This window comes from Paraburkholderia madseniana (assembly GCF_009690905.1).
In the GTDB taxonomy this organism is placed as follows: Bacteria; Pseudomonadota; Gammaproteobacteria; order Burkholderiales; family Burkholderiaceae; genus Paraburkholderia; species Paraburkholderia madseniana.
On sequence record NZ_VOSW01000003.1, the window covers coordinates 124,772 to 170,677 of the forward strand.

Genomic DNA, 45,906 nt, shown 5'->3' on the forward strand with positions numbered 1-45,906 from the left:
TAGCCGTTCCCGGCATGAATTTCAACGCCGTCCATGCCGGCCGCGATCGCATTGCCTGCGGCACGCCGGTAGTCGGCGACGATTTCTCGAATGCCTTCAACGGTCAGTTCCTGCGGTACCGGAACGTCACCCCACACGCCGTTGCCCGCCTCGTCGAGAATGAACGTCTTGCCTGGCACCGGCATGGCGGTGGGGGCAACAGGCAGGCTGCCATTCGGCTGGAACACGGGATGGGAGACGCGGCCGACGTGCCACAACTGGAGGAACATGTGGCCGCCTTCTTCATGAACAGCCTTGCTAACAGCACGCCAGCCTTCAATCTGCTGTTCCGTGTGAATACCCGGCGTCCACGCATAACCCTGGCCTTGCTGTGAGATCTGTGTTGCTTCGCTCACGATCAATGCCGCGCCGGCGCGTTGCCGATAGTATTCGACGTTCAGGTCTGTTGGCACGTTTCCCGGTTGGCCGGCGCGCGAGCGCGTAAGAGGGGCCATCGCAACGCGGTGATCGAGGGAGAGGCGGCCCAGCTTGATAGGGTTAAACAGGTGCTTTGTCATGGTGTATCTCCGTCAAAGATGTGAGGCGCGCCTTGCAGCGCCGCCGTGTGCATTTCAAGGCATGGCCTGGTGCAGCACGCCTTACCTGATCCTTCCGCAACGCGCCTGTCAGACGTCGTGTTCGTCGTTGGCGGTCATGCAGCGGTGCTGCATGTCTGTGCGGTTGGTTGATGTGTGTAAGGTTAGGAGAGACGGGGCCTGGGCGGAATCCCAACGGCGCGCTACACAGCATTGCGTGGTGAGCAAAGATCGAGGAAGGCGCTGCGGGTGTTGCCGGCGTTTGCCGGTATTGATCGAACACCCGTTGCCAATGATTGACGTGAGAGAGGGTTCGGCGATCAGCACGCCGCGATAGCGGTTACTGAGGGCCGCCCGTCAGTTCGGACACGAAATCGATAAACGCATTGACTCTTCGCGATCCTCGCTGATTTGGCAGATACAGCGCGCTCACGACAGCCCGTGCGTCGTTCGGTCCCGCCTCGAACTCGGCGAACAGCCGGGTGAGGGCGCCTGACTGAACGTCCGACCCCACCAGCCAGTCGGGAAGCAACGCGATGCCCATGCCGTCCAATGCTGCTTCTCGCAATACTTCGGAATTGTTCGCCTTGAGTCTGCCCGTCACCGGCACGCGGCTTTCTTCCTTGTTACGCGAAAACGTCCAGACTTGAGGTTCTGTCGTATAGGTGAACCGAAGGCATTCATGGTCTATCAATTCGTCAGGAGATGCGGGATAGCCTGCTCGGTCGAGATATTCGCTACTCGCGACCAGATAACGAGCGAAGATGCCGACGCGCTTGCTGACGACGTCGGCCATGGCAGCGACCTCGCCAAGGCGAATAGCGACGTCTATTCGCTCGCTGACCAGATCGACAAAGGCATCGCTAAGTTTGACGTCCAACTCCAGCTTGGGATATTTTTGCAAGAACACCGCGAGGGCAGGTGCGATCAGTCGGGATCCGAATGCGACGGGCACGGACACGCGTAGTGGGCCCGACGGTTCGCCGCTTCTGTCCGAAACCGATGCATCGGCATCGGCCAGATCTTCGAGCAGCTTTTTTGCTTTGGCGTAGTAGGAGGTCCCCGCTTCGGATAAGGTCACCTGGCGGGTGGTCCGATTCAGGAGTACCGCGCCCAGCTCCTTCTCAAGCGAATCAACCGAGCGCATAACCGAGGACGTTGCCAGTTCGAGGCGCCGTGCCGCACTCGAAAAACCGCCTGCCTCAGCGACTTCCACGAACGCTCGAAGCGACGATAGCTTGTCCATAATCTTGGCCCATACAGTTTGCTGGTTTGCGGCGGCCTTATTAACCTCTAAGGCTTAGTGCCGGCCGCTCCAATATCTGAACGCGGAATCGGTTCGCATCGCACAGTACGGTCGCTATTCTGCCCTGGTTGTTAGGCGGCTGCATTTACGTCGCGCATGTCGCATTGGCCGTGACCGGCCATCTTTTAATTATCTATTGAATAATTAAAGTCTAATCGACGCCTCGGGAAGACCTCGGGAGCACCTCGGGCAAACCCCGATGCTCTGCGCATTGTAAATTATCACTTGAACATTTATATTCTGACTCATTGATCACGGCGCCATTCTCTTGCCGACCAGCAAGCAACGTTCGCGGACGGCCTCCACGCGTTCAGGTTGGATTCTGTTTATGTTGGAGTCCTATTCGGAAGCAAAGCAATTGCCTCACCTGTTGATGAATGAAAACAGCGGGGTATCAGGTTTTATTCAATCCAATTCGACTACATCAAGAGAGGATCTTTCAGTGAAAAAGATAGGGGCTTCATTTGCGTTGATGGTGATGTCTGTTTCCGCGGCCCATGCGCAAAGCAGCATCACTTTGTACGGGGTTGTCGATCCGGATATCGTTTTCGTGAACAATGCACAGACGGGCCGTTCGGGCGGGCAATTAACGGGGAAGCAGCAATACTCCATGATGGACGCAACGACATCCGCGTACTTTGGCAGCCGCTTCGGCCTGAAGGGGGTGGAGGATCTGGGTGGGGGTATGACCGCGTTGTTTACGCTCGAAAACGGATTCAATGCGGCGAATGGCACGTTGGGTCAAGGTGGGCTGCTGTTTGGCAGGCAGGCGTTTGTCGGCTTGTCGGCGGCCGCGGGGCGTGTCACGTTCGGCCGCCAGTATTCGTCGCTGTGGGATTTCGTGTCCCCCCTCGCGGTCATCACCCAGTGGGCCGGCTATCTTGGGTCCCATCCAGACGATCTCGACAACATCGGCGGTACGAATCGGCAGAACAACTCACTCAAATACACCTCGCCCACGTGGAACGGCATTACCGCTAATGCGCTGTATTCTGTCGGTGGCGTCGCCGGTAGTTTCTCGGAGAATCAGATCTGGTCCGTAGGGATGGGTTATACCGGAGGTCCTGTCCGCGTGGGCATCGCGCTTGTGGACGCGTTTAATCCCAATACCTCGATATATGGATCGACGCCAACAGCGGGCGGTGCCGCCACGAACAATTTTGGATCGTTCGGTTCGGCGACAAGCGCACAACGAAACCCAATCATCGCAGGTTATGCGTCGGTGCACCGGGAGCAGATCTTCGGCATGGGCGGCTCATACATCGCTGGTCCGGCGACGCTGGGCCTCGTTTACACCAACACGCGGTTCGCCGGCTTGGGTTCGTCTTCGGGACCGAATCCGCTCTCGTACTCGGGTAGTTCGACCTTCAATACGGTTGAAGCGAACCTGCAATTTCAGGTCACGGTACCCGTATCAGTAGGACTAGCGTATTCGTTCACCAAAGACGATGGTCCGAATGATCAGAGTGCTCGTTATCAGCAGGTGACTGCCGGCGTCCACTACTTTTTCTCCAAACGCACAGACGTGTATATGGTCGCCGCCTATCAACGTGCCTCTGGAACGAACTCGCTAGGGCAAAGCGCGGTTGCGTCGATCGCGGGGATGACACCGTCATCGAGAAACCAGCAGGTTGTGGATACGATAGGATTGGCCCACCGTTTCTAAGCCCCGACCTCCAGCAGCGCTGCCGGTGGATTCATTACCGGGGACCTTCACCGTTCCGGTCAGGCATTAGCGGCGAAGCTTCATAATGCGGTCACCCAGAGAAATCCCAAGTTCCGACATGCTGATGCCGAGCCGCCTTTGCTGTAACTCCCAGCCGGACAGCGCAGACTGCAGGCGCTCGCCGCCCTTCGAGAGCGCGAGAGCTAGCGCGACGGCGTTCGCGGCGGCCTTTGCGGTGCTGCCTGCCGTATGCGGACGTGGAACGTACGCAGAATCGCCAAGCAGAATCGTCCGGCCGAAAACCATTTTTTCAACCCGGAGGTCCTGGATCGCCTGAACGAACGGCTCGGCCGTAGCCTGAACGAGGACCTGCAGCGTAGGCGCGAGCAAGCGGCCTGCAGCGGAACGCAGTTCGGCGATATCGTCGTCTTTTGTCGTTCCCGGGGGCAGCGACGTGCTGCGTTGCGTCCCGTGTCTGTCCAGCATCAATGCCCTGAGGCTGTCGCCGGACATCGGGCGGTACCAGACCCAGTTCCAGCGCCGCTTGCCGACCTCGGTTGCACCGTCTTCCCCGGGTACGAGATAGACCAGAATCAGATGGGCTTCACCTTGCTGGAAAGTAAAGCGATCCCGTAGAACATTGGCAGCATCGACCGGCAGATCATTTTCTTCGACGAGACCGCGCCACGCGACATAGCCCGCATAGCTGGGCTGTGAATCAGGCAGCAGCTGAGCCCGAACCGTAGAGCGCGCACCATCGGCGCCGATCAGAAGATCCGCCTCTTCGACGCGGCCACTTTCAAAATGAGCCTTGACCGTTTCCCCGGTTTGCTCGAGATGAGTGAAACGTTCGCCGGGATGAATGACTTCAACCGGCAACGCACGTCTCATGGCGCTGTAAATCAGGCTCCATGAAGTTTGCGTCTGAGGCATGTAGAACTGGTCGATGATGCGGTCGTTCTGGTCGAGATAGATGCGATCGCCGGAGTCCACGCCTGGATATGCCGGCAGTTTCACGCGGCCGAAACGGAACGCTTCCAGAACGTCGGGCTGTAGCACGATCCCCCCACCCCGGCTGTCAAGTTCATTGGGCGACTGCTCGAAGAGCTTGACGTCCCATCCGACTGCGCGTAGCGCGGTCGCCGTGAAAAGGCCGCTGAGCGAACCGCCGATAACGATTGCAGAGGGTCGATTGACATTCCCCATGAGGCGTTCCTGATGATTCTGCGTCTGATGTTTCTGCTCAGCTATGGCGTTCACCGCGTTCTCCTGCTATTGCCCGATAGCGGAAGATTAGCCGTTGCGGAAGCAGCAGAGAATCGAGACGCGACGCAATCCACCTTTGCGTGACCGGCAAAAATAGTCTTTCAGCAATAGCGTGGTGCGCTGCGTGGGAAAGAGCGGCTTCGTGCATGAGGCGAGAGACGCCAGGCAGACTTCGCCGTTCGCCGCGTCTTATTGCGGACCACGCAAAGGTACATTGCTTCGCATTGCCATTCCGATCGACTGATAGCCACGCTATCGTTTGTCATGCAAACAATCCCTTTTGGAGATGTTCGATGAACAAGCTGCATATCGAGGTCACATACGATTTCATTTGTCCCTGGTGCTGGATTGGCGGGGAGAAACTGAAGAAAGCGATTAGCGAAGCGAACGCCGTCGAGCAAACGAAACTCGTGTTCGTTCCTTATGAATTGAATCCGGGTATGCCCGTCGAAGGTCTCGACCGTAAAGAATACCGGTCGGCGAAGTTCGGGAGTTGGACGCGCTCGCAGGCAATGGATGCTCAAGTCACGGCGGCCGGACGTCAGGTCGGTCTGGAATTCAACTATGCGCTGGCGAAGCGCACGCCGAATACGCTGGCTGCACATCGGCTTGTATGGTTCTTGCAACAACGGCATGACGTAACGGCGCTCGTGGAGGCGATCTTCCATGCGTATTTCTCCGCTGGTCGCGATATTGGAGACGTCGCCGTGTTGACGGAGATCGCGGTAGCTACGGGCTTTGAGAAAGACCACGTCGAAGCGTTGTTCGCGTTGGACAGTGGAGTAGAGGAAGTGCGTGCGCTTGAAGCTCAGGCGATCGGGCATGGCGTCAGCTCGGTACCGTCGGTGAGGATTGGCGATGAAATTATCGGCGGCGCACAGTCTGTCGCTCTGTTTCGGGCAACGCTGGAGGGTGCCCTGAAACCCCGTGCCACCGCGGCGTAAGCAGGGCCGCAGTGGCTATGGGCTGCTCGCCTCGAAGGCTGGGCGGCAGCCCTACTCGCGCTACACATTCAGAAACGTTAACTCGACCGTGAGATTGCATTGGGTCAGCATGCGCAGTTAAGAAACTGCAGCGGTGGCGCCCATAGGAGGCAATCTCGACGGGCGTGGCAGGTTTGTCGTGGAGGTGCGATGGACGGCGCAAGAGTGGTCAGGGTTCTTGGGGCGGCACACAGCAAGGAAGCATACGAGATCCGGGACTTCCTTGCCCGAGGCGTGGTCGAATATGAATGGTGCGAAATCGCATCAGACGAAGCGTGCGTCCGGGAACTAGGCGTTGCCGGCTTTGGCGATATCAAGTGGCCTGTTGTCGTCTTTCCAGATGGCTCCAGGTTAGACGCGCCGAGTTTAGCGGAGATCGCGGCCAAGCTTGGGTGGGTCTCGCGCCCACGTTATCAGGAGTATGACCTGTCGATATACGGCGCGGGACCCGCAGGATTATCCGCCGCGGTCTACGCGGCATCGGAGGGCCTGCGGGCTGTCGTCATTGAACGGGCTGCGGTGGGCGGGCAAGCGGGAACGAGTTCGCTCATTGAAAACTATATGGGTTTCCCGCAGGGCATCGCCGGTGCGGAATTGGCCGAGCGCGCCCGTCAGCAGGCAGTGAAGTTTGGCGTCGAACTGCTTATGATGCGCGAGGGCGTGCACGCCACGTTTGTGGATGGAAAAATTGAAGTTAATCTGGCGGATGGGACGCTGCTGAGGGCACGCGCCAATATTTGCGCGACGGGTATCGAGTACCGCAGCCTGGGCATTCCCGATGAGCAAAGGCTGTTGAACGCAGGGTTGTACTACGGCGCGGGCGTGAGCGAAGCGCCAATGTGCACCGGAAAAAAGATTTTCATCGTAGGCGGCGGAAATTCCGCAGGGCAGGCCGCGATGAATTTCGCGCGAACCGCGGAGAGTGTGACATTGATCGTTCGCGGCGAGTCCCTTGCCGCAACGCTCTCGCATTACCTGTTGGATCGCATTGCCCACACGAGCAACGTCCGGGTCGTCTTTGAGTCGTCTGTCTCAGCAATCTATGGCGATACCCAGCTTGAAGCGCTGCAGATCACGAACATGGCGGGCGGAACTCAGGTTGTTTCGGCAGACCGCTTATTCGTGTGTATTGGTGGCGCACCGAACACCGAGTGGGCAAAAGACACCACGATCGTCCGGGACAGGAATGGGTACCTTGTGACAGGCGCCGATCTGAGCGACTTTCCCAAGTTCGAGACTTGCTGGCCGCTCGAGCGGCGCCCTTACTTTCTGGAAACAAGCGTCCCTGGTTCCTTCGCAGCCGGCGATGTCCGCTACGGGTCGGTCAAGCGGGTTGCGTCAGCGGTTGGGGAAGGGGCCATGGCAGTCACGTTTGTTCACCGGTATCTGGCGGAATCGATGACTTGAAGTATTGGCGCTCGCCGGAAGTTATTTGGTTAATTTTCCGCAAGGCAATCGAGTTCCTCTACACAATCTCGCTGCAAGTGCACGTCAGTTGTCGCGTGCCGTCGGATAAGGACTATCAAAATCTGGGGCGCTGCTGTTTGACCCGGCGCACCTGTTGAAAAAATGTCGAATGATCACCACACGATTCGCGTTTTTGGAAGCGCCGCTTTGAGATCGTCGACGTTCCTGGCCTGGGTGCCATACAGAACGAGTTCTCGCAGACCAGTGAGCCCTTTCAGCGCGTCGACGTCTTCGACAGGGGTGTTCGCAAGGTAGAGTTCCTGCAGACCAGTCAAGCCTCGCAGTGGATCGATGTTTCGAACCCTGGTGCGAAAGAGATTGAGCATTCGCAGGCTTTTCAGGTCTGTCAGCGCCTCGATGTTCTCGACCCGGGTGTCGGCGAGATTGAGCCTTTGCAGATGGGTGAGCCCCTTCAATGCATCGATGTTCGTCACTTGCGTGCGAGCGAGCACCAGCGTGTCCATCTGGAGCATGCCCTGCGCCGCGTCGATATCATCGACCTTCGAGCCGTCCAGCACGAGCGTCCTGAGCGAGGACATTCCTTTTAGTGCGTCGATGTCTCGCAGCGGCGTGTTCGCTAGATAGAGCGCTTGCAGACCGCGGAGCTTTTTCAACTCACTGATGCTGTCGACCTGGGTTTCGTTGAGGTCGAGCGTCTGCAAGGAGGCGAGCTGGCTGAGCGCGTCGACGTTCCGGACGTTCCTCGCGCCCCCGAGTTTGAGCGTTTCCAGATGAGGCAGATCTTCGAGCGGATTGAGATCGCGAACCTGTGTATCCCGCAGGTCGAGTTCTCGCAGATCGCGCAGGTTCTTGAGCGCGTCGAGATTCGAGACGCGGGTATCCCAGAGGTTCAGCGATTGCAGACCGGTCAGCCCTTTTAGCGCGGCGATGTTTTCGACTTCGGTGCGATGGAGCACGAGCCTTTTCAGCGAGTGCATTTCCTTCAGGGCGTCGATGTTCCAGACGGGCGTGTCCGTCAGGTCAAGCGATTCCAGATCGTCCAGTTCCTTCAGCGAATCGACGTTATCGATCTGGGTGCCTCGCAGATTCAGTTCGATCTTGCGGTCGGAATTCTTTAGATGTGGCAAAGCGGCCGCGACCTGAGATGCCGTCATTGTCGGTTTCGCCCGCAACGCCAGGCATTCCGAGTCGGGCTTGGCTGTCGACGCGTCGCTGTCGTTGCAGGTGCCTTTGATGAATCCCAGTTCGCTCAGCGCCCGTTCATCCGGGCTCTTGTGGAACGGGTTGAAGATCAGCAGCAAAATGCCGAGCAACAGCGCGATTGCGCCGCCGATGGCCCACGGCTTGATGATTCGGGGCAAGGACGGGTTCGGACCTTCAGCGCTTGAGTTCGTGGTTGACGGTGGGGTTTCGGGCACGGCGGGCTCCCGTAGTACAGGCTTCCTCCTTTATACACGAAGAGCGGGGCGCATTCCGCCCAGGCAACGTCGCTCTTCGCGCTACGCGTGAGAGCCAGCGACACGTTCTGCCAGCCTGGCGTCGCAGCTCGAATGAATGTGCAGGTGCTTCTTGTGCGGGAACGCGTAGTTGTAGGCGGCTTCCTGATATTCCCGCCTCTATCGCCGTGAATGTCATGGCTTCACTGCATGCGGATGCGTACTTTCGACCGAAATAGCAGGACTCCCCGGCGGTATGGCATTGGACAAGCGAAGGTACTGAAACTGGCTAGACACGCGACGCCAGAAGTCTGATGCCGGCAATCCCGAATACTACGGCCAGGCATCCTTCCAGGGCACGACGGGTCCGCACGTACAACCTGCGAGCCGAGTCCGTTGAAAACAGTATGGCGTAACCGCCGAACACCAGACATCCGATGGCCGCACAACCTACGATTACAGCACTATGGGCTGATCCCGTGCTGTTCGACGATAGAGCAACAATTGAAACCCACACGAGGATGGCTTTCGGATTGGTGAGATGGAGCATCACTCCGCGGGAGTAGACGCTCGTCAATGTCGGTGTTCGTTCCACGTTCAGTACGGATTCAGCCGCTGTCGCGAGCGCACTGCGTCCGGATTTGAAGGCTAGCCACAGGAGATATAGACCACCAAAAATCTTGACTGCAATGATGAATTGAGAATAGGCGATCAGGGTAGCCGAGACGCCTAGCGTTGCCACCGTCGCCCAAAACATCGACCCCGAGATGACACCGAGTGCGAACATCAACGCCGCTTTCCGGCCGTGACTGGCCGCGATGGACATAATTGCAAGGTTGCTCGGCCCGGGACTCGCGGTGCCAACGAAATACGCTGCATAGGCAAGCAGCAGGTTTGTCGAGAAATAGGCGTTTCCAGTCATGTTTTGGTTCCGGAAATGGAAAGTCGCCTAATTGTCGGGCTTTGCCGAAACGAGCGGGAGTGGCAATATTGCCATCTTTCGAGGAATATCGGACATACGCGCCAGGGTTCGTCGAAAACCCGTGTTTCGCAAGCGGACCCGGGGGCGAACCAAACGGCAGATCAATGCGAACAACATCGCATGGACCCGACTAGCGCGGTTACATCGAGGAGCGCTCCGACGCATGCGCGTCGGAGCGCTTCGCACTTTAGGCGCGCAAGGGCCTTAATCCCGCGCGCACTTCGTTCGCGAAGATCATCGGTTCTTCCCATGCCGCGAAGTGCCCGCCCGTTTCGGGTTTGTTGAAGTAAATCAGGTTGTGATAGGCCTTTTCGGTCCAGGTCTTCGGCGCCTGGTAGTTTTCTCCCGGAAAGGCGCTCACAGCGGCAGGCACGTTGACGTCGGCCGCGAGGAAGAAATTCGCGTGCGACTCCCAATAGAAGCGCGCCGCCGAGATGCCGGTGTTGGTCAGCCAGTAAAGCGTGATGTCGTCGAGTATGTCGTCTCGCGTCAGCGCGCCTGCTGAATGACCGTTGACGGGATGGCCGAGCACGGCTGCGCTCAACGCCGCCGCGGGCTGGCCGTAGCCGTCGCCGTGGTCGAGTAGCCAGGAAGCCAGCGCGACGGGCGAGTCGGCGAGTCCGTACAGCGTCTGCGGGCGCGTGCCCATTTCGAAAGCGTAGCCGCGCTTCTTTTTGAAGTTGGCACTCAACTGCTCATACGCGTGCATTTCCTCGTCCGATAAGCCGGCAGGCATCGCGTCGCCCGCGGCCAGCGACTTCAGGATCTCCGCCGGAACGGAGGCAGGGAAGTTCACATGAATGCCGATCAGTTCGGGTGGCGCCTGTTTGGCCATGATGTTCGTGACAATGCCGCCGAGATCGCCGCCCTGCGAAGCAAAGCGCTCATAGCCGAGGCGTTTCATCAATGTGACCCACGCGCGCGCGGTGCGCTCCGGTCCCCAGCCCGTTGTGGAAGGTCTCGCCGAAAAGCCGTAACCGGGCAATGATGGGATCACGAGATGAAAGGCATCCGAAGCCGGCGCGCCGTACGCAGTCGGATTGACGAGCGGGTCGATGATCTTGAACTGTTCGATGATCGAGCCGGGCCAGCCGTGGGTCACGATCAACGGCATCGCGTTTTCGTGCTTCGACCGCACGTGGATGAAATGGATATCGAGTCCGTCAATCTCAGTGATGAACTGCGGATACGAATTCAGCCGCGCTTCGCATTTGCGCCAGTCGTAGCCGGTTGCCCAATATTGCGCGAGTCCCTGAATGGAGGCGAGCTGAATGCCCTGTGATTCGTCGGGCACCGTCTCGCGATCCGGCCAGCGCGTGGCCTTGATGCGGCGCCGCATGTCGACGAGTTGCGAGTCGGGGACGTGAACGCGGAACGGCCGGATCGCCGTCTTGTCGCCGTTCGCGGGTTCGGTGATCTTGCCGATTGCGGGGCTCGTTTCCGCGAAGGCGAGCCGGCTCAGCGAGCCTGCCGCGAGCGCCGCGGCCGCCATACCGACAAAGTGCCGGCGCGATGAGGATTGGGGCGTGTCTTTTGACATGGGATCGGTCTCCTGCCTTGGATCAGCGTGTTGCGTTGCGCGTGAAGTCTGCGATGTGCAGTCTCACGAAGTCATACATGCTCATGGGTTTGCGGCCCGTGAGTTCGAACAGGTCGTTCGTCATGCGGTCATACCGCCCCTGAACGTGCAGGTCGGCCATCACGGCCAGATGGTCGACGACGTGAGCGGGAATGCCGAGTTCGCGCAATTTGTCCGACCACGGCGCGACAGGCACATTCCGGTAACGGATGGGCCGGCCGAGCGCGTCCGAAAAGACGCGCGCGGCGTGCTCGAGATCATTTGATTCGAGGCCCGTCAGGTTATAGATCCTGCCGATATGCGGCGCCGGGTCTTCGAGAATCACTGATACGGCATTTGCGACGTCAACGGCTGAAATGGGCGAAGTCTTGCTATTGCCGAGCGGCAGTGCGAGTTCGTCGTTGTCGCGCACGCCGGCTGCGCCAAGCGTCAGGAAGAAGCTCTCGAGAAACGCCGTGGGCCGTACCGTGACGACGGGCAGCCCCGACCACTGCAAGACCTGCTCGGCGAGCCAGTGCAGCTTGTGCTGGGGACTGTCGGTGGTCTCCGTGATGCTCATTTCCGTGACCGTCATCTGCGACATGTTCACGATGGCTTCGACGCCATGATGACGTGCTACCGCAGCAAAATTGGCGGTTGCTTCGAGATAGTCTGCAGAGACGGACATGCCGAAATAGATGCGCGAACACCCTTCGATCGCACGGTGCATCGAGGCAAGATCGGTCAGATCGCCGACCATGACTTCGGCGCCAAGGCGGCGCAACTCGTCCGCGCGTTCGTCTTCTTTGCGGACCAGCGCCCGCACTTTATAGCCCTTCGCGAGCAATGACGTTGTCACGTTGCGGCCAATGCCGCCAATTGCGCCTCCGGCACCCGTCACGAGAATGGGCCGATCATGGGCAGGTTTCGTTGTCATATCACATCCTTTCAAGGGAAAACTTCACTTCAGTTATGTATGCATATACACACGTGTGTATGAAAACGTGCGCGTGCATACGTCGATCAACGCGACGATCGGGTCATCATTCGCGGGCGCCTTGCAGAAAGCCGAGCATTGTCTTCGTAACAAGCTCGGGCTGCTCCTCCTGGATAAAGTGCCCACTGTTTTCTACGTCGACGGCGCTCATATTGATCGCCTTTTCTCCGACGACCATTTTCATCCACTTGTATGCGGGACCGCCCATCACGAGAACGGGCATTTGTAGCTGTCCATAATCCTTGTTGTCGCTGACGTCCTGAGGGAAGGCCTGATACCACGCGTTGCCTGCGCGGATCGCGGCGGCGCTGTTATAGGCGTGCTCGTACACGGCGCGGTCGCGCGCGTCGACTGCTTTCTCATTCACAAGAAAGTAGTGGAAGAGCCAGTCCTGTTCAAGCCGGACGCGGCCTGCCAGCAGCTTCTCCGGCAAACCTCTGACCTGATTGAACGCGAACCACCACAGGTTCGGGCGCGCCGAACCCAGCCTGTCACCGTATCCGCCTTGGGCGGGTAGAAGCGGAAAAGTCTGCAGGCTATCGTCGGGATGCGGAAACTCCATCATCACCAGCTTGTCGGTGGCTTCCGGATAGTTCTCCGCGTAGGCGAACGCCACAGCCGAGCCGATGTCGTGTCCCGCGATCGCAACCTTGTCGTATCCAAGCGATTGCGTCAGTTCATGGATATCAGCGGCCATCGTTTTCTTGTCATAGCCGTCAACGGGTTTCGACGACGCACCCATGCCGCGCAGATCCACCACGATCACGGTGTAGTGCTCGGCGAGCGCCGGCATGATCTTGTGGAAGGTCCACCACGTTTCGGGCCAACCGGGCAGCAACACGAGCGGCTCGCCCTTGCCGCCGACCACATAATGCAGCCGTACGCCGTTCACGGTTGCATAGCCATTTCTGAATTCGGGCAGCGACTTCACCAGCGTCCCGTCCGAGACGTCAGTCTTTGCGGCCGCCTGCTTGCGCGAATGCGTTGCAACTGGCGTATCTGTTGCGGACGTCTGCGTGTAGCCTGGGGAAGCGGCCGCCATCAGCGCCGCAACGACGATGCTCGCGCAGCCGGTCCTGATCATTGCTTTCAAAGCAAATTCTCCTTCGATAGAGGGGCAATTCGAAGTTCGCAGGTCATGCAGCCTGGGTGCGCAGATCGTCGGAACCCTGGTCGTTGACGATCATCGGGTGCGAAGCGCGTTCGTGAACATGCGCGGTCGGCGTACGGTCGATCATCAGACTCAGCAATTCGGGGCGGTTGTAGTGGCCGGCCGAGTCCATCAGCAGTTTCCGACGGTCGATTTGCGTGAAGTCGAGATCAACAATGACTTCGCCTTCACCCGAGCGAAGCGGCTCGGCCATCAGCATGCCGTCAGGAGAGACGATCGTGGTGAAGCAGCCGCCCGAGATCGGACCGATTCCACAACCGGTGTCCTCCATGATTTGTGCCTGCTGGTCGGCATCCAGCCACGCCGTCGCGTTGACGACAAAAGCGCCGGACTCGAGCGCATGCTGGCGGATATTGATTTCCATCCGCTGGGCGAAGCCCTCACCAAAGGCCGAGCCTGGGTACATCGCCGAGTGGATCTGCTCGCCGTCGGCGATCATCGCGTAGCGGGCGAGCGGGTTATTGTGCTCGAAGCATGCGAGCTGGCCGATTCGGCCGACTGCGCTGTCGACTGCACGCAAGCCCGAGCCATCTCCCTGGCCCCAGATCATGCGTTCGAAATGCGTCGGCGTGATCTTGCGGCGGCGCTGGATCAGCGTACCGTCAGCATCGAAGAGCAATTGTGTGTTGTACAGCGTGCCGCCATCGCGCTCATTGACGCCAATGGACACGACCATGCCGGCCTTTCGCGCGGCTTCGCCGATCGCGTCGGTAGCGGCGGACGGCACAGTCACAGCCTGTTCGAGCAGGCGCAGATGTTCGGTGCCCGACAGAAGCTCGATGCCCGTCTGGACGGCCGCAAAGTAAGGGTAATAAGGCACGACCGTTTCGGGGAAGGTGGCGAACTGCACGCCTTTCTGGCCGAGTTCGTGGACCTTCTGCACGACCTTGGCGACGGTTGCTTCACGGCTATAGAGCACCGGGCTGAACTGGACGGCGGCGGCTTTGACGACTTTCATGACAAACTCCTTGACGAGGGGGGAGGGGTACCAGACGTTGGTCAATCTTGCATATGCAACATCGACCGAAAAATTTCAGACCATGCGCAGCGGCAATTTGCGCGCGATATTCATGAGTTCATGGGCGCAGCCTTCGCCGAGGAGGTGCGTCGCGTGGCTCTGTGCAGCCGACCAAGCGCTCGCGGCGGTTTTGAGCAGCGCCTTGCCTTCGTGCGTGAGCGAGAGAGGGCGGCTTCGACCATCGCTTGCCGGGACGCCCTCGGCGACCCAGCCCTGCGCGATCAGCGGCTGCAGATTCCTTGTCAGCGTCGAGCGCTCGTGATGATTCCGTCGGCCCAGATCTGAGCGGCTAATAGGCCCGAACTCCGCGATCAGCACGAGCAATGAGAACTGCGGCGCCACGATGCCGAACGGACGCAACGCATCGTCATAAACGGAGGTCAAGACGCGGGAGATCTGCCGGGCGCGCGTGAGCAGACAATTGCGCGCGATCTGGCTGCTCAGCGGTTCATCCGCCGTGCGGTCCAGTTCAACGGTTCCGTTCGACTCGTGTTGCATATGCACTACCTCGGTAAGCCCAGTTTTTGCGGTGCGGTGTTTTGCTCGCGATGGGCGTATTTGAGCGGATGAACGTATCCCGCTTGTGTCCGAAAGTCGCTTGTGTGTAAGCGTGCGTATCCCTATCTGGTGTAGATACGTTGAGATACAAAAGGGCAGTGCGGGGAAAGAGGGAGGGAAATGACGAGGGCTGCGGCGTGATGATCTCGCGAGGCCTCAGCCGCCGTTGCGGCCTGACTCGGTTTCTATATTCTCCGCCGCGGTACGCGAGAACCGCATTTGATATTCACTCGGCGACAACCCGGTCTTGCGCTTGAACAATTGCCGAAATGTGCTGATATCGCCATAACCGACCCGCTGACTCACCGCCTCAAGCCCAATTGGCCGCGTTTCCAGCAACCTTTTCGCGACCTCGATGCGCAGATTCTGCAGATACGCCAACGGTGCGAGCCCGACGGCTTCCTTGAAACGGCGATTGAGCGTGCGTTCGCTGACAGCAAGCGACGCCGCCAGATCGCTCAACCGGAATCCCTGCTGCAACGTAGCCTCCATCTGCTGTTGGGCGCGCGCGACGAGCGTGTCCGTATGCCCATGTTCGTCGAGAAGCGTTGCAAAGGAAGCCTGCGACGTCCGGTTCATGTCGATCAACAGCGCCTTCGCGGTCATCGTGGCAAGTTCTTCGCCGGCGAATGTTTCGACGAGCCGCGCCGCGAGATTCAGATACGACGTCACGGAACCGCCCGAGATGATGCCGTCTTGCGCGATCAACAGTTCCTGTGCGCGAACTTCGACACGCGGATAGCGGCGCGCGAAGTCCGCGGCTCTCGCCCAGTGCGTCGTTGCGGCGCGGCCATCCAGCAGGCCCGCCTCGGCGAGCAGGTAGTTGGCCGTGCAATAAGCCGCCAGCACGGCACCTGCCTTGCGTTGACGCCGCAGTGCGGAAGACAGCGCGTTCAACTGCTCGCGGCGCCCGATGAACTCGTCGATGTTCGAGAAAAACGGTGCCGTCAGCAGAACGGCGTCCGCCCGTTTGCGCGGGTCGATCTTGCCGTCGACGTGAATGGTCTGGCCCGACGCAGCCGTGACGGGTTGTCCGTCGAGAGATTCCACGCGCCATGCAAACACCGGCGCGAATGTCGTGCCGGGTGCAGCCTTGCGCGCATGGAACTGATTGGCCGCGTTGAAGACGTCAACAGGGCCCGCGACGCCGGACGCGAGGATTCCGTCATAGACCCAGATGCGGACGATGGCCATTGCGTGTCTGAAATTCCCTGAATAATGGCGATGCTGCCACTTCCGGCCGCGCGAGTAAACCCCGATCATGGCCACATCCAATGACCTGAAAGCAGGAGCAGCACCATGCCAATGATCGATGCACTGTGGCCCGAAGACGCCTTGACGCCCGAGGCCGAAGCGCGCCTCGTCAAGGAACTGACCGACATCCTCATCAAGGCGGAAGGGTACGATCCCGCCAATCCGATCGCACAGCGTGTCACCGTGTTCCATCTTCATCGGCCTGCTGCGATCTACATCGGCGGCGAACGCACGAACACAATACGCTACCGGATCATTCCGTCTGCACCCGAAGGGCAATACACCGACGAATCGCGTCGCTCGCTCGTCAGAAACGTCACGGAAGCGGTGGCGCGCGCGGAGAACCGGCCGTTCGATGACGTCGCGCCGCGTGTCTGGGTCTTCCCGACCGAGATTCCGGATGGCGCCTGGGGGACGCGCGGCGCGATCTGGATGCTGCCCGATATTCATGCGCTGCTGGCGGGCGAGTCTGAGCGCGGCGCGGGCGTTGGACGCCTCGCGCGACGCCGCCTCGAAAAGGCGCGCGTCACGCTCGAAGCAGCGCTCGATGCCGCTAGCGCAGGCATGACGAGCAAACCGTAACTGGAGCCCCAGCATGAAATTCAACGACACAGCCCCCGTGCTGACGCCCGCAGGCGGTCCGCCGCTCTGGCTGGCGAGGCTCGCCGAAAGCGCGACGCTCGAAGCCACCGTCCTGAAGCGTCCGATCGAGGGACGAGCCGATATTCTCTCCGTGATCAAACACGCGATTTCGCTCTACGAATTCCAGCATCACAGCTACAAGGGCGAGATCGGCAACGGTTTGTACATGGAATCCTATCGGTCGCAGATCGAGGGCGTGCCGATCGAAACGGTGGTCGTCGCGCATCTGAACGAACAGGGCGAGACGGATTCCGTGGTCATCAATCATCGCCCGCTCAACGCAGCGCTGCTGTTCTCGAAACGGATGTGGGAACGCGTCGATGAGCGCTTCCGCGATTGCTATCTGACGGGACCAGAAGCCGCAGCGCTGGATACGGCATCGGGTGTGGCCTCGCGCGAGCCTCCTTGTATTGAAGAGTTGCCGTAACTTTCACACGCGTGGGCTTGCTGCCACCGCCGATCTTGCCCAACTGGCCGGAATCTCCGCCGACATGTCGGTGCTGGACGTTGCATGAAACGCCTTCTTCTTAATTTGACAACAGCCTTTGTGCTGGTCGCTTCTGCTGGAGTTTCCATGGCGCAAACCACTCCGATGCCAACCACGCCAACCACGAAGATATTGGCGATTGGCACCTTTCCACCGGGCACGGACATGCAACTTGTCCAACGCATTCTTCCGACCGAAGTTCGCGATACGGCGCAACTCTACCTCGAGGGCAAGATTGACCAGTGGTATTCACTGCAGGACCGGGCTGGGGTGGCGTTCATCCTGAACGTTACGGACGTCAGTCAAGCGCATGAAATGCTTGAGGCACTTCCCTTGGGGAAAGCGCACTTAATGACATTCTCGCTGCTCCCAATCGGCCCACTGAAGCCGTTGAGTAAGCTTTTGAATCCGCCGTCTCCCCAGTAGAAAGCGCTAGAGCGTACTGGGTTTGCGTTTCAACTGACTCGTCGAATACTCAGCGGACGTCCGTTCTGCACTCGATTGCGGACGGTTCTCGTGCGAAAGACGAGGGGCCGATCCGGGTCGATGAGTGTGAGTTCGCCGATGCAGGAAGCTGCCTTCCGCCATGACGCTCATGGTCGTTCATCGAGGCGGAGTAACGCGGGTGACAGGAAGCAGCCCATGACCGCGGACAGGATAATGAAAATCGAGGCCGCATCGACGAGCAGTCCGAAGCGCACGAAAATAAAGAAGCAGCACAGAAGATTCAGCAGATGCAGGCCTATACCCAGAGCGGCGACGCCCTTGGGTACGGCTCTGATGAGCGCCGCGAACCGGGATCGGGGGCGAGGCACATACCAGATGATCAGCAGCCCGAACGTCATGATGAAGGCGCATTCTGCCCATTTCAGCCAGGTGGGGCGGCGCAGAAACCGTCCCTCGACAATCGTCTCGATGACCTGCGCCTGAATCTCGATACCCGGCACCAGTTCCCCCAGCGCCGTCGTGCGCATGTCAGTCACGCCGGCACCGGTCAGTCCGACCAGCACCAGTTTGTCCCGGATCCGTTCCGGATCGACTAATCCCTGCATGACGTCGCGTGCCGACACGTAGCGGCTCAGCGTCGACCGAATAGACGCGAAATGCAACCAGATGTCCCCTCCGGGCTGCGTGGGCACCAGCACATCGGCGACGCCCACCGCTTCTACGCCCGATGTATCCGCAAAGACGTCAATCGCCGATGAATCCGTGGCGAGGCGGAGCATTTCCATCGGCAGACCGGGGACTAGTTTCTCCCTCAACCCCGTGACGAGCGGAATATGCCGGACTACGCCTTGTTCGAGCGCTACGCTCAGCATCGCCTGTCCGTGGGCCGCAGCCTGCAGTTCCGGCAGGCTGCCGAGAACATAATTGAAACGCTGCACGTAGCCCAGCGGGTCGGTGCCATGAACGCGGATCGGCGCGCTTCGCAGATCGGTGCGGGTGCCGAAGGCAGCATGATCGAGCGCCGCGGCACCCAGTATGGTCGGCGCTGCGCGCAACGATCTCGCGAGAATGGCTTCGTGACTGGGCAGGGTCCGCAAGCCGGCGGCCAGCGCCGCAGCCGTTTCTGGCAGATTGCCAGCCACCTTGTCGGGAGAAGTCTGATCGGGCTCCGGCATGTAAATGTCGAGACCGATCGCCAGCGGTTTCAGTGCCGCGATGGCATCGATCAGGCTCGCGAGTCGATTGCGCGGCCAGGGCCATTGACCGGCGGTTGCGAGCGTCTCCTCATCAATCTCGACAATGGTCACCGGCTGAGCCGTCGGAATCCGTGGGTAGTGACGTTGATACTGGTCGAACAGAATTTGCCGGGCTGTTTTAAAGGAGTCGGGAAGCGTCTCATCGAGCGTGTCTACGAAAGCTGGACGTGCTATGTCGCTCGGCCATTCGCTGCACAGGTTGAGCAGGCTCAGGCCGAACAACACCACCAGTGCCACCGGACGCCCCTGGGCGACCTTCAGCAGATTCCTGATCCGGGCGTGCCATGGGTCGAAATAGCGTTTCATCGGCGGAAAGGCCATTCAGCGCCGATGACTGGCGCGGATCATTGGATTGTGATGACTGCGCGCCGGTTCATGCGATTGGGAACACCATCTGCCGTGGGCACCAGTGGCTCGCGCTTGCCCCGGGCCGCGGTCTCTATTTGCCGGGCAGGAATGCCTTGCTTGATCAGGAACGCTGCAACCGTCTTCGCCCGCTGCATGGAAAGTTGGTCATTGAATTCCTGAGAGCCCGCCAGATCAGTATGACCGACCACCACGAGCTGTGGCGCGGGCCACGTCGCCAGGACGGCTTTTAGCTGTTTAACCGTGGCCGACGACTCAGGGGCCAATTCGGTGGCGGAATCAAAAAGAAAAAAGATCGTGAATGCCATGGGGCGTGGCGGCCGGGCCGCAAGTAGCTCGCCATATCGTGTCTCCACAGTGGATTGGCTATCCATCGTTTTTTCGATGGCGCCGCCCTTGGTGACGTCGACCCCGGCGTAGGCCTTGTCTATTTTCTGCTCTCCTGTGGCGCTGTGGACAATGACCGCTCCGACTTTGCCATCGGGATCCGGCAATAGAATGATTTTGTCCGGCGTGCTGCACCCGGCGAGGAACGGCAGCAGGGTGCATGCCGCGGCAAAGGCTAGCCCGTGATGTCGAATTGCAGCCTTCAACGTGCCTCTCCCTTTTATTTATCGCCGACTTCGATGATGAATTCGGTGCCGCGCACGCCCAGCGTGGTAGTCGGCGTGCTGAAGCGGACCGCATCCGGATTCGCCTTCGCCAACTTCCCGGAAATCACAGCCAGGGAACCGCGTTTGATGGAGGCGTCGAGCACTCCGTCATGGGTCGTGGTGTTGAACGCGAATTTGTTGAGCTCGAGGATGGTATTGGCGCCGGCAGAGAGTTGGGTGGCGTCACGCAGCGTGATACCGACGGAAGATTCCGGGCCCGTCACGATGCGATCGCTGCCGTAAACCTCGCTGCCGATGGCCGCACCCGAACTTCCTCCAGCCCGTTCGATCTGCACCGTGCCCTTAAGGGTCTTCACGACGCCGGCAGCATCGGCGGCAAGTACATTCGCGACAGCCATGCACCCGCAGGCAAGAATCAAGGCATATTTGATGGCTCGAAGACGCATCGGTGGCACCTGATTGCGTGAAGTTGCTTTCCGCGGTGTAGCGCGGGGCCCCGATGTCGACCTGGTGTCGTGAGGGATCATTCCCCCATTGCTCGTAGAGCTGGGGCTTGTGAAGGACATGCAGAAATACGGCTCTCGGATGTCCGGCGGAGATCTGTGTGCTGCACCGAACAGAGTATGGGTTCGATTCGGATGACTCTGTGCGCTTCCGCGCATATCGTCAGACACTTCTCAGCGCAGACTTCTAACCTGGCTCGGCGTGACATCTCCGGTAAATCGATTGCCGAAATGGGTTCTCGTGTAGTTGACGACAGCAGCGACCTGATCGTCATCCATTTCGTCGCCAAAGGATGGCATCGCCTTTCGGCCGTGCAGTACGTTGAGGATGACGTAGGGTGCTGCTTCGACTGCCGGGTTGTCAGCAAGCGCCGGGTAGTGACCCGCGCCCTGGGCGCCTTTTCCATCCGGCATATGGCATCCCGCACAGGTAGCGTTGTAAAGCGCTTCACCGTTTTCTTCGGTGAAGCGGTAGTCCGGCGAAATCGTGAAGGTGCGTGGTGCGTCCTGTGCCACGGCCGGAGCCGACACCGTCGCGGCTCCCATCAGCAAGGAAATCAGCATCGCGCTGAGGATCAGCGTCGGCCTATCCATTGACGATTCTCCGATGCAGCCGGGTGATCGCATCCAGCGACGACAGCACGGCGCCTTCCTGCCATGCCGGGATATGGGAAGCGTGCTCTCCGGCAAGGACGATCCGTCCGTCGATCTGACAGAGATTCGCGTAATGCGCTTCTCTCAACGCATCAGTCCATGCGGCGAAGCAGCCATTCGTGAACGGTGATCGGCTCCAGCTCATCGCGAAGCCGTTCTGGTACTCGCGCGGGTACTGCGGATGAATCTGGCTGCCCTGGCTCAATGCCACCGCGATCCGTTCGGCAGGGGGCAGCGCACCCATCTCATAGCTGGCGGGCCCCCACATGTAGGCGCCGAGCAGCACCGCAGGACCGGTCGATCCGTAACCTGTCGCCGGATAGCCGATCGTCGAGATCGGCAGGTCGGTATGCGTGATGCCGCCGTAGATCTGCTCGTCTTCTTCCCAGAATCGCCGGCCGAATTGCAACCCGATTTTCACCGATGTCTCATAAGGCACCGCATCGATCGCGGCGCGCATGGCCGGGCCGACCGCAATGTCGATCTGACTCAGAATCGAGAGCGGGATGGTGCACACCAGCCAATCCGCGTGCGCGTTCCGTTCGGTTCGGGTGGTCGTATCGGTGTAGCGCACTGTGACGCCTTGCTCGTCCTGCAAGATGCCCGTGACTCTTGCGTTGAACACTACAGCGCTCGCGACCTGCGAATAAAGCGCGTGGGCGATCCTGTCCATGCCGCCGACGGGCTGGAAAATGGCACTCTGGTAGTCCAGCTCGTTTCCAGACGAGAGCCATTGCCACAAACGCGATGCAAGCAAGGGGTCGCGTGGGAGCAGATTCGACGGCACCGCGTCGGGCATCAGCCCGCCGCCATCCGCGGTCGCGAATCCGCGGCGTTCACTGCTTCGCCGGCCCGCCTGGTAGCTCCCATCCCGACCGAGCGCACCCCATTGGCGCAGGGATTCGAGTAGCAGATGCGCATCTTCGACTGACAACGCATCATCGAGCGCGTCCTTGCGGATTGCTTTGGAAAGCAGCTCGGCGATATAGCCTTGATAGTCGGTCTGCACCGCCCGGAATCGTTGCGGCTTGCCATCGAAAGCCTCCGTAGAATGCAGGTATGCGTTGTAATTGACCTGGATGAACGGCTCGAGCGACACCTTCAGACGTTTTGCATAATCGAGTACGCCCTGGTGGTGATACGGAATGCGCCACGGCCCTGGGTTCAGATAAAGCCCGTCGGCGAAATCGCAGGACTGGGTGGCACCGCCGAGTTCGGTATAACGATCACCGCCCCTGACAGTCCAGGCCCGACCACCTGCGCGGTTGTTGTATTCGAGCACCTGCACGTGGTAGCCCGCGTTCCTCAACTCAAAGGCCGCGACGAGGCCAGCCATGCCCGCACCGAGCACGAGAATTCGCGTTCCTTTGGGTGCGCCGTCGAGTCTGATCGGTCCGGCGTAGGTCGAGGTAGCGGCGAACCCAAGCGTGCCCATGCCTTGCATCATGGCGGCCGCGCCGAGGTTCTTGCCGATCAGCGTCAGCAGGTGCCGGCGGCTCATCGCATTGGCGGTCATTCTCGACATAAGGAGGTGGTGCCCCGACTGGAGAGAAACGATGGCGAACGAAATCGGATGGCATCCCAGATTGCAAAGGCCCGAGTCATCTGGATTTGTATGCCTGGGGATTGCGTTTGGGCGTATTGCAATGGACTAGTTCATTTTATGCGAGTCCCCTGTCGGGCGTTGTGAATCGAAAACCAGACTCCGAAAACGCCAAGGACCGGAGGCGACCCTCAACGGCCCTTCGAGTCCGTCCGAAGTCAACGGCGGCTTCCAATTGACAGCGGCCGTGCGCCTAGGCACGCCGAACGACGAGTCATCGGGTTCCCTTACCCTCATTCACACAAAGGGTTGGCCCTGACCCACTAGTCGAAGGTCCGGCGGAAAGGACTCTCCAGCGGTTCTAGACGCGCTTGAAGTGCGCATCCGACGAGGAAAAGTCTACAATTCAATTGCCGAACGTCGTGGCCGCTGGTCATCAACGTCGGGGTGCTCATTTTTCGCCGCACTTTGATTGACCAGCGATCTTTTCGAGTCTCTCCCACCCAGTTTTGCTACCCACCTGAAGGAGAAGAGATGAAATCCATGAAGACCTACGTTGCCATAGCGATCGCCGTCAGCGCCATTGTTGCGATCGTGCCCGTTGTTAATGCACAAGAGACGGCTGCGGCAACTTCAGCAACAGCTCCCTCTCGTTCGTCGATTAGAGCAGCAAATAGGGAGTTGGCGAAGCGAGTTCAGACGGCGCTGTACAAGCAAAAGGGCTTGGAGACGCCTGATCTTCACGCCATCGCTCGTAGCGGCAAGATTACGCTTGTAGGAATGGTTCCAGATCAGGCGCAGATAGATCTCGCAGGGAAAGTTGCTGAGAGTGTTCCTGGAGTTACGTCGGTCAAGAACAATTTGACAGTGGAAGAAGAAGGACATTAATGTTTGAGTCCAACCGCATCCTTTGACTGCACTGGCGCGCCTTGAGAACAAGAATGTTATGTTCTCAACGGCGACGCCTTTGCCGGGGAAAGCACTTGCATGGCTGAGTGAAGGCCGTGCTCTGCTCGATATTGGCCCGGTGTCGCTTCACCCTTCCCGAGTCGTCACCAAGCCAACACAGCGCGATCTGAAGGTCGAGTTTTTCGATCGGCCCGCTTGACGTGGGTTTTCACACACCCTCGACCCAATACCGCCACGCGGAACGAAGCCAGGTTAATGGCCGCTTCATGAGCCGAACCGTCGCTCGAATGGCGACATTACCGACGCAGCCAACGACAGCTACTGGCCGGGTCCAGACCTTTCACCGCTCGCGGGAATTTCCGCCGGCTCCATACTCTCGCGGGCGCCGCTCAAGCCACTTTCGGGCACGTCCGCGAAACGTCCATTGCGCGACCGACATTCTGCTGTAAGCGTCCGTCGCCATCATACCCAGCGGTCACTTATTGCTTGCCCGAAGCGAGCTGCTGGTTGCGCTCAGCGAGAAACTTGATCAAACCATCAACGCCGCTTTCCTGGATCTTGTCACTGAACTGCTGCCGATATGTCTGGATTAGCCAGACACCGAGTACATTCAGGTCATACAACCGCCAGCCCTGCGACGTGCGGTACAGCCGGTAATCGATCTCTGCTGGTTCACCGTTCCTGGTTGCAATCGTGCGCACCACCACGTCCGTATCGGTTGGAGCGATGTGTATCGGCGGGTAGTCGATCCGCTGGTCTGGACGGAGCTGACCGATAGCACCCGAATATGTGTGAATCAGGAGCATCTTGAACTGTTCGACGAGTTGCTGCTGCTGCGCGGGCGTAGTCGTCCGCCAGTAACGGCCCATCGCCAGTGACGTGGTGCGGCGAAAATCGGTGTAGGGAAGAATGTCCCGGTTTACGATATCCATGATGCGGGGAATATCGTCTGGCGCGATCGCTCGGGCGCGCACCTCGTCGAGTACCTGTTGCGTCGCGGTCTTGATCAGAAGCTGAGGCTCCGATTGGTCGACTTGCGCATACGCCGCGCCGCCGAACGAGAACAACGCAGCGCAAAGAGTCAGTAGAGAAAGTGTCTTCATGTGCAGAGTCCTGGCTGGATGCGTTGGCTTGCTGCTACGCAAGTATCCTCCATCTACGCCCGAACGCGTCGCGGCAGCACTCGTCGCTGTTTCAAGTCCGAAACTGGTCCAGAGTGTGTGGAAACTCCATTTCTACCGCTAAGCGGGCGATTGCCGGTCAGGTCGATCGAGTTTGATACGGCGAGTTTGCATTAATCGAACATCGCGCCATCTGCTAATCTGTCACACATTCAATCGGACATGTGCACGAAATGTGGAATGCGGTCAGCAACTTCGGCGACGCTGCCGTTACTCTTCCGCTGGCACTGGCCTGCGCAATTTGGATCGCCTCATCGAATCGACACGCGGCAGCCTGCTGGCCGTTTCTTCTGTCTGCGGGGATGGCGATCGTCGGAGCAACGAAGATCCTGTACGCCGGCTGCGGCATTGAGACTAGCGAAATAGGATTCCGCGTTGTTTAGCGGGCGCACAATGCTCTCGTCAGCGGTATGGGCGACTTACATCGCGTTGTTTCTCCGCCGTACCGGGCACGTCTCCATCGGCATAGCCCTGGGTCTCGCGAGTGGCGCTCTCATTGGTGCTGCTCGCGTGTTTGAAGAAGCGCACACTGTTGCTGCTGCCTCACTTCTGCTGGTATCTGGGATCCCCTACGGACACCACGCGCCCTTTCAATCTTTGATCGAACGGTACTCATCCGGCGTCTGCGCGCGCTTCCTATGGCCCTCTGCACAGCGCTTTTCCAAGTACTGGTTCATTTGATCGTCGGCAGCGCGGCGAGCAACTGCGCGATAGCTGTCTACTGGCGCCTCGGCCGCCGATCTCCATCCGTAGCCGAGATCTATCTTGTCTGCGTAGCTCGTCTCCTCGGCGGATAACGCCACAACATTGGCGATCAACATTCTGCGTCGAAACATAAACTCTACAAATCCAGATTAAACTCCGTTCGTACTGCCGGACGGTACACAGGACGCAGATTCGCATGGTAATCGCTCTTTCGGTTCTCTCGAGACTTTGTTTCGTCTGGATCATTGTTTATCTGATTTTCAGTTTCCATTCCTCCATATCGGTCGGTATACGGCATAGCCAGCGACTCGTCTTTCTTGAGTTTCAGCCGTATCGTGCGCGTGGCACAAGGGAGATCGCCAAGGCCAGCTTGTTGCAGCGAATGGCGCTATGCGCGGCCTTGGCATTGCCTTTGGGTATCGCGACATTCGTCGTCGGTGTGGTGATCTCATAGAGATTCATGACGGTGGAATCAGTCAGGCCAGCTAGGGAACAGTCAGGCGACGATTTATTTTCCGACTATTAAAGGCGCGAGAAGTGTCCTCGCGAAGGGATCGCGCGATCGGACTTCCCGGGCGGCTATGAGGGGCGGATGCAGAACGCTTTAAACATGGCGGATCGGCTTTGGCCATTACAGGTGCAGAGCGTGGCGTGGCATGACCGGGCCACGGAATTCGTACAAATGGCGGTGGCGAAATGACTTCAACAGCATCGTGACCAAGGGTCGATCGTGCCCTAATTATCGAAAATCCACGTCCGGGCTTCAAACGACGGTTCTAGGATGCGATGGGGTGATGCGTGCGGTGCGCTGTCGATACTACGGCTCGGTAAAAGGTCGAGGGTGTCGAACAATGACGATTGACTGTCGCCAAACCAGCGCGACGCATCACAGCCCCCTTTCTTGCTTCTGACATTTCTTGACAATTTTGTCGAGTGCTTTCGCGTAGACTCGGCCGTCGAAGTGCATTCGCCCATACAGGCATTGCCTATCAATTCGCCGACCTGCTCACCACCGACCACTCTCGTCGCTGCACTCCGCAAGCGCACCTGTTCACATGAGAATCGCCATCCTAGAATCCGATGCCACGGCACTTGACTGTGCGCTCGAAATCCTGTCATCCGCTGGGCATCTCTGTTTTGGCGCGCTATGCGACAAAACATTGCACGGGCTGCTCAACCAGGTGCCGGTCGATCTGGTGATGCTCGATTGGGTGGCGCCGGATGCGCTCCGATACGATACATTGCGCTGTCTGTGCAGATATGGATCCGTGATCCCCGTTGTCCTGTGCGTGACGTCGTGCACGTCGCACCAAGTGATCGCCGCGGGGCTGAAGAGTGGCGCAAACATCTGCCTCGAGAAGCCGCTCGGCAGCGCGCAGTCGCTTGCGCACATTCACGCTTTTGGGGCGTCGTAGCGATCCTTCTTCCAAAGTCTTTTCAACCAGGCCCATGTCTCAGGATCGCGCGAGCAAGCTGTAGTCGATCGAATCGGGGCACGGCTGATTTTCAATTGCGTCAGCGCGGTAGCAGTGCTCGCCGACTTGACCGATCTTCGAGGCCCGGTGCGAGGTCTGCCGCACATGGCGGTGCATTTCATTCGGGCGCCAACGGCAGCTTGTTTCATGGCCGCATATCAATACCAGCCTGACCCATCGTATCGGTTGGGCACGCTCGCTCGTCTCGGCTAAAGCACGCAGGGTTTCTGAGCACTACCCCGATCACCCCACGTCGCCACGACGAGAGCGCATAGATCAGCAGCGAGCATGATGCGCGACGCCCTACGCGTCATGTGGATATCCCGTCGTAACTTGCCTGCCGCAGACTTCGTTGCATTGCGCGCCCCCGATCGCAGCTAACGATCCAATCGATTCGACATTATCTGTCTAGGTGAAGCGCTCCGGGCTCGCATTTTCGCGCTGGAGCAACGGCGCGTACTCGTGTAAATCCCGTGGCGCGATGTCGAAGGCGCGACGGAATGCACGCGTAAAGCTCGACGCATCATTGAAACCCAAGCCCGCGGCAATGTCCTGTACCTCCATATGCGGAAAGCGCACCAGTTCATCGGCCGCCATTCGCAGCCTGCGGCTCCGGATATAAGCGGCCAGGCCACCTTCATGCTCAAAGATGCGATACACGCTGGCGCGCGAGAGATGCAGCGATGCCAACACGCTGTCAGGCGACAAATCCGGATCGTGCAGATGAGTCTCGACATACCGCCGCACTTGTCCATAGACTGCGGCACGTACCGCCGCGCGGCTGTTGCCGGAGAGACCCGCTTGACGGCTGAAAGCGGCGACGAGTAGTTCTACCGCAGTGAGAAAGGAGTGGTGCGCTTCCTCCTTGCTCAGTCCGACGATTTGCCGCTTGAGCGCCACCAGATGCTCAATGAGTAGGCGCGTCAAAGGCGTGGTGGCGTGGACCCAACGGCCATGTAGCGAGGCGGCATCGGGGAACGATTTTTCCACCAGCGCGCGCGGCACAAAAAGTAGCAGTAGCCGACCATGAAAACTCCGGATTGTGCACGGCTGATCCATGTCCAGCGCGAGGATACTTGGCACTTGCGGTATATGCGGCGCATCGAGTTGTGGCTTGCCGCCCACGAACTGCGACGGTGGCCCTTCAAGGAACACGCTGAAGGTGATGTCGCGAATGCTCTCGGTCGAAACTCGACCCAACGATCGCACGGCCAGGTTCGGCGCGGTGCGGAAGTCGAAGAGGCTCAGATTGTCGATCGTGTAACGGGACAGGGATGAATCGAACGTATCCTCAGCCTGCTTTGACGAAGGCTGGATGTCGTAGACGGAACTCATACGCTCCTGCCAGGCCAGGAAGCTTTGACGGGCGTCGCCTTGAACGCTGAAATTGCTGTGCACGATGCCCGGAGCAAGCGTTGGCGGCTCCGGCGGCAACAACAGGCGGCTTAGCGGTATTGCTGTGTGTTGCGGGTCGTCGTTCAATGCAGGGCTCGGTGTTGATTTTCGTCCAGTTTTGATCCGCCCCGTGCGGCTGAACTTTATGTTGAGCCACTAGCCCGTTCGGAGCGCGCTAGTGTATGTCGCCAAGCATATCAGCACTTGCTTTGCCATACCGCACAGCGAACGACTCGCTGGCAAATCGACCGTTTCAGTACTCGGAAACCACACTCGCTCTTGAGCAGACCGACTATAGGTGGCTGCATCACATTTCCGCTCCGGCTTGTTGGAATGATCGCTTGCGAGGAAGGCCCGCCTCCGTGCGCGACTCGCGAGTAGCACTTTTATGCACTTCGATGATGACGATCATACGTGTGCTGGGAATTTACAGATATTTAATATGAATATGCTAATCGACTATTTTTGTGCGATGTCTTTTGAAATGCTTTTTCATTAAAACCGGTAATTTCTCATGGCGGAATGTTGGGCCTCGTGTGGCGGCTAATGAATTGATCGTGGCCGCCAATATGTTGTTCGATTCGGCCAGAAAAATACGTCGCAAACCATCCTTATGTACGATCAGACTCAACAATTAATCCGGCTCAAAGCAAGCTGGAACAGGCAACTAATTTCCGGGGAAAATCAGATGGAGTGTCCTTCAGTCCTTTGCCGCACCAGCGCAATGCCGCCCCACGTTTCGCCTGAGGCTGGCATCGTGAGGCGTATTGGCATAGTTCTGTTTGGCGGCTTTGCCCTTCCGGAGGCTGCAGCGGTCGTGGAGGTATTCCAGTCGGTGAATGCGCTCACTGAGGGCGAACGGCGCGACGGAATGCGTTACGACGTTAGCCTGTTGTCGGTGGCGGGAGGCAGGATCGTCAGTTCTTCATCGGTATTCGTCTGGACCGAAGATATCGAGGCGCGGCGCGACGCAGAGCGCTTTCACGCTTTGTTCATTGCTGGCGGCGTAGGGGTGAACGATGCGCTACACGATGAACGCCTGATTGCCTGGCTGCGTCGGACGCATCCGCGCAGCGACTTGGTATTCCCGATCGGCGAAGGACAATTGCTGCTAGACGTCGCCGGATTCGGGCAGGCCACCGGTGTTAGGCGCTACGGCAAACACGCTTGCGAAATGATGCAGATCGGCGCCGCCAATGGACCTTCGAGCGTCGCCGCCGGCCCGTTGCAAACAGCCATCGCAGTGGTCGAGGAGGATTTCGGTAGCGAAATTGCGCGTCAGATCGCTGACTGGGTCGCACCATCTCCGGATACCCGGTTTACTGCAATTGTGCGCAAGAATGTTTCGGTAGGCGTGAGCGAGAATATCAAGGCGTCGGCAAAATGGCTGGAGGCGAACGGTCACCGTTCGATCTCGATTGACGCCGCCGCGCAGATCGCCGGCATGAGCGAGCGCAATTTCCTCAGGCGTTTCAAGATCGAAATGGGTGTGACGCCGTCTGACTATTTGCTGTACGTGCGGCTTGATATGAGCTGTCGCCTGCTTGTTGAAACCGCCCTGCCAGTCGACAAGGTGGCGCGTCATTGTGGCATTGGATGTGGCGGTCGGCTCGCGAAACTCTTCCGCAAGCATCTTGCGACGACACCTACCGAGTATCGCGCGAGCAAGCGGGCTTGAGTGGCCAATAGCGGTGGGTGTATTTCGGACATTGTTCGCCTCGCTAATTACCATCGGGTTGGAAGGCGGTCGAATCGTTAATCGTCAAAGCGCAGCTATTCTTTCTCGCTATTTAATTGCTATTTATTGCTGGTAGTTTTAGGTACTCGAATTGCCGATATCACGTCTGGTCACCGTGCTGCATGGAGATTGATCAATCGCAATCTGCTTCCTCTTCGATCGATGGTTTTTTGAACAATGGCCAACTGAGGCCTTATGCTTCCGCCCAGTCGTTTCGGTACCTGGGTGGGCGACAACGAGCCGTTTGAATCGCAGCGGTCGTCACCGAACTACTGATGGCAGCCTAAAGCGCCGCCCTTCGCGCACTTTGCCTCTGCGCGTCGCTGCCGAGGGTGCAGGTTTTCCGCGGCTATCGATGTGGGGCAGAGGTGGCCCGACCATGGATCGGCCATAGCAATCATATTCGGACTCCTTTATGCTAAAAGTTACAAAAGCAGTGTTTCCGGTAGCTGGTCTTGGCACCCGATTTCTCCCTGCTACGAAGGCTAGCCCAAAGGAAATGCTGCCGATCGTCGATAAACCGCTGATTCAATATGCGGTGGAGGAGGCCATGGCCGCAGGCATCACCGAAATGATCTTCGTCACGGGCCGCAGCAAGCGTGCCATCGAAGACCATTTCGATAAGTCGTATGAAGTCGAGGCGGAACTGGAAGCGCGCGGTAAGAACAAGCTGCTGGAGTTGGTGCGCAGCATCAAACCGAGTCATGTTGACTGTTTTTACGTGCGTCAGTCGGAGGCGCTCGGCCTCGGGCACGCTGTGCTGTGCGCTGAGAAGCTGGTGGGTGATAACCCGTTCGCTGTAATTCTCGCGGACGACTTGCTATACGGCACCCCCCCTGTCATGACGCAGATGATCGAGGTGTTCGATCATTATCATAGCTCGGTGATCGGTGTTGAGGAAATCTCGGCGCAGGATACCAAGTCGTACGGGATCATCGACGGCAAGGAATGGGGGGATTCAATTATCAAAATGGCGGGCATCGTTGAAAAGCCTGAGCCGAGTATGGCACCTTCGAACCTGGGTGTGGTGGGTCGATACGTGCTGAAGCCGCGAATTTTCAAACATCTTCGCGCAATCACGCCGGGCGCGGGCGGCGAACTCCAGTTGACGGATGCGATCCAGTCGCTGCTAGCCGATGAACAGGTACTTGCATACAAGTACGACGGCACGCGCTTTGACTGCGGCAGCAAGCTGGGCTATCTGAAGGCGGGGGTGGAATTTGCACTGCGGCATCCCGAGGTACGCGTCGAGTTTCGTGCTTACCTGGAGCAGCATCTGTCTCCCGTGCCGATGTGAGTTCGCCGCGCCTCGTGTAAAGCATATTCATATATTGCTGTGTTGCACAGCATGTGAATACTGAGCCGGATTGTCAGCGTTTGCCGTTAAAGCAATATGGTTCAGCGCGGACTTGACGTGTTGCCCGCCACAGCTAGGCGATGCGCATTTCGCGCGATCTACAGCCAGACGCGCAATAGCCACTCAGCAGGCTCTTCGCGAGCGCCCTGCCATCTAGCTGAATCAAAAAAACCACCAACTGGGTTGGCGAAAACGATGTCTCCGACGCCTCGAAACGCCCGCCGATGCGAGGGCGGCAGAATTCGTCAAAATATTGAAGCCAAAGAACGCGACGGTCGGCCATCTGCGATTCGTGGCATTTGCAAGAAGATCAACATCATTATTCTATTTATATAGGATGCCGAATAATGTAATGGAAGATGTTCGAATAATCTTGAACCGGACATCCGCCGCTGAAGCTCCTGCCTGAATGCTGCAATCGGTCCGTGACCGCCAACGTATTATCCTATTCGGCCATCCAGCGATCTTATGCGTGCCGCTTGTGTACGATTGTCCAGACAGTCAAAACGGCTCAAATGTAGCCGTAGGAGGCCACTTATCTTCCGGGGGGGATGGCTGGATGGCAGTTTTTTTTGCCCGCAGTAGTCGTGATGCGACTCAGTCTCAGGTATTCCATGACGTTCGCTCCGTAAGACGTATAGGCATTGCACTGTTCGACGGTTTCTCGCTACCAGAGGCAGCCACGGTAGTGGAGATTTTCCAGTCAGCCAATGCGCTCTGCATGTCCTTGCGCATAGATGGGCCTCGCTACGACGTTCATCTCGTGTCGGTCAGCGGTGGCAGGATAGCGAGTTCGTCATCGGTGTTTGTTTGGACCGACAGTATCAAATCACGTGGTCATGCCGACGATTTTCATGCGCTCTTTATCGCCGGAGGTGCAGGCGTCCACAGCATGCTGAGTGAAGAACACCTGATTGCCTGGCTGAGCCAACTCGATTTGCGTAGCGAACGGATTTTTCCAATTTCCGAAAGACGCTTGCTACTGAACGTCGCTGAATCATCGAATACTTCCCGCAAATTTCGCCGTGGCGAAGGTGCTCATGAGGTCGCGTGGAACGGACTGAAAGTGTCTACTTCCCAGCGATCAAGCACTCCGCTGCGAGCTGCACTAGCGCTGATTGAAGAGGATCTCGGCGCGGAAATCGCGCGGGAGATCTCCGGCTCTCTAAGGTTGCGCTATGACGAACAGTTTACCTCCGTTCCAAAGAAGAACGCGTTCGGAGCTGTGAGCGAAAAGATACAGTCGTCGGCACAATGGTTGGACATGAACTGCGGAAGAACGATCACGATTGAAGAAGCGGCGCAATTCGTCGCGATGAGTGAGCGGAATTTCTTGCGCCGCTTCAAGATGGAAATGGGTGTGACACCGTCCGACTACCTCTTATACGTTCGAATTGACAAGTGCTGCCACCTTCTTTCCGAAACGGACCTTCCGGTCGACAAGATCGCGCGGCGATGCGGAATCGGAAGTGGCGGACAGCTTTCGAAAGTATTTCGTAAATACCTTGGAGTAACGCCGACAGAGTACCGTGCAAGCAAACGGTCGTTTAGTTAGGTGCGTCGACAGATGCGATAAAAGACTATTCGTGGGGTACATCGGTCGACCATGAGTGGGGATTGCGATCAATAAACCTCGGCAACGCTGAAACTCGTACCCACCGCATCACGCGCGGATGTGATTGGCGCCTTGTCCAGATCCCAGGCAATCGCGATATCGGGATCGTCCCACTGCAACGTGCGTTCATGCTCGACAAAGCAGCGCTCGGTTGTCTTGCAAAGTACCTCTGCGACATCCGACAACACGAGGAAACCATGCGCAAACCCCGGCGGAATCCACAGCTGACGGCAGTTGGATGCCGATAGCCGTGCACTGGTCCAGCGCCCGAACGTGGGCGACAAGCGTCGCAAGTCAACCGCCACGTCGACCACCTCACCGTTCACGACACGCACTAGTTTCCCCTGCGGGCGCCGAATCTGATAATGCAGACCACACAGCACATTGTGGGCGGACACCAAGTGACGCTCCTGCACGAATCGATAGCCGCGCGCCACATGTTCCTCGAATTCCTCTTGGTCGAAGCTGTCAAACGAAATACCCCGCTTATCTGATTGGATGCATGGTTCGATCAGCTTGACGTCGTGAATTGCCGTGTGCTTAATCTGAATTGTCATCTGTAACGCATAAGATTGGGAATTGAAATTGACTTCGACGTGATGCGAAACGATTTCAAGCCGGTTTTAGCAGCATTCGGCAAGATATCGCTCAAGAATATCTGTCTCCAGGACCATGGATGATACAAGGGTGGGCTTAGTCTATGGCGCCAAAAGATTGGTTCGAGACGCCATCTATCACTCCAATCTCTAACTTCTTGTTATCCAATTGCGTGGCGAGTTGCCGAGAAAATCCGCTTGTGAAAGATCGCGGAAGAATGGCAACCTAAATTCGGCGGAATCCTTCAACGTTTTGGCGGATCGGATCAGACACAACGTAGGACTATGCGTCGCTGGAGGTCTGACCTTTACACGCGTTAGGGGTGCAACTGTCTGTGGGGTATACAGGGTTTATTTTGACGTTCACTCGAGGGGGCGCCACACTCATTTCCGATTACGCATTGCGATATAACCTAATTTCCACACACGATGACGCACCGACTTGTTGATTTTGATCTGTATGCAAAAACAGAATTGCTTGCCTATCTGGTCGCCTCACAACTAGTAATGCGTCAGAGGACAAGCCAGTGGCTAAATTTCGAGCAACTTGTCGAATATTCACATCTTTGGCTACGGTTAAACGGTCGCAGAGCTGACTGGCTTCAGCGCGTCGGGCTTGCGTGCCGTGCGCAACGTTTAGCGGAACAGATAGAGCAAACTTCGCGAGAAAGGTACGACGCAAAGACTGTGGCACGTATGTTTTTTGATGGTCTGCGTCTGGACTTGCGATCCCCTGTCGTGACGGAGATCTTCGTCGTGTGCGCGAGTAATCTCCCGGGTCAGGTAGTCTTCCATGGTGAGCATGGCGTGACGTGAAACTGGTAGGCGGTGGTGGGGGAATAGGCGAATTGGACTGAAGTTCGTCTGGCCGTGCATCGGAAATTGCCTTACTTGACGGAGATGCCATCTTACGCGCCTTCGCTTAACAAAGAGAACAATCCGTTATGCGTAATATACCCAACCCTGTTGGCTATCCAGATTAACAATGTCCTGGTCAAATTCTTCCGACACACACACGCGTGCAGATCTACTGACCTATCTCGTCGTGTCGCAGTTAATCAGACGTCGACTGACTGGGAAGTGGCTGACTGCGCAACACGTGGTTCAATGCACGCATCTGTGGATGTGCGTTAACGGCAGGATCGACTTGCTCCAGCGTGTGGCGCTGGGCAGCTGCGCACAGGCCTTGGCGATGCATGTAATGCAAGTGTCGAAGGTTCGATTTGACGCCAAGACGTTAACAGATGCATTTGTCGATCACGTTCATCTCGACTATCAATCTCGAGCCGTCGTGGAGGTGTACCACGCCTGCACCGTCCATATCACGTCGGGATCGCGCTTCTTGGACCGCCGTGCGAAGCGCGACAGGCTGTAGCCTGCGTTGTGTTGTTCTGGCCAATGCAGACCACTACAGACTATACCTGTGGCGGCGCGTTGGATCTTCTGATCGGGTGCATCTTGAGAGACTGATGGTTGTTCTGTTGGATCTTGCGATTCTGAAGTAGCTGGGATCTTGCCGATTTAATATCGAACGCCTGCGATTGGTGGCCAGCAGTTGCCAGTCAAATTTGGCGGTTGAGTACAAAATTATGTCGGAACAGCGTCGCAGTCGTCGACGAAAATACACTTCTCTCAAGCCTCCGGCAGTAATCCTCGGAATAGCCGGAAGCTTTTTTAAACCGACACCATGTGTCGGTTTTTTTTGTTTCGGGAAAATTAGGAGCGGTCGAAAATCAATGTTGACCGATTAAGAAATGTATCCGCGAGCTTATGAAATCTCTCCGCTTCGACCTTTAGTAGTTGGGTGAGCTCGGTCCGCGTTTGTTCTGGGCGTGTCGATGCACAGATGACTTCCATCGCCAAATATCGTTCGTCGAGGAGGGTGTTTAACACTCTTGTCTAGTTTCGTTCGCGAGATGAGCCATGCGACTCACTCTGGTAAGCAGATAGGTGATCAGACGATCGGTGTACCGAAAGTATTAGCAAAAGTCTGTCGCTATCAGTCATGGCTACCCCCGTTGTATGGTTGGTAGATTTGCGTAAAAAAATCCGACTGTACTGCTGTGCAGCAAGCGGCCATCTATAGTCGATCACGCCAGACGTGCTGCTCCGACCAGTGCCTGGATCGCCGACTCGCACCGTTCCGGAGCGGGGCACGCCAGCAGGTCACATACGTAAGCCGGCGGAGCGAAAGACGACGGATAAAGCCAAACGTTTGTCATGAAAAATGCTGCGTTGCAGGATAGGCTCAAGACGTCTCAATTGTTAGATCAAGTGGCGAAATATATGACGATCGCTCTGTCGATTCTTTCGAAATTTTGTTTCGGCTGGACGCTTGTCTATCTGATCTTCAGCTTGCTTTCTGCTTTGAAGGTCGGGAGGCGGCACTTCCAACCGGTCGTCTTTCTTGAGTTTCAGCCGCATCGCGCGCGCGGCCCTTGGGAAGCTGCAAGGGCTAAGTTGATGATGCGGATGGGGCTATGCACGATCTTCATCGTGCCCGTCGGAATTGCGTCTTTTATCGCGTCAGTGTTTATTTCGTAGATCTGCAACGTCAGCTTCAATCGAGGACTGCTAACAACATCAATGAAGGCTTCCCTGGCGCGGTGTTAGCCGGACGTCCTGTCCCGGGCAATAAAAACAACCACTTGAAGTTACAGACAGTCAGTCGCAATTCTCAGTGACGCTTTCGGAACAGTAATTGTTCCGGTCGTGGGCGATCGCCTCGGATGCGGCCTTCGGTATCGGATGAAATCATGTCGGTTGTGGCGGCAATAGACCGGAAAGTTGGGTGGAGTCAGCCAAATCCATGGCGCATTTTGCCACGGTAGTTTGCTCATATTTTTCCGACCCGGTGCACCTCATTGACCTGAAGATCTGGCGCGAATTGGTTTGATAGCATCAGATTAGCGGAGCACGAGGATTGGAATCCACAGGTCGCTTCAACGTGTGCAAAGGATGTATGGGCTGGCTTTCGCACCTGCAAATTTCCATTCAATTCGTGCAGATTGTGGACCATCGAAACTGAATGGATTCGGATGCGTTGTATGGGCTCGGATGCCCCTTTGGAAGAGCGTAGCGGTGGAATTGACGCAGCCACGGAGTAGAGTCAAGCAGGCGTCAAACAGTGAGATTTTCTGGATAAAGGATGCCCGGTCGAGGTCGTGGCAGTTCACCCTAAATTGCTACGTGAATGGGCTGTTGTATGTGTGCCAGGCACAATGCGCGAGACACGTGAATGGCCTACTCAGACGCGTCAGGAGCGAATGGGCTAAAACGCCAACATGTTGGCGTTTTCCGTCAGTCACATTACGTCTGAAGGCAGCCTATGTATGATGCACTGCAACTGAAGCCCAGGCGGTCGTTTTAAAAATGAGAGATGGCGGTAGTGTTTGAGATTTAAGCTATTGCAGATCATTCATTACGGCACTCGGAAAAGGCGAGCAGAGTTTTTTGTGAAGAAATGACGTACATCATCGGACTATTTAAAATGCGCGATCTTTATGGTCGGTGCGAGAAGTACGAATCTCATGTCACGTTAATACTCCACGTCACTGCTGCGTGTGGCTGCAGCTGGCGCCAGTCGTAAAACGCACCGCTCAATTCAACTCGCATCTGTTTTGGGGCAGACGTTGTAGTGTCGCTGGACATGACTTTGGCGAACTTTGTACGGCCCATGATCGAGGGAGATACGTCAGGCCGCCTACAGTGTGGGGAAATTAAAAGTGCAACATTTCTGATCCTGTTGGAATGTCGAATAGGAGTACGTATGGGTTACACGTCGGTCAGTGAGGCGGAAGTTAGTGATAGTGATATCAAGATAGTTCCGACGGAAGAGCGGGTTGCCTCTGCAGCGGCTGTGCGACTCGTACCTGTTGTACTTGCGGGAGGAGTGGGTTCGCGACTGTGGCCCGTGTCACGGGAACAATATCCAAAGCAATTGATTGATTTGCTGGGGCCGGATTCGTTACTACAAGCAACTGTGCAACGGATGAAAGGGTTCCATGCCGATGGAGGTACGGTGAGTACGCCGATCATCGTATGCGGCGACGATCACCGCTTCGTTACGTCGGAACAACTCCGGGCAAGAGGAATCGACGCACGCATCGTGGTTGAACCGACGCGACGCGACACGGCACCCGCGCTGACACTCGCCGCTGCGGCGGCGTGTTCGGATGGTGACGACGCGATCATTGTTGCAATGCCGGCAGATCATTCGATCGAGAACCTCAATGCCTTCCAGTCGACGATTGCGTTGGCGGCTCGGCATGCGCAGCACGGCGCGATTGTGACACTGGGCGTGCCGCCGACGCGTCCTGATACGGGCTTTGGTTACATCAAGCTTGGTACTGACCTTAGCGGTGGCGCGCATCGTATTGAGCGATTCGTCGAAAAACCGGTGGCCGAATTGGCCGCGCGGTACATCGCATCGGGGCAGTACTGGTGGAACAGCGGAATATTCGTTGTGCGGGCGAGCGTATGGCTCGCTACGCTCAAGATCATACAGCCGGCGATGCACGACGCGTGCTTGTTAGCCCACGCGCAAGGTACTTGCGATGGGTTGTATTTCCGTCCTGGTGTAGAGGCTTTCAAGTCTTCCCCGTCGGACTCGATTGACTACGCGGTGATGGAACGTCTCGGATCGGACGAACGACTCGCGGAAGGCGTGGTGGTATCGCTTGACGCAGGGTGGTCGGATCTTGGGTCTTGGGACGCCGTATGGGAAGCACTCGACAAGGACGCGGACGGCAACGCTGCGCGCGGACGAGTCGTGTTCGAAGGGACGACGTCCAGCTTCGCCCACTCGCAGGGGCGTCTCATCGCCTGCGTCGGCGTGACCAACGTGGTCGTTGTGGAGACCGACGATGCCGTGCTGGTCGCCGACCGCTCGCGCTTGCAGGAAGTAAAGAGTGTGGTTAGCCGGATGAAAGCGCTGCAAGCTCCCGAGGCCGATGCGCATCGAAAGGTACGGCGCCCATGGGGTTACTACGACTCAATCGATCGTGGTGAGCGATTTCAGGTAAAGCGGATCGTCGTGAATCCGGGCGGCCGCCTGTCATTGCAATTGCATCACCATCGCGCCGAGCACTGGATCGTGGTAAGCGGCACGGCGCTCGTCGCGCGTGGCGGTGAGGAATTCATGCTCAGTGAGAATCAGTCGACGTTTATTCCGCTGGGTGTGACGCATCGTCTGGAGAATCCGGGCAAGTTGCCACTCGAACTTATCGAAGTGCAGTCCGGATCGTATCTCGGCGAAGACGACATCGTTCGTTTCGATGACACATACGGGCGCGCGTGACGCGTCGGTATGTTACGCAGTCCAACTTCAGGCGGGGAATCGCGAGATGCTCGGGATACAGGCGTTATTGGCGCGGCTTGTCGATTTGGTCCTCATCGTGACGGGGGCCATGGTGGCGTCGCATATTCGCTTTGAGGATCTAGGGCAGAGTCGAGGAGACGGGGCGTTTATTACGTTTTCCGTCGCATTCGCGTTGGTGTCGTTTCCGGTTTTCGGCTTGTACGAGTCGTGGCGTGGCCGTTCGTTGTTGCGATTGACCGGACAGGTTTCGATAGCGTGGCTGGTGGTGCAGGCGTGCGGACTGGTGCTGATGTTCTCGCTGCACCGCACGGATTTCATCTCGCGCCTGTGGTTCGCCTATTGGACCGCGATCACGGGCGGTGCATTGATCGTATCGCGACTGATGTTACATGCCGTTCTGCGCAGCGTGCGTTATGCCGGTCTGAATTTGCGCAACGTGGCAGTGCTCGGGGTCGGGGCTCATTGCCAGGAAGTGGTGGGCAAACTCGAGGCGTCCCCTTCCAGCGGTTTTCGTGCATCTGCGGTGTTTGATGTGGGGCCGGAAGGAAGTGTCGTGCTGAACGGCGTGCCGGTGTTCGACGATTTTCACAAGTTTGCCGAACACGTTCGGAGCGCAGGCGTACAGGAAATCTGGCTGGCTTTGCCCTTGGCGGAAGCGTCAACCATGCTGCGCTTCGTCAATGAATTCCGTGACGACCTCGTGAATATCCGCTTCATTCCTGACGTGCGCAGCATGGCGTTATTCGAAGGCGGCGTGATCGACCTGATCGGGGCGCCGGCGATTAGCCTTGTCGCATCGCCTTTGCCAGCACGCGCAATCGTGCAGAAGGAAATTTTCGATCGCGTATTTGCGGCGCTTGCGTTACTCGCGTTGATACCGTTGTTGACGATTATTGCGGTTGCCGTGAAGTGTTCATCGCGTGGGCCGGTGTTTTTCACGCAACATCGCAAAGGGGCTGATGGCCGCGTGTTCAAAATCTACAAGTTCCGGACGATGCGTCCACATGCCGAAAAGACAGGCGTGGTCACGCAGGCTACGAAGGGTGACCCGCGCATCACTCGCGTGGGTGCCCTGCTGCGACGGACGAGCCTTGACGAGCTACCGCAGTTTTTCAACGTTCTTCGCGGCGAAATGTCGGTGGTCGGGCCTCGTCCGCACGCGATCGAGCACGATGAGCTTTATCAGAAAGTCATCAACGGCTACATCCATCGCTACCGGATCAAACCGGGCATTACTGGTTGGGCGCAGGTAAACGGATTCCGCGGCGAGACGGACCGGGTCGAGAAGATGCAGAAGCGCGTGGAGCATGACCTCTACTACCTGCGCAACTGGTCGTTCGCGTTGGACATGCGGATTGTCGTGACAACGGTAGCGAGGGGACTGGTTAGCAGCAACGCGTATTAGCGATCCAGATGAAACACTCATGCGGTAAATAAATTTCGGAATTGACGCTGTGAACCGCGCTTTCAGGCTTGTCGGCCCGCGAGGTGATGCGTGACCGATTCCTCCCGCGTGTACGCATACAGACCACGTGTTCCGCACGGAGAAAGCGCTTGACGCCAGATCTGAGTGCGCATTAGCCGAATCCGGGAAATGGCTTTTCGCCATTCCTGAGCGGCAATAGCTATCGCCATGTGAAAGAAGAGTTGGACGAAATTCGAGGAATAACTGATGGGATTTTTTGGAAAGTGTAATGGAGATGGAGTGGAACGTCCTGATCGCCGCTGTACTCGTCTACTGATGAGCGTCGCCGCAAGTACTGTGTTGTCGGCCTGTGCAGTGGCTCCTGGTATGCGGATGTCTACTCCGGCAACGCTGCCGGTCGCAAGCGGGAACTCAGAGGTGCCGCCGATCGAGATGCAGATTCCGATTACCGATATCAACGTCGCCTTGACAGAAAGGATGCGCGAGGCGGATGCGCAGGCAAACGCAGTGCAACTGCGTGAGCTGATGAGTAAGCCGGAGCCGTACACATTGGGGGCGGGGGATGTTCTGCAGATCACCGTGTGGGATCACCCTGAACTGATGGCGGCGCTGGGCGCCCAGACGCAAACGAACAACCGGCCCTTCGATCCGGCGCAAGGATTCGTGATTGACAGCAACGGTAATGTGCAGATGCCATATGCGGGTAACGTTCATGTTGCCGGCCTACGTGTCGATCAGAGCCAGCAGGCGGTGTACGCCGCATTGAGCAAAGTGTTCGTCCGGCCGCAGGTGACGGTGCGTGTGGCTTCGTTTCGTGCCAAGCAGGTGTATGTGGACGGCGAGGTGCGCGCGCCGGGCGCTGTTCCGATTAACGATGTTCCACTGACCCTGTTCGAAGCCGTTAACCGGGCCGGCGACTTCAGTACGACAGCCGATCAAAGCCGGATGGTCCTCGTGCGGGACGGCGTGTCCTATCGGTTGAATCTCACAAGCATGCTATCGAGCGATCAGAACCCTTCAAAAATACTGCTAAAGAACGGTGACTTGTTGCGTGTCGTTTCGCGCGATGACAACGGCGCATTTGTCATGGGCGAGGTCAACAAGCCTGTAACCGCCATTCCCATGAAGAGCGGCAAGCTGACATTGAGCGATGCCCTATCGCAGGCCGGCAGCGTGAATACTGCCAGTGCGGACGCAGCGCAGCTCTATGTGATTCGCGGCTCGTCCGAAACGACGCCGCAGGTATTCCATCTCGATGCGCGCTCGCCAGTCGCCATGGTGCTGGCGAATCAATTCGAGTTGCAGCCCAAGGACGTCGTGTATGTGGATGGTAACGGTCTCGTTCGCTTCAGCCGTGTGCTGAATCTGCTGCTGCCCGCGATCAACGCAGGCCTGACCGAGGCGATTGTAACGAAATGATAGACAGCATCCTTGTTGTGTGTGAAGGAAACATCTGCCGAAGTCCGATGGCTCAGGCGCTGCTCACGAAGCAGTTGCCTGGCGTTAGTGTAATGTCCGCCGGCTGGGCCGCGGTCGTCGGACGCGGTGCCGATCCCATCGCTATCGAATTGATGGCGGAGCGTGAAATTGACATCAAAGGTCATATTGCCGTGGACTTGAACCTGCTCCACATGCGCTCGGCAGAACTTGTTCTGTCGATGACGCAGGAACAGCGCAAGAGGATCGAAACGAACTATCCCTTCGCGAAGGGCAAGGTCTATCGCCTCGGTGACCATGAGGGCATAGACGTACTTGACCCGTACCGCAAAGGACGCGCGGCCTTCGAAACGGCCTTGGCGCAGATTGAGCGTGGCGTGGCGCACTGGCTCGACGCAATGGTTCGACTGACTCACTAATCTATGGCATCCGTAAATCAAAATCGATTCATCGATTCGTCGAATGGCGACGAAATACATCTCTCCGACTACCTTTCGGTTATCGCGGAGAGCTGGAAGCTGATCGTTGCCGTCGCGACGACCGTGCTGATAATCGGGACCCTCTATGCGTTTATCGCAAGGCCGGTGTATCGCGCGGACGCGATGATCCAGGTTGAAGACAGTGCAAATTCAACCAAGGACGCACTCGGCGAACTCGCGTCGATCTTCGACACCAAGCAGACGGCCGACGCGGAGATCGAATTGATCCGATCGCGACTCGTGGTCGGCCAGACAGTGAAATCGCTTCACCTCGATATCAGCGCGCAGCCGCGTTATTTCCCGCTCATCGGCGCCGTCCTGGCGCGGCGTGCGAGGGCCAATGAATTAGCACCGGCTCTGTTTGGCCTCGAGCGTTTCGCGTGGGGCGGCGAGAATATCGAAGTATCGCTATTCAATGTGCCGCGTGACCGATACGACGTGAGGTACACGTTGGTGGCGCGCGGCGGAGACAAATTCGATCTGGTCGATCCTGATGGCGACGTTGTTCTTCACGGGCAGGTGGGCAGCGTGACTCGAGGCAGCGAATCAGCGGGTCCAGTTGAATTGCAGGTCTCGCGTCTTGAAGCGCGACCGGGCACACAATTCTTTCTGACTCGGGCTTCCACGCTCCTCACGGTCGATCAGTTGCAGGATGCGCTTGTCATTGCCGAGAAAACCAAGCAGTCCGGGGTGATCGGCGTCTCGATCGACGGCGCGGACAGCAAGCGCACCGCCGAGGTCATCAATACGATCGCCGCGACCTATGTCCAGCAGAACATCGACCGGAAGTCCGCAGAAGCGGAACACACACTCAGCTTTCTCGACCAGCAATTGCCGCAGCTTCGCAAACAGCTCGATCAGGCAGAGGATCGCTATAACGCATTTCGCAATCAGAAGGGAACGGTCGATCTGACAGAAGAAAGCCGCCTACTGCTGCAACAGATCGTCGACAGCAAAACAAAACTCGTCGATTTGCAGCAACAGCAGATCGAGATGGCACAACGGTTTACGCCATCACACCCGGGAGTTTTGGGACTGGATGCGCAGATCGCCTCGCTCGAAGCGCAACAGACCCAGTTGAACAAGCGCGTCTCGACTTTGCCGGACACGGAACAGTCCGCCCTGCGCCTGTTGCGTGATGTGCGGGTCAACACGGAGTTGTACACGAACCTGCTGGACAGCGCGCAGCAGTTGAAGATCGTCAAGGCGGGTCAGGTTGGCAATGTCCGCGTGGTCGACTACGCCGTTGCGGGCGAGGTGCCGGTCAAGCCGAAGCGGGCGCTCGTAATCGTTCTGGCGGCGGTGCTGGGACTCATTGCGGGAACGGTGGCGGCATTCGTCAAGAATGCGCTGTTCGGCGGCGTGGAAAACGGCGACGAAATCGAGCAGGTGCTGGGCTTGCCGGTTTATGCAGCCGTGCCACACAGCGAGACGCAGGTGCGTTTGCGTCAAGGCATGCGACGGGGCCGCACCGGCCATCACGTGCTTGCTTCGATCGCGTCGCACGATGTGGCCATTGAAGGGATTCGGAGTCTGCGCACCGCGCTGCAGTTCGGCCTGCTCGACGCTGCCAATAACGTGATCGTCATTACTGGTCCGCGTCCGGAGGTCGGGAAATCCTTTATGTCGGTGAATCTGGCGGCGGTGCTTGCGAGCGGAGGCAAGCGCATATTGTTGATCGATGCGGACATGCGGCGTGGCGATTTGCACAGTTATTTCGGCGTGTCGAGACACCCGGGACTTTCGGATGTCATCGCTGGCCTGGACATCAACAGTGCGGTGCTGCGTGAAGTGCTGCCGAACCTGGACGTCCTGCCGAAGGGTTCATTGCCGCCGAATCCGGCTGAACTGCTGATGAGTGAGCGCTTCAAGACGATGCTCGATCACGTTTCGAGTCTCTACGACATCGTCATTGTCGATACGCCGCCGTTGCTGGCTGTGACCGATGCGGCGTTGATCGGTAAGCACGCCGGCACGACCTTGCTCGTGGTGCGTCATGGCCGCCATCCCATGCCGGAAATTCTGGAGTCTGCCAACCGTCTGCGCAATGTCGGTGTCGCCCTCAAGGGCGTGCTGTTTACCGATGTGCCGCAGAGACGTCTTGGCTATGGCACGTATTACTACGGCTACGAAAGCAGTGCGGATTAAGCGTCACAACCCCCGAGCAAGGCGCGTGGACGGTCCCGGCGCATCGATTATGAGGAGCATCACACCATGAGTCACAAAGTTGCCTTGATTACCGGCGTCACAGGTCAGGACGGTTCGTATCTCGCCGAATTATTGTTGAACAAGGGCTACGAAGTTCACGGCATCAAGCGCCGTTCGTCGCTGTTCAACACGGAACGAATTGATCACCTGTACGAGGACCCGCATGCATCCGATCGCCGCTTCATCCTGCACCACGGCGATCTGACCGACTCGACCAGCCTCGTGCGGATCATTCAACGCGCGCAGCCTGACGAGATTTATAACCTCGGGGCACAAAGTCACGTCGCCGTCTCGTTCGAGGAGCCGGAATATACGGCGAACGCGGACGGCATCGGCGCGCTGCGCATTCTTGAGGCAATCAGGATTCTCGGCCTCGAAAGGAAGACGCGCTTTTATCAGGCCTCGACGTCTGAACTCTACGGATTGGTACAGGAAATCCCGCAAAAGGAAACAACACCTTTCTACCCGCGAAGCCCCTATGCGGTGGCCAAGCTGTACGCCTACTGGATTACCGTCAACTACCGCGAAGCGTATGGCATCTACGCGTGCAACGGCATCCTGTTCAATCACGAGTCGCCGGTGCGCGGCGAGACCTTTGTGACGCGCAAGATCACTCGAGCAATCTCACGCATTGCAACAGGCCTGCAGGATTGTCTGTACCTCGGCAACATGTCCGCACTGCGGGACTGGGGTCACGCGCGCGATTACGTCGAGATGCAATGGTTGATGCTGCAACAGGAACAGCCCGAAGACTTTGTGATTGCGACAGGCGTGCAGTACAGCGTGCGTCAATTCGTTCAGCAAGCCGCCGGCGAATTGGGTGTTCACTTGCGCTTTGAGGGATCGGGTGTCGACGAGGTGGGCATTGTCGAGCGCGTCGTAGGTGGCGAAGCGAAAGTCGCGCCGGGCGACGTGATTGTGCGTGTCGATCCGCGCTACTTCCGCCCAGCCGAAGTGGAAACGCTGCTGGGCGATCCCACCAAGGCGCACGAAAAGTTGGGCTGGAAGCCGGTTACGTCGTTCGAATCGCTGGTTAAGGAAATGGTGCGAGCCGACTACCAGGTCGCGAAGCGGGATGCGTTGGTAACGCTCGCGGGTTTCAAGACGTTTGAGTTCAACGAGTAAATACCATGGACAAGAACGCTCGAATCTTCGTTGCCGGGCACCGCGGGATGGCCGGATCGGCATTGCTACGCAATCTCGCTTCACGCGGCTACGACAATGTGGTGACGCGCAGCCGCGCCGAACTCGACTTGACCGACCAGGCGGCCGTCGAGCGATTCTGCCGCGAGGAGGCGATCGATGTGGTCATACTGGCGGCCGCCAAGGTCGGCGGCATCCTGGCTAACGATACC

General features: G+C 57.8%; 40 protein-coding genes and 1 pseudogene. 21 read left to right on the forward strand and 20 right to left on the reverse strand.

Annotation, left to right across the window (positions count from 1 at the left end):
• On the reverse strand, positions 1–557 hold a 557-nt coding region (locus tag FSO04_RS47375), incomplete at its 3' end, for an oxidoreductase (RefSeq protein WP_479687404.1).
• A gap of 358 nt (positions 558–915) precedes the next feature.
• Positions 916–1,821 (reverse strand): LysR family transcriptional regulator, encoded by a 906-nt coding sequence (locus FSO04_RS02915; RefSeq protein WP_154558263.1) that lies wholly within the window; start codon positions 1,819–1,821, stop codon positions 916–918.
• Positions 1,822–2,209: 388 nt separating this feature from the next.
• Between FSO04_RS02915 and FSO04_RS02920 the strand changes: the two genes are divergently transcribed.
• Positions 2,210–3,547: a porin gene (locus FSO04_RS02920; RefSeq protein WP_233464718.1), complete on the forward strand. Its 1,338-nt coding sequence runs from the start codon at positions 2,210–2,212 to the stop codon at positions 3,545–3,547.
• A gap of 66 nt (positions 3,548–3,613) precedes the next feature.
• Here FSO04_RS02920 and FSO04_RS02925 read toward each other — a convergent pair whose 3' ends face one another.
• A complete protein-coding gene (locus FSO04_RS02925) occupies positions 3,614–4,753 on the reverse strand; it encodes an FAD binding domain-containing protein (protein ID WP_154558303.1) in 1,140 nt (379 codons plus the stop codon).
• Between the two features lie 353 nt (positions 4,754–5,106).
• Between FSO04_RS02925 and FSO04_RS02930 the strand changes: the two genes are divergently transcribed.
• Complete coding sequence (locus FSO04_RS02930; RefSeq protein ID WP_154558264.1) at positions 5,107–5,757, forward strand: DsbA family oxidoreductase; 651 nt, start codon at positions 5,107–5,109, stop codon at positions 5,755–5,757.
• Between the two features lie 189 nt (positions 5,758–5,946).
• Positions 5,947–7,203, forward strand: a complete 1,257-nt coding sequence (locus FSO04_RS02935; RefSeq protein WP_154558265.1) for an FAD-dependent oxidoreductase — start codon at positions 5,947–5,949, stop codon at positions 7,201–7,203.
• 173 nt (positions 7,204–7,376) lie between these two features.
• Here the strand turns inward: FSO04_RS02935 and FSO04_RS02940 are convergent, their stop codons facing one another.
• From FSO04_RS02940 to FSO04_RS02975, 8 genes are all read right to left on the reverse strand, one after another.
• The gene (locus FSO04_RS02940; protein WP_168435544.1) at positions 7,377–8,642 is read right to left on the reverse strand and encodes a leucine-rich repeat domain-containing protein; all 1,266 of its coding nucleotides are present in this window, start codon (positions 8,640–8,642) and stop codon (positions 7,377–7,379) included.
• Positions 8,643–8,949: 307 nt separating this feature from the next.
• The gene (locus tag FSO04_RS02945; protein ID WP_154558266.1) at positions 8,950–9,582 is read right to left on the reverse strand and encodes a LysE family translocator; all 633 of its coding nucleotides are present in this window, start codon (positions 9,580–9,582) and stop codon (positions 8,950–8,952) included.
• 247 nt (positions 9,583–9,829) lie between these two features.
• Positions 9,830–11,182 carry an epoxide hydrolase gene (locus tag FSO04_RS02950; protein WP_154558267.1) on the reverse strand — a complete coding sequence of 451 codons (1,353 nt, stop codon included), beginning with the start codon at positions 11,180–11,182 and terminating at the stop codon, positions 9,830–9,832.
• A 22-nt stretch (positions 11,183–11,204) separates the two neighbouring features.
• Positions 11,205–12,137, reverse strand: coding sequence for an NmrA family NAD(P)-binding protein (locus tag FSO04_RS02955; protein ID WP_154558268.1), 933 nt, complete (start codon positions 12,135–12,137; stop codon positions 11,205–11,207).
• Positions 12,138–12,243: 106 nt separating this feature from the next.
• Positions 12,244–13,281 (reverse strand): alpha/beta fold hydrolase, encoded by a 1,038-nt coding sequence (locus FSO04_RS02960; RefSeq protein WP_233464723.1) that lies wholly within the window; start codon positions 13,279–13,281, stop codon positions 12,244–12,246.
• A gap of 52 nt (positions 13,282–13,333) precedes the next feature.
• Complete coding sequence (locus FSO04_RS02965) at positions 13,334–14,326, reverse strand: carbon-nitrogen hydrolase family protein (RefSeq protein WP_154558269.1); 993 nt, start codon at positions 14,324–14,326, stop codon at positions 13,334–13,336.
• Between the two features lie 75 nt (positions 14,327–14,401).
• Positions 14,402–14,884, reverse strand: coding sequence for a MarR family winged helix-turn-helix transcriptional regulator (locus tag FSO04_RS02970; protein ID WP_154558270.1), 483 nt, complete (start codon positions 14,882–14,884; stop codon positions 14,402–14,404).
• Positions 14,885–15,100: 216 nt separating this feature from the next.
• The gene (locus tag FSO04_RS02975) at positions 15,101–16,138 is read right to left on the reverse strand and encodes a GlxA family transcriptional regulator (protein ID WP_154558271.1); all 1,038 of its coding nucleotides are present in this window, start codon (positions 16,136–16,138) and stop codon (positions 15,101–15,103) included.
• A 105-nt stretch (positions 16,139–16,243) separates the two neighbouring features.
• Here FSO04_RS02975 and FSO04_RS02980 point away from each other — a divergent pair, with 105 nt between their 5' ends.
• The 3 genes from FSO04_RS02980 (at position 16,244) to FSO04_RS02990 (ending at position 17,753) form a co-directional block, all read left to right on the forward strand.
• On the forward strand, positions 16,244–16,780 hold the full coding sequence (locus FSO04_RS02980; RefSeq protein WP_154558272.1) for a tautomerase family protein: 537 nt from the start codon (positions 16,244–16,246) through the stop codon (positions 16,778–16,780).
• Between the two features lie 13 nt (positions 16,781–16,793).
• Positions 16,794–17,267, forward strand: coding sequence for a hypothetical protein (locus tag FSO04_RS02985; protein ID WP_154558273.1), 474 nt, complete (start codon positions 16,794–16,796; stop codon positions 17,265–17,267).
• A gap of 84 nt (positions 17,268–17,351) precedes the next feature.
• Positions 17,352–17,753, forward strand: coding sequence for a hypothetical protein (locus FSO04_RS02990; RefSeq protein WP_233464719.1), 402 nt, complete (start codon positions 17,352–17,354; stop codon positions 17,751–17,753).
• A gap of 167 nt (positions 17,754–17,920) precedes the next feature.
• Here the strand turns inward: FSO04_RS02990 and FSO04_RS02995 are convergent, their stop codons facing one another.
• The 5 genes from FSO04_RS02995 to FSO04_RS03015 all read right to left on the reverse strand — a co-directional run bounded on the left by FSO04_RS02995 (position 17,921) and on the right by FSO04_RS03015 (position 22,692).
• Complete coding sequence (locus tag FSO04_RS02995) at positions 17,921–19,336, reverse strand: CHASE2 domain-containing protein (protein WP_154558274.1); 1,416 nt, start codon at positions 19,334–19,336, stop codon at positions 17,921–17,923.
• Between the two features lie 38 nt (positions 19,337–19,374).
• The gene (locus FSO04_RS03000) at positions 19,375–19,989 is read right to left on the reverse strand and encodes an OmpA family protein (protein ID WP_154558275.1); all 615 of its coding nucleotides are present in this window, start codon (positions 19,987–19,989) and stop codon (positions 19,375–19,377) included.
• A gap of 14 nt (positions 19,990–20,003) precedes the next feature.
• Positions 20,004–20,408, reverse strand: coding sequence for a FecR family protein (locus FSO04_RS03005; RefSeq protein WP_233464720.1), 405 nt, complete (start codon positions 20,406–20,408; stop codon positions 20,004–20,006).
• Positions 20,409–20,687: 279 nt separating this feature from the next.
• Positions 20,688–21,107, reverse strand: coding sequence for a c-type cytochrome (locus FSO04_RS03010; protein WP_154558276.1), 420 nt, complete (start codon positions 21,105–21,107; stop codon positions 20,688–20,690).
• Positions 21,100–22,692, reverse strand: a complete 1,593-nt coding sequence (locus FSO04_RS03015) for a flavin monoamine oxidase family protein (RefSeq protein WP_199203004.1) — start codon at positions 22,690–22,692, stop codon at positions 21,100–21,102. Before FSO04_RS03015 ends, FSO04_RS03010 begins: the two co-directional genes overlap by 8 nt.
• Positions 22,693–23,244: 552 nt before the next feature.
• Here FSO04_RS03015 and FSO04_RS03020 point away from each other — a divergent pair.
• Positions 23,245–23,598 carry a BON domain-containing protein gene (locus FSO04_RS03020; RefSeq protein ID WP_154558277.1) on the forward strand — a complete coding sequence of 118 codons (354 nt, stop codon included), beginning with the start codon at positions 23,245–23,247 and terminating at the stop codon, positions 23,596–23,598.
• Between the two features lie 500 nt (positions 23,599–24,098).
• Here FSO04_RS03020 and FSO04_RS03025 read toward each other — a convergent pair whose 3' ends face one another.
• The gene (locus tag FSO04_RS03025) at positions 24,099–24,722 is read right to left on the reverse strand and encodes an MlaC/ttg2D family ABC transporter substrate-binding protein (protein WP_154558278.1); all 624 of its coding nucleotides are present in this window, start codon (positions 24,720–24,722) and stop codon (positions 24,099–24,101) included.
• A 251-nt stretch (positions 24,723–24,973) separates the two neighbouring features.
• Here FSO04_RS03025 and FSO04_RS47380 point away from each other — a divergent pair.
• Positions 24,974–25,481, forward strand: a pseudogene (locus tag FSO04_RS47380) (phosphatase PAP2 family protein).
• Here the strand turns inward: FSO04_RS47380 and FSO04_RS03030 are convergent.
• Positions 25,391–25,621, reverse strand: a complete 231-nt coding sequence (locus FSO04_RS03030) for a hypothetical protein (RefSeq protein WP_154558279.1) — start codon at positions 25,619–25,621, stop codon at positions 25,391–25,393. The pseudogene FSO04_RS47380 and the gene FSO04_RS03030 overlap by 91 nt on opposite strands.
• Before the next feature lie 80 nt (positions 25,622–25,701).
• Between FSO04_RS03030 and FSO04_RS03035 the strand changes: the two genes are divergently transcribed.
• Complete coding sequence (locus tag FSO04_RS03035; protein WP_154558280.1) at positions 25,702–25,959, forward strand: hypothetical protein; 258 nt, start codon at positions 25,702–25,704, stop codon at positions 25,957–25,959.
• Positions 25,960–26,560: 601 nt separating this feature from the next.
• Positions 26,561–26,920, forward strand: a complete 360-nt coding sequence (locus FSO04_RS03040; protein WP_154558281.1) for a response regulator transcription factor — start codon at positions 26,561–26,563, stop codon at positions 26,918–26,920.
• Between the two features lie 468 nt (positions 26,921–27,388).
• Here the strand turns inward: FSO04_RS03040 and FSO04_RS03045 are convergent, their stop codons facing one another.
• Positions 27,389–28,462 carry a helix-turn-helix domain-containing protein gene (locus FSO04_RS03045; protein WP_154558282.1) on the reverse strand — a complete coding sequence of 358 codons (1,074 nt, stop codon included), beginning with the start codon at positions 28,460–28,462 and terminating at the stop codon, positions 27,389–27,391.
• A 601-nt stretch (positions 28,463–29,063) separates the two neighbouring features.
• On the opposite strand from FSO04_RS03045, the gene FSO04_RS03050 reads away from it, so the two are divergent.
• The 3 genes from FSO04_RS03050 (at position 29,064) to FSO04_RS03060 (ending at position 33,025) form a co-directional block, all read left to right on the forward strand.
• Positions 29,064–30,053, forward strand: coding sequence for a GlxA family transcriptional regulator (locus tag FSO04_RS03050; RefSeq protein WP_154558309.1), 990 nt, complete (start codon positions 29,064–29,066; stop codon positions 30,051–30,053).
• Between the two features lie 475 nt (positions 30,054–30,528).
• Complete coding sequence (gene galU / locus FSO04_RS03055) at positions 30,529–31,410, forward strand: UTP--glucose-1-phosphate uridylyltransferase GalU (RefSeq protein WP_154558283.1); 882 nt, start codon at positions 30,529–30,531, stop codon at positions 31,408–31,410.
• 619 nt (positions 31,411–32,029) lie between these two features.
• Positions 32,030–33,025 (forward strand): GlxA family transcriptional regulator, encoded by a 996-nt coding sequence (locus FSO04_RS03060; RefSeq protein ID WP_154558284.1) that lies wholly within the window; start codon positions 32,030–32,032, stop codon positions 33,023–33,025.
• A gap of 68 nt (positions 33,026–33,093) precedes the next feature.
• On the opposite strand, the gene rfbC is transcribed toward FSO04_RS03060, so the two are convergent.
• Positions 33,094–33,642, reverse strand: a complete 549-nt coding sequence (rfbC, locus tag FSO04_RS03065; RefSeq protein WP_154558285.1) for a dTDP-4-dehydrorhamnose 3,5-epimerase — start codon at positions 33,640–33,642, stop codon at positions 33,094–33,096.
• A gap of 2,259 nt (positions 33,643–35,901) precedes the next feature.
• Here rfbC and FSO04_RS03070 point away from each other — a divergent pair.
• From FSO04_RS03070 to FSO04_RS03105, 8 genes are all read left to right on the forward strand, one after another.
• On the forward strand, positions 35,902–36,225 hold the full coding sequence (locus FSO04_RS03070; protein ID WP_233464722.1) for a hypothetical protein: 324 nt from the start codon (positions 35,902–35,904) through the stop codon (positions 36,223–36,225).
• 1,225 nt (positions 36,226–37,450) lie between these two features.
• On the forward strand, positions 37,451–38,980 hold the full coding sequence (locus FSO04_RS03075) for a mannose-1-phosphate guanylyltransferase/mannose-6-phosphate isomerase (RefSeq protein WP_154558287.1): 1,530 nt from the start codon (positions 37,451–37,453) through the stop codon (positions 38,978–38,980).
• A gap of 46 nt (positions 38,981–39,026) precedes the next feature.
• Positions 39,027–40,406, forward strand: a complete 1,380-nt coding sequence (locus FSO04_RS03080; protein WP_154558288.1) for an undecaprenyl-phosphate glucose phosphotransferase — start codon at positions 39,027–39,029, stop codon at positions 40,404–40,406.
• Between the two features lie 267 nt (positions 40,407–40,673).
• Complete coding sequence (locus tag FSO04_RS03085; RefSeq protein WP_479687405.1) at positions 40,674–41,846, forward strand: polysaccharide biosynthesis/export family protein; 1,173 nt, start codon at positions 40,674–40,676, stop codon at positions 41,844–41,846.
• Positions 41,843–42,283 (forward strand): low molecular weight protein-tyrosine-phosphatase, encoded by a 441-nt coding sequence (locus FSO04_RS03090; RefSeq protein WP_154558289.1) that lies wholly within the window; start codon positions 41,843–41,845, stop codon positions 42,281–42,283. Before FSO04_RS03085 ends, FSO04_RS03090 begins: the two co-directional genes overlap by 4 nt.
• Positions 42,284–42,286: 3 nt before the next feature.
• Positions 42,287–44,491 carry a polysaccharide biosynthesis tyrosine autokinase gene (locus FSO04_RS03095; RefSeq protein WP_154558290.1) on the forward strand — a complete coding sequence of 735 codons (2,205 nt, stop codon included), beginning with the start codon at positions 42,287–42,289 and terminating at the stop codon, positions 44,489–44,491.
• Between the two features lie 66 nt (positions 44,492–44,557).
• On the forward strand, positions 44,558–45,676 hold the full coding sequence (gene gmd / locus FSO04_RS03100; RefSeq protein ID WP_154558291.1) for a GDP-mannose 4,6-dehydratase: 1,119 nt from the start codon (positions 44,558–44,560) through the stop codon (positions 45,674–45,676).
• 5 nt (positions 45,677–45,681) lie between these two features.
• The coding region (locus FSO04_RS03105) for an NAD-dependent epimerase/dehydratase family protein (RefSeq protein ID WP_154558292.1) at positions 45,682–45,906 on the forward strand (225 nt) is incomplete at its 3' end.

Excerpts from the sequence above, each read along its gene's own strand:
- FSO04_RS03085 (WP_479687405.1), top strand. The coding sequence starts at position 40,674 with ATGGGATTTTTTGGAAAGTGTAATGGAGATGGAGTGGAACGTCCTGAT.
- FSO04_RS02995 (WP_154558274.1), bottom strand. The coding sequence starts at position 19,336 with ATGAAACGCTATTTCGACCCATGGCACGCCCGGATCAGGAATCTGCTG.
- FSO04_RS02970 (WP_154558270.1), bottom strand. The coding sequence starts at position 14,884 with ATGCAACACGAGTCGAACGGAACCGTTGAACTGGACCGCACGGCGGAT.
- FSO04_RS02980 (WP_154558272.1), top strand. The coding sequence starts at position 16,244 with ATGCCAATGATCGATGCACTGTGGCCCGAAGACGCCTTGACGCCCGAG.
- FSO04_RS03015 (WP_199203004.1), bottom strand. The coding sequence starts at position 22,692 with ATGTCGAGAATGACCGCCAATGCGATGAGCCGCCGGCACCTGCTGACG.
- FSO04_RS03040 (WP_154558281.1), top strand. The coding sequence starts at position 26,561 with ATGAGAATCGCCATCCTAGAATCCGATGCCACGGCACTTGACTGTGCG.
- FSO04_RS02950 (WP_154558267.1), bottom strand. The coding sequence starts at position 11,182 with ATGTCAAAAGACACGCCCCAATCCTCATCGCGCCGGCACTTTGTCGGT.
- FSO04_RS02955 (WP_154558268.1), bottom strand. The coding sequence starts at position 12,137 with ATGACAACGAAACCTGCCCATGATCGGCCCATTCTCGTGACGGGTGCC.
- FSO04_RS02920 (WP_233464718.1), top strand. The coding sequence starts at position 2,210 with ATGTTGGAGTCCTATTCGGAAGCAAAGCAATTGCCTCACCTGTTGATG.
- FSO04_RS02975 (WP_154558271.1), bottom strand. The coding sequence starts at position 16,138 with ATGGCCATCGTCCGCATCTGGGTCTATGACGGAATCCTCGCGTCCGGC.
- FSO04_RS02990 (WP_233464719.1), top strand. The coding sequence starts at position 17,352 with ATGAAACGCCTTCTTCTTAATTTGACAACAGCCTTTGTGCTGGTCGCT.
- gmd (WP_154558291.1), top strand. The coding sequence starts at position 44,558 with ATGAGTCACAAAGTTGCCTTGATTACCGGCGTCACAGGTCAGGACGGT.
- FSO04_RS03050 (WP_154558309.1), top strand. The coding sequence starts at position 29,064 with ATGGAGTGTCCTTCAGTCCTTTGCCGCACCAGCGCAATGCCGCCCCAC.
- galU (WP_154558283.1), top strand. The coding sequence starts at position 30,529 with ATGCTAAAAGTTACAAAAGCAGTGTTTCCGGTAGCTGGTCTTGGCACC.
- FSO04_RS02915 (WP_154558263.1), bottom strand. The coding sequence starts at position 1,821 with ATGGACAAGCTATCGTCGCTTCGAGCGTTCGTGGAAGTCGCTGAGGCA.
- FSO04_RS03070 (WP_233464722.1), top strand. The coding sequence starts at position 35,902 with ATGAAAAATGCTGCGTTGCAGGATAGGCTCAAGACGTCTCAATTGTTA.
- FSO04_RS02965 (WP_154558269.1), bottom strand. The coding sequence starts at position 14,326 with ATGAAAGTCGTCAAAGCCGCCGCCGTCCAGTTCAGCCCGGTGCTCTAT.
- FSO04_RS03025 (WP_154558278.1), bottom strand. The coding sequence starts at position 24,722 with ATGAAGACACTTTCTCTACTGACTCTTTGCGCTGCGTTGTTCTCGTTC.
- FSO04_RS03060 (WP_154558284.1), top strand. The coding sequence starts at position 32,030 with ATGGCAGTTTTTTTTGCCCGCAGTAGTCGTGATGCGACTCAGTCTCAG.
- FSO04_RS02935 (WP_154558265.1), top strand. The coding sequence starts at position 5,947 with ATGGACGGCGCAAGAGTGGTCAGGGTTCTTGGGGCGGCACACAGCAAG.
- FSO04_RS03030 (WP_154558279.1), bottom strand. The coding sequence starts at position 25,621 with ATGTTGATCGCCAATGTTGTGGCGTTATCCGCCGAGGAGACGAGCTAC.
- FSO04_RS03095 (WP_154558290.1), top strand. The coding sequence starts at position 42,287 with ATGGCATCCGTAAATCAAAATCGATTCATCGATTCGTCGAATGGCGAC.
- FSO04_RS02930 (WP_154558264.1), top strand. The coding sequence starts at position 5,107 with ATGAACAAGCTGCATATCGAGGTCACATACGATTTCATTTGTCCCTGG.
- FSO04_RS03080 (WP_154558288.1), top strand. The coding sequence starts at position 39,027 with ATGCTCGGGATACAGGCGTTATTGGCGCGGCTTGTCGATTTGGTCCTC.
- FSO04_RS03005 (WP_233464720.1), bottom strand. The coding sequence starts at position 20,408 with ATGGCTGTCGCGAATGTACTTGCCGCCGATGCTGCCGGCGTCGTGAAG.
- FSO04_RS03090 (WP_154558289.1), top strand. The coding sequence starts at position 41,843 with ATGATAGACAGCATCCTTGTTGTGTGTGAAGGAAACATCTGCCGAAGT.
- FSO04_RS03035 (WP_154558280.1), top strand. The coding sequence starts at position 25,702 with ATGGTAATCGCTCTTTCGGTTCTCTCGAGACTTTGTTTCGTCTGGATC.
- rfbC (WP_154558285.1), bottom strand. The coding sequence starts at position 33,642 with ATGACAATTCAGATTAAGCACACGGCAATTCACGACGTCAAGCTGATC.
- FSO04_RS02960 (WP_233464723.1), bottom strand. The coding sequence starts at position 13,281 with ATGATCAGGACCGGCTGCGCGAGCATCGTCGTTGCGGCGCTGATGGCG.
- FSO04_RS03075 (WP_154558287.1), top strand. The coding sequence starts at position 37,451 with ATGGGTTACACGTCGGTCAGTGAGGCGGAAGTTAGTGATAGTGATATC.
- FSO04_RS03010 (WP_154558276.1), bottom strand. The coding sequence starts at position 21,107 with ATGGATAGGCCGACGCTGATCCTCAGCGCGATGCTGATTTCCTTGCTG.
- FSO04_RS02925 (WP_154558303.1), bottom strand. The coding sequence starts at position 4,753 with ATGGGGAATGTCAATCGACCCTCTGCAATCGTTATCGGCGGTTCGCTC.
- FSO04_RS02985 (WP_154558273.1), top strand. The coding sequence starts at position 16,794 with ATGAAATTCAACGACACAGCCCCCGTGCTGACGCCCGCAGGCGGTCCG.
- FSO04_RS03020 (WP_154558277.1), top strand. The coding sequence starts at position 23,245 with ATGAAATCCATGAAGACCTACGTTGCCATAGCGATCGCCGTCAGCGCC.
- FSO04_RS02945 (WP_154558266.1), bottom strand. The coding sequence starts at position 9,582 with ATGACTGGAAACGCCTATTTCTCGACAAACCTGCTGCTTGCCTATGCA.